Below are 42629 nucleotides of genomic sequence, written 5' to 3' on the forward strand. Positions count from 1 at the left end.
CAGAGTGCGGAGGAGATGCGCGGGCTGATCCAGTACGGCATGCAGATGCTGCAGCAGCACGGGAGTCATACGGGTACCTGGAACACCGGGGTGGTGGAGCCGCATATGGGCGGTAACACTCCGGCGATGGGTATGGCCGCGACGGCCGCGCTGGGGCATCCGCCGCACGGTGACACCTCGCAGGGTCCGATCCTGCCGCCGAGGAACCCGGACGACGGCGGGTACGACGGCGGGCACCAGAACGGCGGTGGCCGCGGCAAGATGTGGATCTTCGTCGCCCTCGCGGTCATCGCGATCGTCGCCGGGGTGGCCTACGCGCTCCAGGGCATGGGCGATACGAACGGCACCGGCGACAAGACGGAGAACAAACCGTCGAGCAGCACGAGCGAGTCCACACCGAGCGACTCGCCCTCCCCCTCGGACTCCCAGGACGAGGACACCACGGAGCCCGACACCTCCACAGGGGGCAACCACCAGCCGAGCTACACGCCGGAAGAGTCTCCGTCGGAGACGCCGAGCGAGTCCGACGCGTCGAGTGAGAGCCCGCCGCCTCCTCCGGAGACGGGTTCGACGGGCTCCAGCAACGGAGGGTCGAGCACGGGCACGTCGGACGGAGGCACCTCCGACGGCGGTACGACGGACGGAGGCACGACGGACGGCGGTACGACGGACGGGGGAACCGCCGACGGCGGTACGTCCGACGGCGGCGCCACCGTGGGCACGACGGCGGGCAACAACGGCGCGCCCGGCGGGAGCGGCACGAACGGCGACCCCGGCGCCGGAGGCACCACGTCCTGACCGGAGGCACCCCCTCCTGACCGGAGGTACGCCTTCCTGGCCCGAGGCACCCCGCCCGACCGGCGGGCGGCACGCGGTCGGGCCGCGCGCCGCTCCTGAGGCTCCTGAGGTCCGGCCCGCCGCTCCTGGCGTCCGGCGGTCCGGCCGCCGCTCCCTGAGCCGGGATCAGCCGGCGAAGGCCTCGCGCACCGCCTCGTACTCCCGCGTCCACCACACCGCGAGGGCCGACACCGCTGCGAACAGCGGGTCGGCCCTTCGGTCGTCCAGCTGGTAGCGCCAGCGCAGTATCCAGAAGTCGTTGAGCCGCTCCCACCACACCCGGTGCACGGCCGCGGCCAGTTCGGAGGCGCGGGCGCCGGCCGCCCGGCGGTAGGCGCGCGCGTACGCCCGTACCTTCGTCAGCTCCAGCTCGCCCGTCGGCCGGACGAAGAAGATCGCCGCGGCCCGTACCGCCTCCTCGGCGCGCGGCTGTACGCCGAGCCGGTCCCAGTCGATGATCGCGACCGGATCGTCGCCCCGGTAGAGCAGATTCAGCGGGTGGAAGTCGCCGTGCACCCAGCCCGTGGCCGGTTCCGCGCCGGGGAGCGGCCTGCGGTGGGCGTGGCGTTCCAGCAGGTCCCGGCGCTCCATGAGGCGGTGTTCGGCCAGTGCGTCGAAGACGTCCCTGCGGGTACGGCCGCGGGCCAGGGAGAGCAGCTCGTCGATGAGGTCGAAGGTGTCGGCGGGGTCGGGGCTGTCGTACGCGAGCGCCGGCGGCTCCGGCTCCATCACCCGCTCCAGACGGGTGTGCACCAGCCCGAGAAGCCCGCCGAGGTGCCCCGACCCGAGGGCGGTCAGCTGCGAGCCGTCGCGATGGCGTCCGTCGATCCACGGGTGCAGGGCGTAGCAGTGGCCGCCGATGACCGCGACGGTGTCGCCGTCGGCGCTCTCGACGGGCGGCGCGACGGGCACGCCGAGCGTCTGGAGCCGCTGGGTGGCGCGGTGCTGACGGTCGATGGTGTCGCGGTCGCCGTCCAGGTGGTGCTTGAGGAAGTAGGCGCCCCGGGTGGTGCGGAGCCGGTAGCCGCGGTTGAGCAGCCCTTGGGCGACGGGTTCGCAGGAGAGCGGCTCGCCCGCGTTCCGGTAGCGGCGGAGGAGCGTACGGACCGGTGGAGCGGGGGCGTGGAGCGGGAGGGTGGAGTGCAGCGGAGCCGAGGGGTGAGGCGGGGCCGGCGGGTGGAGCGGGGCGGAAGGGTGCGGTGGTGCGGACGGGTGCGGTGGTGCGGAGGGATGTACGGGAGGAAGCACGGTACGAGGTGCACGAGCGGCGGGAGGCGCGGGAATGGGAATCACGGCTGTCGCAGCAGGTGCGGCGATTTCATATGAGCGCGGCACTTGTCAGATGTTAGATCACGCAACGTGTTGGCTTCGTCGCTCCACGGAATAGTCGAGCGTATGTACGGTTACGAACTGGGGTGTAAGCCGCATATACACCGGATCGAATGGTTCACCGTCCACGCGGTGGGGGCCCGTGCCGAACATTTCCACCTCGGGGGCCGTCGGCTCGATGATCTCCGCGGTGCCGGTGAACTCCACCGACCACCGGTCCGCCTCGTCACTGCTGAAGTTGTCCGCGCCGTACGCCACCACGCCGCCGCCGCACGCCCGGTGGTAGCCGAGGCCCGCGTGCATGCGCAGCAGTACGGATCCGCAGGCCACGACATGGCGGGCGGGTGCCACGAACGGCATCGCGCGCATACTCGTCGCCACCCGCCCGTACGGCACCCGGCTGAGCAGATCGATGGCTCGGAGTTCCTCGGTGAACATGTCGTCCACTGTCCGTTACCGAAGACCTCGCCAACAGAGGAGGCGGCCCTGTATGCGCGGGACGTAGGTCCCGATTAGGACCGGGCCCGACGCGGTACGGACGGCCTCGTCCGCCCGGTCCAGGGCTTCTCCGTCAGGGTTTCCCGGCCGGGGTTTTCCCGTCAGGGCCTCTCCGCCTGGAGCCGCGCCACATACGCGGCGGCCTGCGACCGGCGCTCCATCCCCAGCTTGGAGAGCAGACTGGAGACATAGTTCTTGATCGTCTTCTCGGCGAGATGCAGCTCCTCGCCGATCGCGCGGTTGGTCATGCCCTCGCCGATCAGATTCAGGATCCTGCGCTCCTGGTCGGTGAGGCCGGCCAGCTTGTCGTCCTTCGGGCTGTTGCCCGTACGCAGCCGCTCCAGCACCCGCGCCGTCGCCTCCGGGTCGAGCAGCGACCGCCCCGCCGCCACGTCCCGTACCGCCGTCAGCAGCTCGTTCCCGCGGATGGCCTTGAGTACGTAACCCGAGGCCCCGGCCATGATCGCGTCGAAGAGCGCCTCGTCGTCGGCGAACGAGGTGAGCATCAGGCACTTGATGGACTCGTCCCGCGAGCGGATCTCCCGGCAGACCTCCACGCCGCTGCCGTCCGGCAGCCGGACATCCAGGACGGCCACATCGGGCCGGGCCGCCGGAATCCTGGCCGTGGCGTCGGCCGCCGTACCCGCTTCTCCCACGACCTCGATGTCATCCTCGACGGACAAAAGCTCGTAGACGCCCCTGCGGACGACTTCGTGGTCGTCGACGAGAAATACAGTAATTTTTCCGTCCTTGTACACAGAATCCAGTCTCACACATTCACCCCTTCCCTGCCGTGGATCAGCGGGATAACGTGCCGTTGTTCCGGCAGCCCGCAAGGCTGTGACCAGTGGTTGTTAGAGATTTTGTCAATTTACTTGGAAATCCAAGCAAAATTGCAGGTCAGATGGGGTTTCGCAGGAGTGCCACCCACTGGGTAACGTGCCTATGACAGTGCGCTCGCCGGGGCACCTGTCACGTCTGTTCCAGTCGGGTCGCACCCACCCCCGTGCGCGCGACGGAAACAGGCGAGCCGCACTGGTTCCCGGCGGATCCCGGGGGCCGGACAGACGGAGGAGCACGCACGTGACCGTGGAGAGCACTGCCGCTCGCAAACCGCGACGCAGCAGCGGCACCAAGCGCGCAAGCGCCAAGAGTACGTCGCAGGCGCAGAGTTCGAGTACCGAGCCACAGCTCGTACAACTGCTCAGCCCTGAGGGCGAGCGGGTCGAGCACCCGGACTACCGGATCGACCTGACCTCGGAGGAACTGCGCGGGCTGTACCGGGACATGGTCCTGACCCGCCGCTTCGACGCCGAGGCCACGGCGCTCCAGCGCCAGGGCGAGCTGGGGCTGTGGGCCTCACTGCTGGGCCAGGAGGCCGCGCAGATCGGCTCGGGTCGCGCGCTGCGCGACGACGACTATGTCTTCCCGACCTACCGTGAGCACGGCGTGGCCTGGTGCCGCGGCGTCGACCCGACGAACCTGCTGGGCATGTTCCGTGGTGTGAACCACGGAGGCTGGGACCCCAGCAGCAACAACTTCCACCTCTACACCATCGTCATCGGCTCCCAGACGCTGCACGCCACCGGCTACGCCATGGGCGTCGCCAAGGACGGCGCGGACATGGCCGTGATGGCGTACTTCGGGGACGGCGCCTCCAGCCAGGGCGATGTCGCCGAGTCGTTCACCTTCGCCGCGGTCTACAACGCGCCGGTGGTCTTCTTCTGCCAGAACAACCAGTGGGCGATCTCCGAGCCGACCGAGAAGCAGACCCGGGTGCCGCTCTACCAGCGCGCACAGGGGTACGGCTTCCCCGGCGTCCGGGTCGACGGCAATGACGTACTGGCCTGTCTCGCCGTGACCCGATCCGCGCTGGAGCGGGCCCGCCGGGGCGAGGGCCCCATGCTGGTCGAGGCCTTCACGTACCGGATGGGCGCGCACACCACCTCCGACGACCCCACCAAGTACCGCGCGGACGAGGAGCGGGAGGCCTGGGAGGCCAAGGACCCGATCCTGCGGCTGCGCCGCTACCTGGAGCGGGAGGGCCATGCCGACGAGGCGTTCTTCACGGCTCTGGACGAGGAGAGCGAGACGCTCGGAAAGCGGGTACGAGAGGTAGTACGGGCCATGCCCGACCCGGACCCCATGGCGATCTTCGACCATGTCTACGCCGACGGGCACGCGCTCGTCGATGAGGAGCGCGCACAGTTCGCCGCGTACCAGGCATCGTTCGAGGACACCCAGAGCGGTTCCGCCGGGGAGGGCAAGTAGCCATGGCCGTACAGAAGCTCCCGATCGCCAAGGCGATCAACGAGTCGCTCCGCAAGGCGCTGGAGACCGACCCCAAGGTCCTGATCATGGGCGAGGACGTCGGCAAGCTCGGCGGCGTCTTCCGGGTCACGGACGGTCTGCAGAAGGACTTCGGCGAGGACCGTGTCATCGACACCCCGCTCGCCGAGTCGGGCATCATCGGCACGGCCATCGGTCTCGCGCTGCGCGGCTACCGGCCGGTGGCGGAGATCCAGTTCGACGGTTTCGTCTTCCCCGCCTACGACCAGATCGTCACGCAGCTCGCGAAGATGCACGCCCGCTCGCTGGGCAAGATCAAGCTGCCCGTCGTGATCCGTATCCCGTACGGCGGCGGTATCGGCGCGGTCGAGCACCACAGCGAGTCCCCCGAGGCGCTCTTCGCGCATGTCGCGGGTCTGAAGATCGTCTCGCCGTCCACGGCGTCGGACGCGTACTGGATGATGCAGCAGGCCATCCAGAGCGACGACCCGGTGATCTTCTTCGAGCCGAAGCGGCGCTACTGGGACAAGGGCGAGGTCAACGTCGAGGCCATCCCCGGCCCGCTGCACGGTGCGCGGGTCGCCAGGGCGGGCACGGACCTGACGCTCGCGGCGTACGGCCCGATGGTGAAGGTCTGTCTGGAGGCCGCCGCGGCGGCCGAGGAGGAGGGCAAGTCGCTGGAGGTCGTCGATCTCCGGTCGATGTCCCCGATCGACTTCGACACCATCCAGACGTCGGTGGAGAAGACGCGCCGACTGGTCGTGGTGCACGAGGCTCCGGTCTTCTACGGCTCCGGCGCGGAGATCGCCGCGCGCCTCACGGAGCGGTGCTTCTACCACCTGGAGGCCCCGGTGCTGCGGGTCGGCGGCTACCACGCGCCGTATCCGCCGGCCAGGCTGGAGGACGAGTACCTCCCGGGCCTGGACAGGGTGCTCGACGCCGTCGACCGCTCGCTCGCGTACTGAGGAGTGCCGTGACCATGACTGCTGACACTTCCACCGCTTCCGGCGCCTCGGCTCGCTACCGCGAGTTCAAGATGCCCGATGTGGGCGAGGGGCTCACCGAGGCCGAGATCCTCAAGTGGTACGTACAGCCGGGCGATTCCGTCACGGACGGCCAGGTGGTCTGCGAGGTCGAGACCGCGAAGGCGGCCGTCGAGCTGCCCATTCCGTACGAAGGAGTGGTGCACGAGCTGCGCTTCGAGGAGGGCACGACGGTCGATGTCGGCGCGTCCATCATCACGGTGGACGTGGCACCGGGCAGCGGGGAGCCGGCGCCCGCCGCCCCTGCTCCTGCCGCGGCGGCCGAGCCCGCGGAACCGGCGGAACCCGCGGGGCGTACGCCGGTGCTCGTCGGATACGGGGTCGCCGAGGCGTCCACCAAGCGGCGCGCGCGCAAGGGCGCTCCGGGTGCCTCGGTGCCGGAGCAGGCGACGGCCGCACAGACCGCGACCGCCGCCATCCAGGCGGAGATGAACGGGCACGCGGGCGCCCCCCCGCTGTCCCGTCCGCTGGCCAAGCCTCCCGTACGCAAGCTCGCCAAGGACCTCGGCGTGGACCTGGCGACGATCACGCCGACGGGTCCGGGCGGGATCATCACGCGCGAGGACGTCCACGCGGCGACGGCTCCCGCCACGGCCACCGAACCGGCGGTCGTGGCTCCCGCCCCGGCTTCCGTCCCGGAGCCGGTCGCCGAGCCGGCGACGGCGGCGGCCCAGACGGCCGGCGTGGCGGCCGGCCGGGAGACCCGTATCCCGATCAAGGGCGTACGGAAGGCCACGGCGGCGGCCATGGTCGGCAGCGCCTTCACCGCGCCGCACGTCACGGAGTTCATCACCGTCGACGTGACGCGCACGATGAAGCTGGTCGAGGAGCTGAAGTCCGACAAGGACATGGCGGGCCTGCGGGTCAACCCGCTGCTCCTCATCGCCAAGGCGCTGCTGGTCGCGATCAAGCGCAACCCCGAGGTCAACGCGGCCTGGGACGAGGTGAATCAGGAGATCGTCCTCAAGCACTACGTGAACCTGGGCATCGCGGCGGCGACCCCGCGCGGTCTGATCGTCCCGAACATCAAGGACGCGCAGGACAAGACGCTGCCCCGACTGGCCGAAGCGCTGGGGGAGCTGGTGTCCACGGCCCGCGAGGGCAGGACGACCCCGGCGGCCATGCAGGGCGGCACGGTGACGATCACCAACGTCGGTGTCTTCGGCGTCGACACCGGTACGCCGATCCTCAACCCGGGCGAGTCCGCGATCCTCGCGGTCGGCGCGATCAAGCCCCAGCCGTGGGTCCACAAGGGCAAGGTGAAGCCCCGTCAGGTCACCACGCTGGCGCTGTCGTTCGACCACCGCCTGGTCGACGGCGCACTGGGCTCCCAGGTCCTGGCGGACATCGCCGCGATCCTGGAACAGCCGAAGCGCCTGATCACCTGGGCGTAGCACCCCGGGGCCGCGGCGCCCCGACGACGGAGCCCCACGGCGCGCACACGGCCGTGGGGCTCTTCGGTCCTCGCGGTCGTCTCCCGCCGGACCGGAACGGAATCAGCGTTTCGACGAGACCGTTACCACCCAGTCGGAGTTCCGGAAATGAGTGGACACCCCAGTCCCCACCTGGGACTTGTCGGGAGGTCCAGAGCTGGGGAACAGTGAAGGAGAGACGGGACGCCCCAATCGCTCCTCCCACATGGTCGCCCACTTCTCAAGATCCGGGAATGCCTCTCGAACCGCCGTCCGGTTGACGAAACTGTACTTCTGATGAATGAAACCCTTTCGGATATCTTCATCGGTGAGCTTTCCCGCGTCCCTCAGCTCATCCCATTTCTGCCGGGCCTTGGCCACCATCACATCGGAGGAGATCTGAAAGTCGCCGTCGCTGGGCCCGACGGGCCGCCCGTTCTCATCGAGCGCCCCCAGTTTGTACAGCGATTCGAATGGACGGCGTGCCGGGCGCTCGCTCGGAGGTGTGGAACCCATCCACTGCCGGAACCTCTCCAGCGCCAGGGGCTGCCCTGCCAAGTCCCGCTCGGTCGGGAAGTTCTTGTGGCGGCCCGAGAAGAAGAACGCCCATGACCCCTGGAGCCGCACGTCGTAGTCCTGGGGACGCTCACATGCGGAGCACAGGACCCTGGACAGGGACGACGACATGTCCTTGAACTGCTTGGGAGTCGTACCCAACGGTGCCTGGTAGTGGCGCCACCAGCCGACTTGCTGCCGCGTCAGCCCGAGGAACGCCAGGTCCCGAGGCTGGATGCGGTATCCCGTGTCATCGTGCGGCCATGCCCGGATCCCCAGGCGCTGACTTCCGGGGACCCTGCCGTCGGCGTCGATGAGCCCCTTCGCCTGGGCCTCTTGGCGCCTCTTGGCGAAGCCGGGGTCCTCGTCGGCCGCCGGAATTCCTTGGACGGTCCGGACGGTCCGGACGGTCTGCTCATAGACGCTCGTGCCGACCGGCCGGGGGGTTAACGCAGCGGTCGGAGCAACCGAAGGACCCGATAGAACCAGGGCCGCGACGGCGAGAACTCCCAGCCTTAGACGCTGTCTTGACACTCTTTACCTCCAGCAGGAACGTTCCCCATGGCCCGCGCTCCTCGCGGTCCATGACTCAGAATTGCGCATATCTCCGCACGTCACTGGAACAGCCACGCCGACATGGAGGAGTAAACGTCGAGGGGAATTCCCTGAGTAAGTAAGGCTGGTGCCGGTGGTCAATGGGGTAGTCGGGGTGACCCGGAATGGAGCATGGCGGGTGGGGGCCGCCCCTTGGGTTTCAGTTTCGCGGCTCCGGGTCGGGCGTCAAGGGCGCTCCTTTGTCGCGTCGGCTGCGCCGATTCCGCTGCGCTCCACCCTTGACCCCCGTCCCTGCACCGCAAGTGCAGCTTCGAGGGGGGGCGGCCCGGGGGGAGGGGTCCCCGGGGAAGCTCCCTTGTTCCCGGGGGTCCGGTTGCCGACTCACCGGTCGGTGGGCCCTGCGGGGCTGCGCGGCAGTGGAGTGGGGCGGCCCGGCACCGGCTCAGCGAGCTGATGTGGGCGGGTAGTTGGGGCGCATGCCCCGCTGGTGAGGGCCCGTTGTCGGCTGCTTCTGCAGCCCGAGGCAGACGAGAGGGCCACCCGCCCCCTATGCCCCGGTTTGGCGGGCCTTTTGGAGGGTCCTCGGACCGGTGATGCGTCCCGTGTCCACTTCACCTGGCTCCACGGCACATCACGGTCTCCCAGGGGCCCACTCATCGCCCCCTGAGTCACACCCACCCCACCACCCACACACCCTCACCAGCGGGGCATGAATCCCAGCCACCCACCGGGGGCAACCCGCCAAGCCGGGGCCGGGCCGCCCCACACCACTGCTGCGCAGACCACCCACCGGGCGGCGGTCGGCAATGGACCGGCCCCCACCCACGGATCCCCTCCGGGGACCCCTCCCCCCGGGCCGCCCCCCTGAAAGCAGCACTTGCGGTGGAGGGGCGGGGGTCAAGGGTGGAGCGAAGCGGAATCGGCGCAGCCGACGCGACGAAGGAGCGCCCTTGATGCCCGACCCGGAGCCGCGACACTGAAACCCAAGGGGCGGCCCCCACCCGCCATCAAGCGCACCGGGCCACCCCGACTACCCCTCGGTCCTCACCCTTCGATCAGTCCCGCTGCGCCCCCGCCGGGAGCTGTCGCAGCTTCAGCGTCTTCGCCGTCGACGTCCCGAAGCCGTAGTCCAGCAGCGCCGCCGCGTCCGCGTACTGATTGGTGCTGTTCAGGACGACGCCGACCACCGTCTTGTCACCGCGCGTCGCCGCGAAGACCAGGCACAGGCCCGCCGGGGTGCTCGTGCCGGTCTTGATGCCGATGACGCCCGCGTAGGAGCCGAGCAACTGGTTGGTGTTGTACCAGGTGTAGGTGCGCGTGCCGCCGTTCGTGGCCGGGGCCGTGGTCTTGTACGAGGTGGCCTTGACGATCGTGCGGAAGGTGGCGTTGTCCATCGCGTGCTGGGCGAGCTTCGCGAGGTCGCGCGGGGTGGTGGTGTCCGTCCCGATGCCGTCGAAGGAGGCGAACACGGTGTCGGCGAGCCCGAGTTCCGCCGCCTTCGCGTTCATCCGCGCGATGAACGACGCCGTCCGCGCCTCGCTGGTGGCGCCGGTGCCGTACGTGTCGGCCAGGGCGTACGCGGCGTCGGAGCCGGAGGGCAGCATCGTGGCGTACAGCAGTTGCCGGACGGTGAGCCGGTCGCCGGTGCGGAGGTCGGCCGTGCTCGTACCGTTCGCCGCCACGTAGTCGCGGTACGCCTGCTGGACCGTGACCTCGCGGTCGAGATCGAGGTTCCTGGCGTCGAGTACGACGGCGGCGGTCATGATCTTCGTGGTGCTCGCCATCCGGCGGCCGGTGTCCGCGTCCTTCGCGAAGACCGTGGCGCCGGTCTCGTCGTCCACCAGGAGGGCGCCCTTGGCGGCGACAGCCGGAGCGGGAGCGGCCGGCGAGGTCACGGTCGACGCGGTGGCGGCCGACGCGGCGGCGGACGGAGCCGTGGCCGCCTGGGCCGGGCCGGCCAGGGTCGTGACCGTCAGCAGGGCGCCGGCGGTGAGGGCGATCAGGGCGGTGGCGTGCGCGGCGCGCCGGGCCCGGGGACTGGTGGTCAAAGGAACGCTCCGTATCGGTGGGGCAATCGGTGAGGCCGCTTTGAGCTTTCTGCGCGAGGCGGCCATCTACGGAACGTCCTGGGAGGGCTGTTGGGTTGTACGGGCGTACGGGCACGGCGTACGGAACGAGGGCTACGGGCACGGCGTACGGAACGAGGGCCGGGCCGGAGTCTCGTTCCCCGGCACGGCCCTCGCTCTCACATGCCCCGGATCAGTCGCGCTGCGCGTCCGACGGGAGCGACCGCAGCTTCATCGTCTTCGCGGTCGACGAGCCGAAGCCGTAGTCGAGCAGCTTCGCCGCGTCCTTGTAGCGGTCGGAGCTGTTCAGGATGACGCCCACGAGGGTCTTGCTGCCGCGCGTGGCGGCGAAGATCAGGCAGGGGCCCGCGGCCGTGCCGGTGCCGGTCTTGATGCCGATGGCGCCCTTGTAGGAGCCGAGCAGCTGGTTCGTCTGGTACCAGGTGTAGGTGCGGGTGCCGCCGGCACTGGTCGGGGCCGTGCTCTTGTACGAGGTGGCCTTCACGACCGCGCGGAAGTGCGAGTTCTTCATCGCGTACTGGGCGATCTTGGCGAGGTCGCGCGGGGTGGTGTAGTTGTTCCCGCCCTGCGATATGCCGTCGAAGGAGTCGAACTTGGTGTTCTTGAGCTTGAGTTCGGTCGCCTTGGCGTTCATCTTGGCGATGAACGACTTGGTGCGGGCGGCGTTGGTGGAGCCGGTGCCGAAGGTGTCGGCGAGGGCGTAGGCCGCGTCGCAGCCGGAAGGCAGCAGCGTGCCGTACAGCAGCTGCCGCACGGTGACCTTGTCGCCGGTCCGCAGATCCGCGGTGCTCGCGCCCTCCTTGGCGACGTAGTCGCGGTAGGCCTGCTTGACGGTCACCTTGCGGTTGAGGTCGACGCCCTTGGTGCTGAGCACCACGGCGGCGGTCATGATCTTCGTCGTGCTGGCCATCTGGCGCCTGGTGTCGGCGGTCTTGCTGTAGACCGTCGCACCGGTCGCGTTGTTGAGCAGGAACCCGCCCTTGGCGCTGACGGACGGCGCGGCGGCCGCCTGAGCGGGTGAGGCCAGGGCCGAGACGGCCATGAGGGCACCGGCGGTGAGGGAGACCACGGCGGCTCTGCGCGCGCCCGAGAGGCTGGGTATCAAGAGAAACGCTCCGAATCCGCGAATGCGAGGGAAAGCACCGACTGGGGCCGTGCTGGGAAAAGGGCCCCAATGCTTGACGCGTGAGCGGATCGGAGGGATGTACGGGACGGGAGAATGATTTCGTGGTTCACGTCACGTCCGGGGAGTGCGGGAACCCTTCCGCTGGACTGCCGGGATGACGTCGGTGACCCACTGCTTGAACGGTTCACACGAGACATTCGCGCACCCGTCGACGAGACCGGGTGACCCGTGTCCGAATCCCGGACGGCGGATGCTGTTGCACCTCTGTTGTATCTAAGCTGTGCGCATGCCACCCGCTCCTGCCGCTCCCGTGAAGCAACCGCCCGCCGCGGACCGTGTGTACAGCCACATCAAAGAAGCCGTTCTCGGCCGCCGTTACGAAGGCGGCACCCTGCTGACCGAAGGTGAGCTGGCCGAAGCCGTCGGGGTGTCTCGTACGCCTGTGCGGGAGGCGTTGCTCAAGCTGGAGGTCGAGGGGCTGATCAAGCTCTATCCGAAGAAGGGCGCCCTCGTGCTCGCCGTCTCCGCGCAGGAGATCGCGGATGTCGTCGAGACCCGGCTGCTGGTCGAGGAGTTCGCCGTGCGGAAGGCCGTGCCGGCGTCCGCGCGGTTGATCGCGCGGCTGGAGGAGGTGCTGGAGGAGCAGCGGCGGCTGGCCGAGGACGGGGATCTCGCCGCCGTCGCCGTCGCCGACCGGTGCTTCCACGCCGAGATCGTGCGCCACGCGGGCAACGAGATCCTCTCCAAGCTCTACGACCAGCTCAGGGACCGTCAGCTGCGGATGGGCGTCGCCGTGCTGGAGGCGCACCCCGACCGCATCGCCAAGAACATCACCGAGCACACCGAGATGCTCGACGCCATCAGAATCGGCGACGCGGACGGCGCGGCGCAGTGTCTGCGACGGCATGTCAGCCGGGTCAAGGTGCTGGTCAGGGGTGAGGCCCGGTGAGTGCCGCCTCGGTCACCCTCCCCGGCGATCCACCCGGCGGGCGCCGTGCCACCTGGATATGGGGCATCGGCGTCGCCGTCTACTTCGTCGCCGTCATCTTCCGTACGAGCCTGGGCGTGGCCGGCCTCGACGCCGCCGACCGGTTCGGAGTCAACGCCTCGGCCCTGTCGACGTTCTCCATACTTCAGCTGCTCGTCTACGCGGGCATGCAGATACCCGTCGGACTGATGGTCGACCGGCTCGGCACCAAGAAGGTGCTGACCATCGGCGTCGTGCTGTTCACCCTCGGGCAGCTCGGCTTCGCGCTCTCCCCCTCGTACGGCACCGCCGTCGTCTCCCGCGCGCTCCTCGGCTGCGGTGACGCGATGACCTTCATCAGCGTGCTGCGGCTCGGCACCCGCTGGTTCCCGGCCCGGCGCGGGCCGATGATCGCCCAGGTCGCCGCGCTCTTCGGGATGGCGGGCAACCTCGTCTCCACCCTCCTCATCTCCCGCACCCTGAACGGTCTCGGCTGGACCACGACCTTCGCCGGCAGCGCGCTCGCCGGGGTGTTCGTTCTCGTCCTGCTGCTGCTCTTCCTCAAGGACCACCCGGAGGGCCATGAGCCGCCGCCCGCCGAGCACGCGGGCGCCGTGTACGTACGGAAGCAGATCGCCGCGTCCTGGCGCGAACCCGGTACCCGGCTGGGGATGTGGGTCCACTTCACCACCCAGTTCCCGGCGATGTTCTTCCTGCTGCTATGGGGGATGCCCTTCCTCGTCGAGGCGCAGGGTCTGTCCCGCGCCGTCGCGGGTGAACTGCTCACCCTGATCGTGCTGTCCAACATGGTCGTCGGGCTGGTCTACGGGCAGGTCATCGCCCGCCACCACGCGGCCAGGGCGCCGCTGGCCCTGGGGACCGTCGGGGCGTCGGCGCTGGCCTGGGCGGTGACGATCGCGTACCCCGGCGACCATGCCCCGATGTGGCTGCTGATCACGCTCTGCGCGGTCCTGGGCGCGTGCGGTCCCGCGTCGATGATCGGTTTCGACTTCGCCAGGCCCGCGAACCCGCCGGAGCGTCAGGGCACGGCCTCCGGAATCGTCAACATGGGCGGTTTCACCGCCTCGATGACGACGCTGTTCGCGGTCGGCGTCCTGCTGGACGCGACCGGCGACAACTACCGGATCGCGTTCTCGACCGTGTTCGTGCTCCAGGCGATCGGGGTCGTGCAGATCCTGCGGCTGCGGAACCGCACCGCGCGCCGGGAGCGCGAGCGGCTGGTGGCGAGCCGGGTGGAGGCAGTGCACGTACCGGCCTGACGCCTGTACGTCCCGTAGTCCCGTACGTCCCGTACGTAGGGCCGCAGGGGCGGTGCGGGCGCGGGCGCGGGATCGGTCGGACGCAGCCACAGACGCGGGGGCGGCTCGGACGCCGAGCCCGGCGCGGACGCAGGCGTGGGCCGGCCCGGCGGGGACGCGGTGCCGTGGTCTCGCCGCCGCGCCCGGCCCTACGGCGTGACCGCGAACTCCCGCAGAATCGCCTCGGCCAGGTCGAGATCACCGTCGGTCTTGACGCGGTCTGCCACCGCCGCCGGCCGCACCCGTCCGCACGCCAGCCGGAAGTACGTCTCCCAGTCCGTCGCGAGCGTCACCACGGGGCCGAGCGAGGGGGACCCGTCCACCGAACCACGTCCGTCGGCGTTCACCCGGACCGTACGGAGGAACTCCACCGGGCCGCTGACATCGATGACGACCGCCGAGTTCGGCGGCGCGCCCGCCTTCTTGGCGACGACCTTCGGCAGCGCGGCCAGCAGCGCGTCGCGGGTGACGATCGCGCCCGGTGAGTCCAGGTTGCCGGGCTTGTTCAGCGCGGTGCGCAGATCCTGTTCGTGCACCCAGATGTCGAACGCCCGCGCGCGCATGGCGGCTTCGAGGGTCTGCTCGGAGCCCAGCGGGGCGCGGACCATCGTCTCGGGGGAGCGGTTCTCGTTCCGCAGCTGCCGGTTGCGGCGGATGATCGTGTACTCCAGCTCGGAGGTCATCTCCGGCGCGGTGTGGTGGCGCCGTACGTCGACCTGCATCTCCATGTAGCGGGTGTGGTCGTCCCGTACGTGGTAGAGGTCGCGCGGCAGCGAATGGATGGGCCGCGGGTCCCCGAGCATCTCGCATTCCAGGCCGATGACATGCGAGACGATGTCTCGTACGGACCAACCGGGGCACGGTGTGCGGCGGTTCCATTCGCCCTCGACGAGCGGCTGCACCAGCTCGGCTATGGCTTCGATGGAGTGGGTCCAGGCATCGGCGTAGTTTTGAAGGCTGGGATGGACGGTCACGGGACCCCTCGGCGGTTCTGCGGTACGCGGGCTGGCTTGCTGGCGGGCGGGCTGCGGGCTGCGGGCTGCTTGGGAGGTTTGGCAGCTAAGTTACGCTGCCCGGTGGCACCCCGGCAGTGCTTTCGTGTGACGATCGTAGGCCCGTGTTGACGGCTCGAATGCCAGGACGGTGGTACTGTGCGCGCCTCGCTGATCCAGATCGCAGTAGAACCGGATGAATCGGTCGATGCGCGCAGACGGCGCGCGGCGGCGCTGGTACGGGAGCAGCGCGGCGCCGATCTGGTGGTGCTTCCCGAGCTCTGGCCGGTCGGGGCCTTCGCGTACGAGTCCTTCGCCGACGAGGCGGAGCCGCCGGAGGGGCCCACGTTCCGGGAGATGTCGAAGGCGGCGAGCGACGCGGGCGTCTGGCTGCACGCCGGATCCATCGTGGAGCGAGCGGAGGACGGCCGGGCTCCGGACGGGACCCTCTACAACACCTCGCTCGTCCTCTCCCCCGCCGGTGAACTGGTCCGTACGTACCGCAAGATCCACCGTTTCGGCTTCGACAAGGGCGAGGCGACGCTGATGGGCGCGGGCGGCGAACTGGTCACCGTCCGGCTGCCCGAGACCACTCTCGGCCTCGCCACCTGCTACGACCTGCGCTTCCCCGAACTGTTCCGGGGCCTGGTCGACGCGGGCGCCGAGACGCTCGTCGTCCCGGCCGGCTGGCCGGCCCGCAGGCGCGCGCACTGGACGCTGCTCGCCCGCGCACGCGCCGTGGAGAACCAGGCGTACGTCCTGGCCTGCGCGACCGCCGGTACACACGCCGGGGTGGAGCAGTCCGGGCACAGCATCGTGGTGGACCCCTGGGGCGAGGTGCTCGCGGAGGCGGGGACGGACGAGGAGGTCCTCACCGTGGACCTCGATCCGGGGGCGGTCGCGACGACCCGCGAGCGCTTCCCCGCGCTGAAGGACCGCAGGCTGGGACTGGAGACGCCGAGCGTGACCTGATGGGCGGGTGGCCGCCGGCGCTGGCCGGTGGCCGCCTGTGGCCGGGGAGCCGCCGGTCCGTCGCCCCCGGCCTGCCGGCCCTTCGATCCTCCGACCTCTCAGACGTCTTCGTGTTCCTTCTCCGCCATCCTGATCACACACACCGCGACGGCGATCAGCAACGCGTGGTCCGCGTCGTCCCGTACGACATTCACGCCGTACGTCTCCCGCATCCGCAGCCGGCGCCGCGAGACATGGGCCAGCAGTTCGCCGTCGTACTCGATCGCGAACTCCAGGTCCAGGATCCGGCCGCTCACATCCAGCTCGGTGCCCTCGGCCAGGGCGACCCGGTAGTGATTGCGCAGCAGCGAGAGCCGCTTTCTGCGGATCGTCGCCAGCGGCCGGTCGTCCCGCTCGATGACCATGGCGTCCCGCAGGCTGAGCAGCTTCTGGCGCAGCGTGATCAGCACCTCGCCGCTGGGCGCCTTGAGTTCCAGGGTGTCGCGCAGGCGCAGCGCCTTACCGTCGACGCGGAAGGCCCGCCGGCCGTGCTCGTCCTCGATCCAGTAGTCGTCGCCGATCGCGAAGATCTTGTCGCGCACGAGATATCTCATGGAGGACGGGTACCCGGGGGAGCCGACACGGCGGTCGGCGCGGGCGCAGGTGCACGCATACGAGCGCGGGCGCACGCGTACGGCCGTGTGCGGGGTGCGGCGCACGCGGTTGTGGGGTGCCGCCCGCCGAGTGCCCCCGGCCCGCACCCCTCATACGTGGCTGACGGGAGCCCTGGCGGCCGGGTCGTTTTCGGTGGTGGCACCCTTGTTTCATGACCGATGCGACCCCCGCCCCCGTCTCACCCCCGTCCCGCCGCGCCCGTGTCCGTGCCCCCGAGCTGATCGGCAAGGGCGGCTGGCTCAATACGGGCGAGATGTCGTACACCCTCGCCGACCTCCGCGGACGCATCGTCATTCTCGATTTTTGGACGTTCTGCTGCATCAACTGTCTGCATGTCCTCGATGAGCTGCGGGAGCTGGAGGAGAAGCACCGGGACACGGTTGTGATCATCGGTGTCCACTCCCCGAAGTTCGTGCACGAGGCCGAGCACCAGTCCGTCGTCGACGCCGTCGAGCGGTACGAGGTGCACCACCCGGTGCTGGACGACCCCGAGCTGGCGACCTGGAAGCAGTACGCCGTGCGCGCCTGGCCGACGCTGGTCGTCATCGATCCCGAGGGCTATGTCGTGGCCCAGCACGCCGGCGAGGGGCATGCGCACGCCATCGCGAAGCTGGTGGAGGAGCTGGAGACCGAGCACGCCGCCAAGGGCACGCTGCGGCGCGGGGACGGTCCGTACGTGCCGCCGGAGCCGGTCGCGACCGATCTGCGTTTTCCCGGCAAGGCGCTGGTGCTGCCCGGCGGGCACTTCCTCGTCTCGGACTCCACCCGTCATCAGCTGGTCGAGCTGGACGCGGACGGCGAGACGGTCGTCCGGCGGATCGGCACCGGCGTGCGCGGTTTCGGCCCGGACTCCTTCAGCGAACCGCAGGGGCTCGCGCTGCTGCCGGACGGCAAGGTGGTCGTGGCGGACACCGTGAACCACGCGCTGCGGACGTACGACCCGGCGACCGGCGTGATCGAGACCGTCGCGGGGACCGGCAGGCAGTGGTGGCAGGGCTCGCCGGCCGAGGGGCCCGCCCTTGAGGTGGATCTCTCCTCGCCGTGGGACGTCGCCTGGTGGGCGGACCGGGTCTGGATCGCGATGGCCGGGGTCCACCAGCTGTGGACGTACGACCCGGCCACCGGAACGGTGGCGGTCGCGGCCGGTACGACCAATGAGGGGCTGGTGGACGGGCCCGCCGCCGAGGCGTGGTTCGCCCAGCCGTCCGGGCTGGCGGCGGCCGGGGACCGGCTGTGGATCGCCGACTCGGAGACCAGCGCCCTCCGCTATGTGGAGCGCGCCGGGGAGGGCGAGGGCGGCGGATTCGTGATCCGTACGGCCGTCGGCGCGGGGCTCTTCGACTTCGGTCACCGCGACGGCGCCGCCGGACAGGCCCTGCTCCAGCACCCGCTGGGCGTCACCGCGCTGCCCGACGGCTCGGTCGCCGTCTCGGACACGTACAACCACGCGCTGCGCCGCTACGACCCGGCGACCGGTGAAGTGACCACGCTGGCAACGGATCTGCGGGAGCCGAGCGACGCCGTGCTCGTCGGCGAGGACATCGTCGTCGTCGAATCCGCGCGGCACCGGCTGACGCGGCTGCGGCTGCCCGACGAGGCGGTCAGTGTCGAGGCCGTCGCCCACCGCACCCAGCGGGCGGCCACCGAGGTCGCGCCCGGCGCGCTGACGCTGGACGTCGTCTTCACCGCGCCGACGGGTCAGAAGCTCGATACGCGCTACGGGCCCTCGACCCGGCTGCTGGTCTCCGCCACCCCGCCCGAGCTGCTGGCGGAGGGCGGCGGCGCCGGTACGGACCTCCACCGTGAGCTGGTGCTGGCCGACGGTGTCACCGAGGGCGTGCTGCATGTGTCCGCGATGGCGGCCTCCTGCGACGACGACCCGGCGAACGAGTACCCGGCCTGCCATGTCCATCAGCAGGACTGGGGTGTGCCCGTCCGGGTCGACGGTTCGGGAACGTCCCGGCTCACGCTCGTCCTGGCCGGCCTCGGCGCGTAAGCGGATCGTCGTCCGGCGGGTCAGAAGCCCCGGCCCCGGTCGTCCCGTTCCACCACGGTCGGGGCGACCGGCGGGACGATGGCCCGCCGACGGCGGGCGATGCTGGTGATGGTGGCGATCCCGATGATGCCGACCACCATCATGATCAGACCGACCAGGTCGAGATTGACGCTCTCCATCTCCCAGTCGGTCGCGAACGTGAGGATTGCTCCCCCCGCGATAAGGGCGATACATCCGCCTATGCCCATGATTCCCGCCTCCTCGTATGAGTGGTGGCTGTCAGGGCCACGGGGATCGCGTACCCCGGTCCTCAACGCCCATGCGGGCGGCGGGAGTCCGGCCCGGCGTGGGCTCAGCCCTCCAGGAACGCCACCAGCGCGTTCGCCAGCAGGTACGGGTCGTCCGCGCCGCACAGCTCGCGCGCGCTGTGCATCGACAGGATCGCCACGCCGATGTCGACGGTCTGGATGCCGTGTCTCGCGGCGGTGATCGGGCCGATCGTCGTGCCGCACGGCATCGAGTTGTTGGAGACGAACGACTGCCAGGGCACGCCCGCCCTCTCGCAGGCGGCGGCGAACACGGCCCGGCCGCTGCCGTCCGTCGCGTACCGCATATTGACGTTGACCTTGAGGATGGGGCCGCCGTTGGCGCGCGGGTGGTGCGTCGGGTCGTGGCGGTCGCTGTAGTTCGGGTGTACGGCGTGGCCGGTGTCGGACGACAGGCAGACCGTGCCGGCGAAGGCCCGCGCCCGGTCCTCGTACGTACCGCCTCGGGCGAGCACCGAGCGTTCGAGGACCGTGCCGAGCAGCGGCCCGTCCGCGCCGGTGTCCGACTGCGAGCCGTTCTCCTCGTGGTCGAAGGCGGCGAGCACCGGGATGTACGGGAGCGGCTCGGCGGCGGCGGACGTGGCGACCGCGGCCAGCGCCGCCGTACCCGCGTGCACCGACAGCAGGTTGTCCATCCGGGGCCCGGCCAGCAGTTCGCGGTCGCGGCCGAGGTAGGAGGGCGGCTCGATCGCGTGCGGCATCAGGTCCCAGCCGGTGATGTCCGCGGCGTCGACCCCCGCCTCCTGCGCGACGAAGCGGATCAGATCGCCTTCCCGGGGATCCCCGAGGCCCCAGATCGGCTGCATGTGCCGCTGCCGGTCCAGCTTCAGCCCGTCGGTGTTGACGGAGCGGTCCAGGTGCACGGCCAGCTGCGGGACGCGGAGCAGAGCGCGGTCGATATTGATCAGCCGGTGCGAGCCGTCGCGCAGGGAGATGCGGCCCGCGAGGCCCAGATCGCGGTCGAGCCAGGTGTTGAGCAGCGTCCCGCCGTAGATCTCGACGGCGATCTGGCGCCAGCCGAACGAGCCGGTGTCCGGCAGGGGCTTCACCCGCAGATTCGGCGAGTCCGTATGGGCGCCGACGATACGGAAGGGGGTGTGCGGCTCCGCGCCCTCCGGCACGAACCAGGCGACGATGGCACCGCCGCGCAGCACGAACCGCCCGCCCGCGGAACCGTCCCAGGCGTCCGTCTCCCGCAGCTGCCGGAAGCCGGCCTTCTCCAGCCGCTCGGCGGCGTTGGCCACCGCGTGATACGGCGTAGGACTGGCCGTCAGGAAGGAGATGAGGTCGTCGGTGTGGCCGCGGTCGAAGCGGGCGGAAGTGCTCATGGGGTTCACCATAACGACGGGCCCCGACACCGGGCCCGCCACCGGTTGGAACGGCACACAACTGGGCGGGACAAGCTCCGCACATGGGGAGAACAGGCACGAGAAGCGGGCGGGCGGAGGGGGAGAACGGGCGGGGAGGGGGTGCGCAGAGGGCGGGACGCCCCACGGGCAACAGACGGCAGGACACCTCCCGGGGAGAGGTGTCCTGCCGCATATGTCCTGCCGTCGCGGTCCGGAGGCCGGACCCGTCGTGGCCCGGACGCCGGACCCGTCGCGGTCCTGAGGCCGGACCCGTCGTGGCCCGGAGGCCGGGTCGGTCGCGGTGCGGAGTCGCGGGGTCAGAAGGCCGCTTCGTCCAGCTCCATCAGCGAGCCGTCGACGGACTCGGCGAGCGCGCGCTGCGTCGAGACGTCCGGCAGGATATTCGCGGCGAAGAACTTCGCCGCCGCGATCTTGCCCTGATAGAACGCCACGTCCTTCGCGGCGGCCGTCTCCAGCTTCTCGGCGGCCACGGCCGCGCCGCGCAGCAGCAGATAGCCGACGACCACATCGCCCGAGGCCATCAGCAGCCGCGTCGTGTTCAGCCCGACCTTGTAGATGTTCTTGACGTCCTCGCCGGTGGAGGTCAGGTCGGTCAGCATCCGGCCGACGATCGCCTCCAGATCGGCTGCGGCCTTGGCGAGCGCCTCACGGGCCGGGGCCAGCTCCGTACCGCCGGTGCCGACGGCCAGGAACGTCTTGATCTCCTCGGCGAGCGTGTTCAGCGACTGGCCCTGGTCGCGGACGATCTTCCGGAAGAAGAAGTCCTGGCCCTGGATCGCGGTCGTGCCCTCGTAGAGGGTGTCGATCTTGGCGTCCCGGATGTACTGCTCGATCGGGTACTCCTGCAGATAGCCGGAGCCGCCGAACGTCTGAAGGGACTGCGCGAGCTGCTCGTACGACCGCTCCGAGCCGTAGCCCTTCACTATCGGCAGCAGCAGATCGTTCAGCCCGTGCAGCGCCTTCGCGTTCTCGCCCTCGGCCTCCTTGACGGCGATCTCGTCCTGGACGGAGGCGGTGTACATGACGAGGGCGCGCATGCCCTCGGCGTACGCCTTCTGCGTCATCAGCGAGCGGCGCACATCGGGGTGGTGCGTGATGGTGACCTTGGGCGCGGCCTTGTCCATGAACTGCGCGAGATCGGGGCCCTGGACCCGCTCCTTGGCGTACTCCAGCGCGTTCAGGTAGCCCGTGGAGAGCGTGGCGATGGCTTTCGTGCCGACCATCATCCGGGCGAACTCGATGATGCGGAACATCTGGCGGATGCCCTCGTGCTTGTCGCCGATCAGCCAGCCCTTGGCGGGGTGGCGGTCGCCGAAGGTCATCTCGCAGGTGTTGGAGGCCTTGAGGCCCATCTTGTGCTCGACGTTCGTCGCGTAGACGCCGTTGCGCTCGCCCAGCTCGCCGGTCTCCCAGTCGAACTCGTACTTCGGTACGAGGAAGAGGGACAGGCCCTTGGTGCCGGGGCCGGCGCCTTCGGGGCGGGCGAGGACGTAGTGAAGGATGTTCTCCGACATGTCGTGCTCACCGGACGTGATGAAGCGCTTCACGCCCTCGATGTGCCAGCTGCCGTCCTCCTGCTCGACGGCCTTCGTACGGCCCGCGCCGACGTCCGAGCCGGCGTCCGGCTCGGTGAGGACCATCGTGGAGCCCCACTGCTTCTCGACGGCGAACGCGGCGACCTTCTTCTGCGCCTCGTTGCCCTCCTCGAAGAGGATGCCGGCGAAGGCGGGGCCCGACGCGTACATCCACACGGCCGGGTTCGCGCCGAGGAGCAGCTCCGCGTACGCCCAGATCAGGGAGCGCGGCGAGGTCGTGCCGCCGATCTCCTCCGGCAGGCCCAGGCGCCAGTACTCGGAGTCCATGTACGCCTGGTAGCTCTTCCTGAAGGCCGCCGGGACCGGAGCGGTATTGGTCTCCGGGTCGAAGACCGGCGGGTTGCGGTCGGCGTCCGCGAACGACTCCGCGAGATCGTTCTCCGCGAGGCGCGTGACCTCTTCGAGGATGCTCTTGGCGGTCTCCACGTCCATCTCCGCGAACGGTCCGGAGCCGTACAGCTTGTCGCGCCCGAGGACCTCGAAGAGGTTGAACTCGATGTCGCGCAGATTCGACTTGTAGTGCCCCATGGCGACGACTCCGTAAGGATCGGGGAGGCGGGTTCCTCATACACGTACCAGTTAGTAGCTACGATGATGCTACCCATGGGTAATAAGGCGCAACCCCGTCCGGGAGACTGTGACGAGGTCGACGAGGCTCCCCCGGGCACCATTCCTCAGTACTCTTGCGCTCATGTACGGCTACGACCAGAACCCGGGCGCTCAGCAGCAGTACACGCACCCGCCTCAGCAGCCGCAGCAGCAGCCGATGGGCGGCCCCGGCGCGGGTGGATACGGCGAGCAGCCGCTGTATCCGGAGCCCTCGCCTCCGTCGCTCGGGGACGCCGTGCGGGCGTTCACGACGGGGTCGTTGTCGGCCGAGGACTTCCAGCAGATCTTCGCGACGTCGAAGGTCTACTGCCCGCGGGGTGACAACCCCGGGTTCCTGGCGCTGCACAACACGCAGCAGCCGGTGATCCCCATGTTCAGCACGCTCAAGGAGCTGCGGCGGTACGCGGGCAAGGAGTCGAAGTACTTCGTGATCACCGGCGCCGAGGTGATCGATCTGCTGCCCACGGGATACGGCTTCGTACTGGACATGGAGGGCGACCACCGGATGGTGTTCGACGCGAAGGCGGTCGAACAGATGGTGGACTTCGCGATGCGCCGTATGTACGGCTAGATCCTCTCCCTTTCTCTCCCGGCTCCTCCTCCGCCGCGGCCCCTCCGGCCGCGGCGTACTCATGTCGCCCCCTTGGGGCGGTACGGCAACGACGCGCGTGAAGCGGTGCGGGAATGAAGGGCGCCTTGCCAGATGTTCACTGTTCAACTAAATTGAACGTTGAATCATCAAGGAGGCCCTCATGCCCGCAGTGACTGTCGACAACCCGCTGACCCTGCCCCGGGTGGCGGCTCCGGCCGACGCCGTGGCCCGCCCCGTACTCGCCGTCACGACCGCGCCCGGCGGTTTCGAGGGCGAGGGCTTCCCGGTGCGCCGCGCTTTCGCGGGGATCAACTACGAGCACCTCGACCCGTTCATCATGATGGATCAGATGGGCGAGGTGGAGTACGCGCCGGGCGAGCCCAAGGGCACGCCGTGGCACCCGCACCGCGGCTTCGAGACCGTCACGTACCTGATCGACGGCACCTTCATCCACCAGGACAGCAACGGTGGCGGCGGCACCATCCAGAACGGTGACACCCAGTGGATGACCGCGGGCTCCGGCCTGCTGCACATCGAGGCTCCGCCGGAGTCGCTGGTCATGTCCGGCGGGCTGTTCCACGGCCTCCAGCTCTGGGTGAACCTTCCGGCGTCCGACAAGATGATGAACCCCCGGTATCAGGACATCCGCGGCGGCCAGGTCCAGCTCCTGACCTCGCACGACGGCGGCGCGCTGCTCCGCGTGATCGCCGGCGAGCTGGACGGACACGAGGGTCCCGGCATCACGCACACGCCGATCACGATGATCCACGCGACGCTGCGGCCGGGTGCGGAGATCAACCTGCCGTGGCGCGAGGACTTCAACGGTCTCGCGTACGTACTGGCGGGCCGCGGCTCGGTCGGTACGGACCGGCGCCCGGTGCGCATGGGGCAGACGGCGGTGTTCGGCGCGGGCGGCGCGCTGAGCGTGCGCGCGGACGAGACCCAGGACGGGAACACGCCGGACCTGGAGGTCGTGCTGCTGGGCGGGCGCCCGATCCGGGAGCCGATGGCGCACTACGGCCCGTTCGTGATGAACAGTCACGCGGAGCTGAAGCAGGCGTTCGAGGACTTCCAGGCGGGGCGCCTCGGCACGGTGCCGGCGGGGCCCGCGTAACCGGGCGGGGTGCGGTGCGGTCGTCCTCGGCGGGTGCCGGTGGTCGTGTGCGGGTGGTCGCCGGTGGTCGCTCCGGGCCTCGCGTCGGCCCCGGCACCACCCACCGGCCCCCGCGCCGGAGGCGCACCGCGCGACCCGGCACGGCCCCGGCACCACCCACCGGCCCCCGCGCCGGAGGCGCACCGCGCGACCCGGCAGCAACCCGCGGACGAAGACCGGCCGTAGCCGAAACGAACCCCGGACCACGCCCCCCCGCCGGGAGGCGATACGTCACCCGCGCGGAGGCCAACGGGGGACAGGCCCCCTCCCGCGTGGTCGGGTGGGAGCGTGCAGATCCCGCCGTCGTCCGTCCTCCCCGAGAGCGCCCGGCGCCTCGCCGCCTGGTGCGGTGTGGTGCTGGTGATCGCCGGGGTGGGGGCCGTCGCGATCTGGCTGGTCGTCACGTTCAAGACCGCCGTCACGCCCGTACTGCTCGCCCTTCTCGGCACCGCGCTGCTCGGCCCCCTGTACCGCCGCCTCGTCGCGCTGCGGCTGAACCGGTCGCTCGCCGCCGGGCTCACCTGCGTCGCCGTCGTGGCCGTGGTCGGCGGCGCGGGGTACATCGTCGTCAGCGCGCTGGTCGACAACGGGAACCAGATCATGACCTCGCTGCGGCAGGCGGCGCAGGACATGGCCCGGCACTTCGGCGCCGCCGGGACCTCGCTCGACGATCTGGCGAAGAACGGCAAGGAGCTGCTCGGGAAGTTCGGCGCCACCGCCGCCTCCGGGGTGCTCACCGGGATCAGTGTCGTCGGCGAGCTGATCGCCACCGCCGTGCTCGCGCTGCTGCTGATGTTCTTCTTCCTGCGCGATTCGGAACGCGCGGCCGACGCGCTCAGGGCCTTCGCCCCGCGGACGACCGGGGACACCGTCGAGGCCATGGCCCGCCGGGCGTTCGGCGCCGTCGAGGGGTTCATGCGCGGCACCACCGTCATCGCCCTCATCGACGCGGTCTGCATCACCGTCGGCCTGCTGATCCTGCGCGTCCCCGGCGCGATCGGGCTCGGTGCGCTCGTCTTCGTCGGGGCGTACATCCCGTATCTCGGCGCGTTCATCTCCGGCGCCGTCGCCGTGCTGGTCGCGCTCGCCGACCGGGGGTGGGTGATCGGGCTGTGGGCGCTGGGGGTGGTGCTCGCCGTGCAGGTGCTGGAGGGGCATGTGCTCCAGCCGATGATCCAGAGCCGTACCGTCCAGATGCACCCCGCGGTGGTGATACTGGCGATCACGGCGGGCGCCGGCGTCGCCGGGATCCTGGGCATGCTGCTCGCCGTACCGCTGACGGCCGCCGCGTTCGGGGTCCTGTCCGAACTGAGGGACCGTTACGGCGCCTACGACGGAGCCTCGGGCTCCGCCCCGCCGCACTCGTAGAGCTCGAACCAGATCGACTTCCCCTCGCCGCGCGGGTCCACGCCCCAGGCGTCGGCCAGCACCTCCATCAGCACCAGGCCGCGCCCGCTGGACGCCAGCTCCCCGGGGCGCCGCCGGTGCGGCAGTTCGTCGCTGGTGTCGGCGACCTCGACGCGCAGCCGGCGGTCTCCCAGCTCGCCGCGCGCCTCCGCGACGAGCAGGGCGTCGCCGTCGGTGTGCACGAGGACGTTGGTGATCATCTCGGAGACCATCAGCTCAGCGGAGTCGATCTGCTCCTCGTCCCGCCAGTCGTGCAGCAGCTCGCGCAACTGCCGCCGTACGCCCGCGATCCGCTCGGGCTCGGCCTGGGCGACGGTCAGCGCGGTGCGCCGGGGAATCCCGCCGCCCGGCCGGGCCGGCGCGAGGTCGCGGGAGAGCAGCAGGAGCGCGATGTCGTCCTCGCGGCGGTCCACGAGCGGTCCGGTCGTGTAGTGCGAGGTGGGGCCGTGCACGGCCTGGATGAGGGCGTCGGCGAGCTTCTCCAGGGATTCGCCGCTGTCCTGCTCCAGTACGGGCCGCAGCCGTGTCCAGCCGGTGGCGAGATCGTGTCCGCCGGTCTCGATGAGCCCGTCCGTGCAGAGCATGAGCGTCTCGCCGGGGCCCAGGACGAGCCGGGTCGTCGGGTAGTCGGAGTCGGCCTCGATGCCGAGCGGCAGCCCGCCTTCGGTCTGCCGGATGAACGCGGTCCCGTCCGCCGTGCGGATCACCGGGTCGGGGTGGCCCGCGCGGGCGATGTCGAGCGTGCCGTTCTCCGGGTCGACCTCCAGATAGAGGCAGGTCGCGAAGCGCGGGCCGGCCACGGAGTACCACTCGTCCATCACGGCGGCCCCCGCGTCCGTGCGCGGTCCGCCGCCGGGAAGGTTGCCGCCGTCGCGCCCCGGGTAGTGCTGGAGACCGGCCAGGAAGCGGGAGGCGCGGGAGAGCACCGCGTCCGGCCGGTGGCCCTCGGAGGCGTACGCGCGCAGGGCGATCCGCAGCTGGCCCATGAGGCCGGCGGCCCGTACGTCATGGCCCTGGACGTCCCCGATGACCAGCGCGAAACGTCCGCCCCAGCGGCCTTCGGAGTGCGCCGTGCCGCCGGGCAGCGGGATCATGTCGTACCAGTCGCCGCCGACCTGGAGCCCGCCGCCGGTCGGTACGTACCGGGCCGCCACCGTCATACCGGGGATCTCGGGCCCGAGCGTCGGCATCATCGTGCGCTGGAGGCCGAGGGACAGCTCGCGCTCGGTCTCGGCGACGCCCGCGCGGGCCAGCGCCTGCGCCAGCATGCGGGCCACCGTCGTCAGGACGGAGCGTTCGTCGGGCGAGAACGCGACCCGGTGCTTGAAGGCGGCCATCCAGGTGCCCAGCGTGCGGCCCGCGACGACCAGCGGGAGGAAGGCCCAGGAGTGGCGGCCGAAGCGCTCCACGTACCGCCAGGTGGCGGGGTACCGGTCGGCGTACGCCTCCGGGGTCGGCAGATAGATGGCCCGGCCGGTCCGTACGACCTCGGCCGCCGGGTAGTCGGTGTCCACCGTCATGCCCTCGAACGGGGCCGAGTCCTCCGGGGCGTGCCCGTGGTGGCCGACGATCGTCAGCCGCTCGCCCGAGACGCCGTAGACCGCGAGACCGTCCGGTGAGAAGCCGGGCATGGAGAGGGAGGCGGCGACCCGCAGCACCTCGGTGGTGGAGCGCGCCTCGGCCAGCGCGCGGCCCGCGTCGAGCAGGAAGGCCTCGCGGGAGCGGCGCCAGTCACCGGTGAGGGAGGTCCGCTCGACGGTGGTGCCCGGCCGGGGCTCGATGACCGCCTGGACGGTGCCGACCAGCTCGTAGTCCCGCTCCGCCTCGTGGTCCCGCTCGGCCTCGTGGTCCCGCTCCCCCTCGGCCGGTGAGGTGACCATCGGCTTGGCCCTGACCCGTACGGTACGGAGCACCCGGCCGCTCTCGTCCACGACCCGCAGCCGGGCCTCGGCCAGGGTGTCCTCGGCGAGCGCGAGGTTCACGATGCCGTCGATCTCGTTCCAGTCGATGGGGTGGAACCGGGCGCGCGTGGCGGACTCGGTGAGGGTCACGGGTTCTTCGGGCATGCCGAGCAGCCGGGCCGCCTCCCCGTTGAGGGTGACCGTGCCGGAGGCGTTCTCCCAGCGCCATAGGCCGGTCGCGATCGCGGCCAGGACATCCTCGGTGCGCATTGTCCCACTTTATGAATATGTGTTGAGCAAACGCCACCGAGGGGGGTGTCATGGTCGGGCGGTAACCTGTGGTGTCGTACGACGTAACGCCTCCGCCCGGCCAACCCCGACTTGCCAAGAACTGGATGAAACGACGATGCATCGGTACAGGTCCCACACCTGCGGCGAGCTCCGCGCCTCTGACGTCGGTGCCGACGTCCGGCTGAGCGGCTGGCTGCACAATCGCCGAGACCTGGGCGGCATCCTCTTCATCGATCTCCGCGACCACTACGGTCTGGTGCAGCTCGTGGCCCGCCCCGGCACCGCCGCGAACGAGGAGCTGTCCAGGCTCACGAAGGAGACCGTCGTCCGTATCGACGGCAAGGTCTCCGCGCGCGGAGCGGAGAACGTCAACCCGGAGCTGCCGACCGGCGAGATCGAGATCGAGGTCTCCGAGGTCGAGATCCTCGGCGCGGCGGGCCCGCTGCCGTTCACGGTCAACGCCGAGGACGGAGTGAACGAGGAGCGGCGTCTGGAGTACCGCTTCCTCGACCTGCGCCGCGAGCGCATGCACCGCAACATCATGCTGCGCACGTCCGTCATCTCCGCCATCCGGCACAAGATGACCGCGCTGGGCTTCAACGAGATGGCCACGCCCATCCTCACCGCGACGTCCCCCGAGGGCGCCCGTGACTTCGTGGTCCCGTCCCGGCTGAACCCGGGCAGGTTCTACGCGCTGCCGCAGGCCCCGCAGCAGTTCAAGCAGCTGCTGATGATCTCGGGCTTCGACCGCTACTTCCAGATCGCGCCGTGCTTCCGCGACGAGGACGCCCGCGCCGACCGCTCGCCCGGCGAGTTCTACCAGCTCGATGTCGAGATGAGCTTCGTCGAGCAGGAGGACGTCTTCCAGCCGATCGAGAAGCTGATGACCGAGCTGTTCGAGGAGTTCGGCAACGGCCGCCATGTGACCTCGCCGTTCCCGCGCATCCCGTTCCGCGAGTCGATGCTGAAGTACGGCAACGACAAGCCGGACCTGCGCGCCAAGCTCGAACTGGCCGACATCTCGGACGTCTTCGAGGGCTCCGAGTTCAAGGCGTTCGCCGGTAAGCACGTCCGCGCCCTGCCGGTGCCGGACACGGCGGGCCAGTCGCGCAAGTTCTTCGACGGGCTCGGCGAGTACGCCGTCGAGCACGGCGCGAAGGGCCTGGCCTGGGTGCGGGTCGGCGAGGACGGCGCGCTGAGCGGCCCGATCGCCAAGTTCCTCACCGAGGAGAACGTCAAGCTGCTCACCGAGCGCCTGGGGCTCGTCCCCGGCCACGCCGTCTTCTTCGGCGCGGGCGAGTTCGACGAGGTCTCCAAGATCATGAGCGCGGTGCGCGTCGAGGCCGCCAAGCGCGCGGGCCACTTCGAGGACGGCGTCTTCCGGTTCTGCTGGATCGTCGACTTCCCGATGTACGAGAAGGACGAGGAGACCGGGAAGATCGACTTCTCGCACAACCCGTTCTCGATGCCCCAGGGCGGCCTGGAAGACCTGGAGACGAAGGACCCGCTGGACATCCTGGCGTGGCAGTACGACATCGTCTGCAACGGAATCGAGCTGTCCTCCGGCGCGATCCGTAACCACGAGCCCGAGCTGATGATCAAGGCGTTCGAGATCGCCGGGTACGACCGCGAGACCGTCGAGCACGAGTTCGCGGGCATGCTCCGCGCGTTCCGCCTCGGCGCCCCGCCGCACGGCGGCATCGCCCCGGGCGTGGACCGCATCGTGATGCTGCTGGCCGACGAGCCGAACATCCGCGAGACGATCGCCTTCCCGCTGAACGGCAACGCGCAGGACCTGATGATGGGCGCGCCCACGGAGCTGGCCGAGTCCCGCCTCCGCGAGCTGAACATCGCACTGCGCAAGCCGCCGGCGAAGTCCGCCGAATAGCCCCCGCGCCACACCCGAAGGGGCCCGGAACCACACGGTTCCGGGCCCCTTCGGGTGTGCCCGCGTTCGGGTGGGGGTCAGTTGCGGAGCAGGAGGGTGATCGCCGCGATCAGGAGGCCGAGGGCCAGGGCCGCGGCGCCGTAGGCGAGGCGGTGGGACTTGACCCAGGGCAGGTAGCGGTCCGCGGCGAGGCGGCCAGGGCCGGTGAGGGCGAGGGCGGCGGCGCCGGCGGTGAGGAGGAGTTCGTACTCGATGCCCGTCGGCGCGAAGAAGCCGCCGAAGCCCTTCACCGCGAGCGCGTTGACCATCGTGCCGACCACCGCGGCGCCCGCGAGCGGGGTGAGCAGGCCGAGGGCCAGGCCCAGGCCGCCGAAGGTTTCGGTGAGACCGGCCACGACGGCCAGCGCCTTGCCGTTGGGGTAGCCGCTCAGGGTGAAGAAGGCTCCCGTGCCGTCGATGCCGCCGCCGCCGAACCAGCCGAACAGCTTCTGGCCGCCGTGCGCGGCCATCGTCAGCCCGAGGACCACGCGCAGGAGCAGCAGTCCGGCGTCGTAGGCGTGCGGCGAGGCGGCGTGCGGGGCGTGCGTCGCCTCGGAGGTGGGGGCGAGCGGGCCCGTGGTGGTGCGAAGGGGGGAGGACATGCGTGTTCTCTCCTGGGGTGTGGGGGATGGGGGACGTAGTTGTGTTTGAGAGTTCAAGTACTGCTCTGGTGACGGTACACAACGCTCCGAACGCGGACAACGTGATCCGTGACGCCGGGACGTTCATCTCCCCGAGGCAACCTGATCGCCGCCCCACCGCGTTCCACTGTCGTGGGAATCCGAACGGAATGGCGAGGGCAGGACAATGGACCCGGGCGACGGCGACTTCGAGGCATTCGTCGCCGCCCGGGGGCCGCGGCTCCTGCGGATGGCCTGGTTGCTGACCGGGGACGCGCATCTCGCCGAGGACCTGCTGCAGAGCACCCTCGCGAAGGTATGGCCCAAGTGGCCGCGGATCGCGGGGGACCGGCCGGAGGCGTACGTACGCAAGTCGCTGGTGAATCTGCACGCCTCCTGGTGGCGGCGGCGCTGGCGGGGCGAGTTGCCGTACGGCGATGTCCCGGACGCGGTGGGAACGTTCGACGCGTACGCGGAAGTGGATCTGGAGCAGTCGCTGGCCGCCGCGGTCCGCGCGCTGCCGGTGCGGCAGCGCGCGGTGGTCGTACTGCGCTACTTCGAAGACCTGAGCGTCGACGACACCGCGGCGACGCTCGGCTGCACCCCCGGCACCGTCAAGAGCCAGGCGGCGCGTGCGCTGAGCTCCCTGCGCGCCGCGCTGCCCGCCTTCGTGGAAGGCGGTGACCGCTGTGGGTGACTCCTGGCCGGACGGCGCGGACGGCGCGGACCGGTTGGACGGGCCGGAGGGCGCGGACCGGGTGGATGGGACGGACCGGATGGACGGGACAGACGGGCCGGGCGCTGAGGACGAGCGGGAGCTGCGCATCCTGCTGCAGAGGGCCGTGCCCCGGCTGCCCGCCCCCGAGGGACGCATGCGCGGAGTACGGGAACGGGTCACCCGGAACCGCCGCCGGCGCCGCACGGCCGGCGCCGCCGCGGCGGCCGTGACCGGACTGGCCCTCGCCGGCACGCTGCTCCCCGGCGTGCTGCACGCCGGGGAGGAGTCCACGCCGCCCGCGTCCTCCGCCCCCCCGGTCACCGCGGCTCCGCCCGGTCCGCCACCGGCCACCGGCCCCACGGTCGCCCCGCCCACGGTCACCGCACCCGCCGACGGCGCACCCGCCGACGGCGCGACCCCGCCCCCCATTCCCGGCGACGGGCAGGCCCAGCGGACGCGCTTCGCACATGTGGCCGGTCTCGTCCTCCCGCTGCCCGACACCTGGCAGGCCCTCGACATGCCGGAGGACGCCCGGTACAAGCAGCCTGCCCGCGGTTTCGTCTCGACCCAGCGGCTCGTCCCGTACGAACAGACCTGCCCCGCGGACGACCAGAGCCAGTGCCTCCCGGTGCGGGCCCTCCCGCCCGGCGGCGCCCTGGTCACGCTGGTCGCGCACAAGGGGGCCGATCTGTCGGCCAAGGTGCTGGACCCGCCGGTGCTGTACCCGTCGGACAGTCCCTCCCCGGCCTGCCGGAAGCTCACGGGCACCCAGGAGTTCACCGGACTGATCGGTGGCGCACCCGCCCCCTATTCGGCGGTCATCGTCACCCTGTGCGTCGCGGGCGACGCGCCGGGGACCGTCGAGGGCGCCCGCGCGATGGTCACCGGCGCAGACTTCGGCAGAGGACCTGTGCCCGACCCGACCGACCCGTCCGACCCGACCGACTCCCCGACCACCGCGCATCCCCGGAACGCGAGATGAAAGAGGCCCGTACATGTCTGTGCGTCCTGTCCGCCCTGTCCGCAGAGGACCGCTGATCGCCGCGCTGCTGGCGACCGGCCTGCTGCTCACCGGCTGCTCGGGCTTCGGCGGCGCCACGGACCACGCGGACAACGTGGGCTCGGCGCCGGGCGGGACGGCCGCGAAGGACAAGGGCGCCGCGGTCAGCTCCGACGCGAGCGGCGGTACGACGGGACGCTCCGCCCCCGAAGCGCAGATCGTCCAGCCCGAGGAGATCCCCGAACTCGGTGCCGCGACGCGCGCCAAGATCTCCCCGCAGGCGTCCCAGGCCGTCGTGGTGACCGGCACCGGCCGCGACTCCAGTACGTCCTCCGTCGTCGTCTACGAGCGTGATCCGGTCACCGGCTGGCAGCCCGTCTCGGACATCTGGTCCGCGCACAACGCCGTGCGCGGCTGGACCGACGACCACTTCCAGGGCGATCTGCGTTCACCCATCGGGGTGTTCGACCTCACCGACGCGGGCGGCAAGCTGCCCAACCCGGGCACGAGGCTCCCGTACGACCGCGGCTCCGCCTTCGAGGCGTCGGGCGACGGCTTCGAGGGCGAGGCGCTCGCGGGGTCCTTCGACTACGTGGTCGCGATCAACTACAACCGGCTGTCCGGCACCACGCCGCTCGACTGGACCCGGCCGCTCGGCGAGGACAAGGGCGGCGGCATCTGGCTCCACGTGGACCACGGCGGGCCCACCCAGGGCTGTGTCTCGCTGCCGCGCGGGCGGATGAAGCAACTGCTGCGGATGCTGGACCCGGCGAAGCGGCCGATCGTGGTGATGGGCGACGCGGAGTCGCTCAGCGACTGACGCGCGTACTCGCTCGGCGATCGGGCTGCGGACCGCCGGCGGCTGGGCTCCGGACCGCTGACCGCTGACCGCTGACCGCTGACCGTACGAAGGCGCCGACCTCGTCCCGTACGCGCCCCGTCCCGTACGCGCCCCGTCCCGTACGCGCCCGGCTCCGTACGCGCCCGGCTCCGTCGCGCCCCGCCCCCCCGCCCCGTCCCGTAGCCGCCCCGCTCCGTGCACGCGAAAGGCCCAGGACTCGGACGTACTCGTCCGTGTCCCGGGCCCGTTCGCCGCTCGGCCGGCAGCCGCGCGTTACGCCGCGGCCGGGTCCTCGCCGCCGAAGCGCTCCTTGTACACGGCCAGGTCCTCATCGGTGATCTTGGCGAAGAGCACCGGCGGGACGGTGAACGCCGTACCGGCCGGAACGGACGCCAGCGCCTTCGCCTCCTCGGCCGTGACCCAGCGCGCCGTGTCGTCGGTCAGCGCGAACGCCCCCCGCATCGCCCTGGCGGACGCCGGGATGAACGGCTCGGAGATCACCGCGTACAGGTGGATCAGGTTCATCGCCGTCCGCAGGGTCAGCGCCGCGCCCTCCTCGTCGGACTTGATCTCCAGCCACGGAGCCTTCTCCTCCAGATACGAGTTGCCCGCGGACCACAGGGCGCGCAGCGCGGCGGCGGCCTTGCGGAACTGGAGCGTCTCCATGTGGCCCTCGTACTCCGCGAGCAGCCTCGCGATCTCCTCGCCGAGCCGCGCCTCCGCCTCGCCCGCCGGCTTGCCGGCCGGGACCGCGTCGCCGAAGCGCTTGCGCGAGAAGGACAGGACGCGGTTCACGAAGTTGCCGAGGGTGTCGGCGAGGTCCTTGTTGACCGTCGCCGTGAAGTGCTCCCAGGTGAACGACGTGTCGTCCGACTCGGGCGCGTTCGCCATCATGAAGTAGCGCCAGTAGTCGGCGGGCAGGATCTCCAGCGCGTCGTGGGTGAAGACGCCCCGCTTCTGCGAGGTGGAGAACTTGCCTCCGTAGTAGTTCAGCCAGTTGAAGGACTTGACGTAGTCGACCTTCTTCCACGGCTCGCGCGTGCCGAGCTGGGTGGCCGGGAACATCACTGTGTGGAACGGGACGTTGTCCTTGCCCATGAACTCGGTGTAGCGGACCGTGTCGTCGGCCTCGTACCACCAGGACTTCCAGTCGCGGTTCGCCGGGTCCTGGTCGGACCACTCCTTCGTCGCGCCGATGTACTCGATGGGCGCGTCGAACCAGACGTAGAAGACCTTGCCCTCGGCGGCCAGCTCCGGCCACGCGTCGGCGGGGACCGGTACGCCCCACTCCAGGTCGCGGGTGATCGCGCGGTCGTGCAGGCCCTCGGTCAGCCACTTGCGGGCGATGGAGGAGGACAGCTGCGGCCACTCCTCGCTCGTCGCGTCGATCCAGCTCTCGACCTCGCCCGCCAGCTTCGACTGGAGGAGGAAGAGATGCTTGGTCTCGCGGACCTCCAGCTCGCTGCTGCCGCTGATCGCGGAGCGCGGGTTGATCAGATCCGTCGGGTCCAGGACGCGCGTGCAGTTCTCGCACTGGTCGCCGCGGGCCTTGTCGTAGCCGCAGTGCGGGCACGTACCGACGATGTAGCGGTCCGGCAGGAAGCGGCCGTCGGCGATCGAGAAGACCTGGCGGATCGACCGCTCCTCGATGAAGCCGTTCTCCTTCAGCCGGCGCGCGAAGTGCTGCGTGATCTCGCGGTTCTCGGCGGAGGAGCTGCGGCCGAAGTAGTCGAAGGCCAGCTCGAAGCCGTCGTAGATCGCCTTCTGGGCGTCGTGCTGCTCGGCGCAGAAGGCGTCGACCGGTACGCCCGCTTCCTTGGCCGCCAGCTCGGCGGGGGTGCCGTGCTCGTCGGTCGCGCAGATGTACAGGACCTCGTGGCCGCGCTGGCGGAGGTACCTCGCGTACACATCCGCCGGGAGCATGGACCCCACCATGTTGCCCAGGTGCTTGATCCCGTTGATGTACGGAAGGGCGCTGGTGATGAGGTGTCGAGCCATTGCAGGCTGCTCCCAAGTCGCTACACGGTGTGACCAATTGGTCTACGGAATGTCAATATCGTATCCGACCCTTCCGGCGCGAGTCGCCCGCGTTTTCTCCGGGTGTGCGGGGGTGTGCGCGGTGGTGTGTGTGGGTGCGTGTGGGGCGCGCGGAGATGCGCGCGGGCGTGCGACGGCGTGCTGGCGCACGGGGGCGGGGGGAGAGCTTTCCGAAACACCCCGTGCCGTAGACAGGCACATCCCGGGAGAGAAAGGGCATCATGTACGAGGCGGGGCAGGGGACAGGGGCAGGGGACGGCAGCATGCGGGTACTGGTCGCCGAGGACGAGGAGGTCCTGGCGGAGCTGGTGGCCACAGGGCTGCGGCGCGCGGGATTCGCCGTCGACACCGTGTACAGCGGCGACGCCGCCCTCGCCTATCTGGGACTGCACGACTACGACGTCGTCGTCCTCGACCGCGATCTGCCACGCGTCCACGGCGACGACGTCGCGCGCAAGCTGGTCGCCGAGTCGTCCCGTACCCGCATCCTGATGCTCACCGCTTCCGTCTCCATGGAGGACCGCGTCGCGGGGCTCGATCTGGGCGCCGACGACTATCTGGGCAAGCCCTTCGACTTCCCCGAGCTGGTCTCGCGGGTGCGCGCGCTGCGGCGGCGCAGCGCCAGGCCCGTACCGCCGCAGCTGGAGCGGCACGGCGTACGGCTCGACTCCGTACGGCGGACGGCGTCGCGGGACGGGGTGGCGCTCGACCTCTCGCCCAAGGAGTTCTCGGTCCTCCAGATCCTGCTGGAGGCGGACGGGGCGCCGGTCTCCGCCGAAGAGCTGCTGGAGCGGGCCTGGGACGCGCACGCGGATCCGTTCACCGGCGCGGTCCGGGTCTGTCTCAGCAAGCTGCGGGCCAAACTCGGGGATCCGCCGCTGATCCGTACGGTCCAGGGGGTGGGGTACGCGCTGTGATACGCGCCGCACGGCGCGGCGGGCGGGGGACGACGGGAGCGGCGGGCAAGGCGCTGGGGCCCGGTTCCACCATCCGTACGCGCATGGCCCTCATCTACGGCGGTGTCTTCGTCGTCCTCGGTGGCTGTCTGCTCGCCATCGTCAATCTGCTCTCCAGTGTCGGTACGCAGAGCGAGGCCCAGGAGATCGCCGCCCGGGTGGCGCCGGTCCAGGTGTCGCCTCTGCTCCCCGGCTCGTCGGTGCGCGGGCTGATCGGCCAGCAGCAGATCCAGGCCGTCGCCGTGTACCAGCTCACCGACAACGTCACGGACGCCGCCTCCGACGAGATGCTGTTCTGGTCCGTCGCCGCGCTGCTGGTCATGGCGGCGTGCGCGGTCGGGGTCGGCTGGTGGACGGCGGGGCGCGTGCTGCGGCCGGTGCACGCGATGACGGCGAAGGCCCGCCGGATGTCCGAACACAATCTTCACGAACGGATCGGCGCGAGCGGCCCCGATGACGAGCTGAAGGAGCTGGGCGACACCCTGGACGCGCTGCTGGCGCGCCTGCAGAAAGCTTTCGACAGTCAGCGCCGGTTCATCGCGAACGCCTCGCACGAGCTGCGCACCCCGCTGGCGACCCAACGCGCCGCGATCCAGGTCGGGTTGGACGATCTGTGCACGCCGGACGAGCTGGCCCGTACGAAGGAGACCCTGCTCGACAACAACCGGCGCAGCGAACAGCTCATCGAGGGACTGCTGGTGCTGGCGCGCAGCGAGCGCGAGGTGGAGGACCAGGAGCCGGTCGATCTGGGCGACGCGGTGGCGGAGGAGACGGCTCGCTACGGGCGGCGGGTCTCCCTGTGTGTCGTCGACGCGGCCGTGGTGCGCGGAAACCGGCTGCTGCTCGGGCAGTTGGTGGGAAACCTGCTGGCCAACGCGGTGACGTACAACGTGCCGGGGGGGACGGTGGACGTCGATGTACGGGGCGGGGAGCTGGTGGTGCGCAACACTGGCCCTGTCGTCGCCGAGGCGGACATCCCCGCGCTGTTCGAACCCTTCCGGCGGGGAGAGGGCCGCGACCGGATGGGGCGCGGCGCGGGGCTCGGCCTCTCCATCGTGCGCTCGATCGCGGTGGCGCACGGGGGGACGGTCAGGGCGGAGCCGGGCGGCGCCGGCGGGGGGCTGGCGGTGACGGTGAGGCTGCCGAAGGCGGAGCGCGACGGCGACTGAGGGGGACCGGGGCCGCGAACGCCGGGGGCGGCGACGGCAGGGACGGCCGGGGCCAGTGACCGAAGCCGCCGCCGGGACCGAAGCCGCCGCCGGGACCGAAACCGCCGCCGGCGCCGCGTACGGGACGCGGGCCGACGGCGGTAACAGCCGTAAACGGTGGTAACGGTGGCAACGGCCTTCCGGGGCAGGTCAGTTGCCGGAGGCGGACGGCTGCCAGGCGGCGAGCAGCTCGCGGTAGAACGTGGTGTCCGGGACCTCGCTGGGCACCGGACCCGCGTGGTAGAAGCCCACGTTCGCCGTGGCCTCGTCCGCGCCGAGCTTCCGCGCGAAGTCGAAGCCCTTGGCGTCCTCCTCGCCGAACGCCACGAACTGCCAGAAGAGCGGCAGCTTCGCGGCCTCGGCGAGAGCCTGCTCGGCGAGGCGTACGGCGCTGGGCGCGCCGTCCGTCTGGAAGATCACCAGCGCGGGCCCGGCCGAGCCGGACTTCTCGTGCAGCGCGACGACCTCTTCGACGGCGCGGTGATAGTTCGTACGCCCCATGCGGCCGAGGGAGCCGTGCAGTTCGTCGATCTTCCCCTCGTAGTCGGTGAGGCCGATCTCACCGGTCCCGTCGATGTCGGTGGAGAAGAACACGACGGAGACGGTCGCGCTCTCGTCCAGGTGCGCGGCGAGTGCGAGGGCCTGCTCGCCGAGGTGCTGGGCGCTGCCGTCCTTGAAGTACGGCCGCATGGAGCCGGACCGGTCCAGCACCAGATAGACGCTGGCGCGGTGCCCGGCGAGGCCGCGCTTCTTGAGGGCGGCGCCCGCGGCCTTGTAGAGGTCGGCGAGGCCGGGGGCACGGGACTTGACGCGGGCGAGGGTGAAGGCGGGGCGGGCGGCGGCAGCGGTGGTGGCGGTGTCGGCGACGACCGGCTCAGGCGTGGGCGAGGGCGTGGGCGTGGGCTCGGCGACGGTCTCCGGCTCGGCGGCCTCGGCCTCGGGCTCGACGGCCTGGGGCGCGGCCTCTGCCTTGACCGCGACGACCTCGGGTTCGGCCTCGGCCTTCCCTTCCGCCTTGGTCTCGGGTTCGGGCTCGCGTTCCGGCTCCGGTCCGCGTTCCGGTTCCGCCGGAACAACCGCCTCCCGCACGGCCGTCACGTCGAGTTCGGGCTCCGCCGTGGCCTGCGCGGGGACCGTGGGCGTGGGCGTGGCGGCCGGGGCCGGGGCCGGCGTGGCCGCGAGCGGCGGCGGCTCCTCGATCGCGCTCGTCCGCGGCAGCTGCGACGGCACACCGCGGTCCGGATCTGCCGGGCGCGGGTTGTCGAACGCCGCGGCGACCAGATCCGCCGCCGCCCCTTCGATGTCCTTGGCCTTCACGGCCTCCACCGAGTCCTTGGGCTCAACCGGGGCGGGCGCGGACGCCGACGCCGACCCCGAGGCCGTGTCCGAAGCCGAAGCCGAAGCCGAGGTCGAAGCCGAGGCCGACGTCGTGACCGTGGTCGTGGCCTTGGCCTTGGCCGTCGTCACGTCCGGGTCGGCGGCCTTCGTCGTGTCCGTACCCGAGTCCTTGGGCGTCGGCTCCGCCGAGTCCGTACGGTCCGAACGGCCCGCCTGAGACGGTACCGAGGCCGAGACCGGCGCCGACTCGTGGCGCTCCTCCGCACGGTCGCGTCCGAACACCTTGCGCAGCAAGCTCCGAATGCCCATGGGCGAGGCCTTTCAGATGAGTTGGGTGCGGTGTCCGCCACCGGGGAAACGCACATCCCTGGCCAGGGCGGATACGTAAGGTTAGCGGCCACCGCGAACGATCTCCGGCAGGGGCGGTCCACGTGTAGGACGGGCCCTACGGGCAGGACGGTACCCTCCCGGCCGCCACCGTCATTACTCTCTCCCGACCACGAGGTCGGCGTGGATTCATGTTCCGTTCACCTGGAGGCCGCCACCCTGGTGGCATGCGCACCTAGCGTCACCAGCCGAGACATCCCGACACCCTGTCGGCGCGGTGCGCGCCGAACCATCGCATTTCCGGAGGCGAAAGTGCGCAAACTGCTGCCGCTGCTCAGTTCCAGCTCCAGTCCTCACGCGGGTGGGCGTTCCGCCCTGACCTGCCGCTACCGCTGTGGCGACGCCTGTTTCCACGAGGTACCGAACAAGAGCGACAACGAGTACGTCGGTGACATCATCGCCGGTGCGATGTCGAGGCGTTCCCTGGTGCGCGCCGCCGCCGTCGTGACGGTCGCCACCGCCGCGGGCAGCGCGCTCGCCTTCGGCCCCGGTAACTCCTCGGCGTCCGCCGCCGCGGTCGCCGGTAACGGCAACGGCAACGGAAACAGCGGCGGTGGCAAGGCCGACGGCGCCCGCGGTCTGCGCTTCACCCCGGTCGCCCCCAACACCGCGGACAAGGTGACCATCCCCTCCGGCTACGCCCAGAACGTGGTCATCCGCTGGGGCGACCCGATCCTGCGCGGTGCGCCGGCCTTCAACGCGGACAAGCAGACCGCCAAGGCGCAGGCCGGCCAGTTCGGTTACAACAACGACTTCCTGAGCCTGCTGCCGCTGAAGGGCGAGCGCGACCGTCAGGTGCTCGTGGCCAACCACGAGTACACCGACGAGATCCTGATGTTCAAGGGCTACGACCCGGCCAAGCCGACCCGCGAGCAGGTGGAGATCGCCTGGGCCGCCCACGGTCTCTCCGTCGTCGTGGTCGAGGAGGACCGCAAGAGCGGCAAGCTCACCGCCGTCACCCGCCACCAGCTCAACCGCCGTCTCACCGCGACCAGCGAGTTCCGTCTCACCGGCCCGGCCGCGGGCAGCGATCTGCTCCGCACCTCGGCGGACCGTACGGGCAGCAGGGTCCTCGGCACGCTCAACAACTGCGCCGGTGGCACCACCCCCTGGGGCACCACGCTGCACGGCGAGGAGAACTTCAACCAGTACTTCGCCAACGGTTCGAGCGACACGGACAAGCGCTACGGCATCGGCACCGCGGCCAGCGAGCGCAAGTGGGAGCTGTTCGACAAGCGCTTCGACCTCAAGCAGGAGCCCAACGAGGCGCACCGCTTCGGCTGGGTCGTCGAGCTCGACCCGTACGACCCGGACTTCACGCCCCGCAAGCGCACCGCACTCGGCCGCTTCAAGCACGAGGCCGCGCAGCCCCGGCTGACCGCCGACGGCCGCCCCGTCGTCTACATGGGCGATGACGAGCGCTTCGACTACCTCTACAAGTTCGTCTCGTCGAAGCAGATGAAGAAGGGCAACAGCCGCGCCGACCACGAGCACAACCTGACGCTGCTCGACGAGGGCACGCTGTACGTCGCCAAGCTGACCGGTGACAGCCCGGCGGGCGAGTTCGACGGCACGGGCAAGCTCCCGAACGACGGCGAGTTCGACGGTTCCGGCGTGTGGATACCGCTGGCGACCGGCGATGTCTCGCACGTGCCCGGCATGAGCGCCGACGAGGTGTACATCTTCACGCGCCTCGCGGGCGACAAGGTCGGCGCCACCAAGATGGACCGTCCCGAGGACGTCGAGCCGTCGCCGCGCACCGGCCGGGTCTATGTCGCGCTGACGAACAACACCGACCGCGGCAAGGCCGGCAAGGAAGGCCCCACCGAGGCCAACCCCCGTAACGCCAACAAGCACGGTCACGTGCTGGAGCTGGCGGAGAACTGGGACGACCCGGCGGGCGACGGGTTCGCCTGGCGGCTCTTCCTGGTCGCGGGTGACCCGAACGACCCGGCCACCTACTTCGCGGGCTTCCCCAAGGACAAGGTCAGCCCGATCTCCTGCCCGGACAACGTCGCCTTCGACCCGCACGGCAACCTGTGGATCTCGACGGACGGCAACGCGCTCGGTGCGCACGACGGCCTGTTCGGCGTCGCGACGCAGGGCGACCGGCGCGGTGAGCTGAAGCAGTTCCTGACCATGCCGAACGGCGCGGAGACCTGCGGCCCGGTCATCCAGGACCGCCGGATCCTGGTCGCGGTGCAGCACCCGGGCGAGATCGACGGCGCGTCCGTCGAGAAGCCGGCGAGCGCGTGGCCCGACGGTCCCGGCAAGATCGTCCGTCCGTCGGTGGTCTCGGTCTGGCGCAAGGACGGTGGCGACATCGGCGTCTGACGCCGACCTGATCCGGTCGGATCCGATCCGATGTGGTTCGGTCCGGTCCGGTCCGGTCCGACCGGGGCTTTCCGGACACGATCATGATCGCGGGGTGGCGCCGTCTCGGACCGGCGTCACCCCGCTCGGCGTTGCCGCGGACGAGGTGACACGGAGAGCCGCGAACGAGGTGACACGGAGAAAGGGGGAGAGCCGTCGGGCCGTCCGCGCTTACCCTCGATCCATGACTTCTGAGGCTTCGGACACGGGGACCGCACGGGTCGACTCCTGGATCTGGTCGGTACGGCTCACCAAGACCCGCTCCCAGGCCGCCGCCGCCTGCCGCGCCGGCCATGTGCGCGTCAACGGCGAGCGGGTCAAGCCCGCCTACGCGATCAAGCCGGGCGACGAGATCCGGCTGCGCCACGCGGCGCGCGACCGGGTCGTGGTGGTCTCGCGCGTCGTGAAGAAGCGGGTGGGCGCGCCGGTGGCCGTGGAGTGCTACGTGGACAACAGCCCGCCGCCCCCGCCGCGCGAACTGACCGTCCCCATCGCCCTTCGCGACCGGGGCGCGGGCCGCCCCACGAAGCGCGACCGCAGGGAGCTGGACCGGCTTCAGGACCGGCTTCAGGAGCAGGCCCCGGAGTGGGCCCAGGACCGGGCGCGAGGCCGGGCGCAGGACCGTGCGCAGGACCGGGCCAGGGACCGGCGCTCCGAGGGCTGATCGCGGGGTTCCGGGAATGTCCGCGAACGGATGAGTTTAGCTGCACACAGTCACCTTTGGTGCACGGAAAGTAAAACCGGCATCACAGGGAAGGTCCTTCCCATGAACCACGACGGTGAACAGCGCGAACTACCGCACCAGCACACACAGCGCTTCACGTTCCGCCTCCCCAGTCACCCCCGTAGCGTCGGCCGGGCCCGGGAAGTTCTTCATACGAAAGTTGATCTGCCCGGAGATCCCGGCGAGACCGCCGCTCTCCTGCTGTCGGAGCTCGTCACCAACGCGCTGCGTCACGGCAGCCCACCGGGCAGGGAGATCGCCGTCACCCTGGAACGGGCCGAAGGGCTGCTCAGGGTGGAGGTCGAGGACGCGGGGGACTATCTGCCGCGCCCTCGCACCCCCGATCTCGAAGACGAGTGCGGGCGGGGACTCGCGCTGGTGGCCGCGCTCGCCGACGACTGGGGCGTGGCGCCCAGGCTCGGCCCCGGGAAGCGGGTGTGGGTCACGCTCAAAGTGCCGGAAACGACGCTCAAAGGGTCCGGTCAGTGAGGCCGGTCCGGGGGGGGGGGGGAGGGGGGGGGGGGGAAAAGGGGGGGGGGGGGGGGGGGGGGGGGGAAGGGGAGGAAGCAGAGCCAACCGAGGAGACAGAGAAGAAAGAAACAACGCAACAGGAGGGGGCGGGTTT

The 42629-nt window shown here is 70.7% G+C and carries 34 protein-coding genes and 1 pseudogene; 20 read left to right on the forward strand and 15 right to left on the reverse strand.

Annotation, left to right across the window (positions count from 1 at the left end):
• Window positions 1–798 (forward strand): annotated as a pseudogene (locus ACZ7LS_RS14335) (serine/threonine protein kinase); the annotation flags it as partial.
• 165 nt (window positions 799–963) lie between these two features.
• On the opposite strand, the gene ACZ7LS_RS14340 reads toward ACZ7LS_RS14335, so the two are convergent.
• The 3 genes from ACZ7LS_RS14340 to ACZ7LS_RS14350 all read right to left on the reverse strand — a co-directional run bounded on the left by ACZ7LS_RS14340 (window position 964) and on the right by ACZ7LS_RS14350 (window position 3422).
• Window positions 964–1983 carry a phosphotransferase gene (locus ACZ7LS_RS14340; RefSeq protein ID WP_382528314.1) on the reverse strand — a complete coding sequence of 340 codons (1020 nt, stop codon included), beginning with the start codon at window positions 1981–1983 and terminating at the stop codon, window positions 964–966.
• Between the two features lie 204 nt (window positions 1984–2187).
• Window positions 2188–2604, reverse strand: a complete 417-nt coding sequence (locus tag ACZ7LS_RS14345) for a pyridoxamine 5'-phosphate oxidase family protein (protein ID WP_382528292.1) — start codon at window positions 2602–2604, stop codon at window positions 2188–2190.
• Between the two features lie 161 nt (window positions 2605–2765).
• Window positions 2766–3422 carry a response regulator gene (locus ACZ7LS_RS14350; protein ID WP_382528311.1) on the reverse strand — a complete coding sequence of 219 codons (657 nt, stop codon included), beginning with the start codon at window positions 3420–3422 and terminating at the stop codon, window positions 2766–2768.
• A 325-nt stretch (window positions 3423–3747) separates the two neighbouring features.
• Between ACZ7LS_RS14350 and pdhA the strand changes: the two genes are divergently transcribed.
• The 3 genes from pdhA to ACZ7LS_RS14365 are packed head-to-tail and all read left to right on the forward strand — an operon-like array spanning window position 3748 to window position 7390.
• Window positions 3748–4935, forward strand: coding sequence for a pyruvate dehydrogenase (acetyl-transferring) E1 component subunit alpha (gene pdhA, locus ACZ7LS_RS14355; RefSeq protein WP_382528289.1), 1188 nt, complete (start codon window positions 3748–3750; stop codon window positions 4933–4935).
• 2 nt (window positions 4936–4937) lie between these two features.
• Entirely contained in the window at window positions 4938–5918 is a 981-nt protein-coding gene (locus tag ACZ7LS_RS14360) for an alpha-ketoacid dehydrogenase subunit beta (protein WP_382528286.1), read from the forward strand.
• Window positions 5919–5932: 14 nt separating this feature from the next.
• Entirely contained in the window at window positions 5933–7390 is a 1458-nt protein-coding gene (locus ACZ7LS_RS14365) for a dihydrolipoamide acetyltransferase family protein (protein WP_382675093.1), read from the forward strand.
• Between the two features lie 102 nt (window positions 7391–7492).
• On the opposite strand, the gene ACZ7LS_RS14370 is transcribed toward ACZ7LS_RS14365, so the two are convergent.
• From ACZ7LS_RS14370 to ACZ7LS_RS14380, 3 genes are all read right to left on the reverse strand, one after another.
• Window positions 7493–8497 carry a hypothetical protein gene (locus tag ACZ7LS_RS14370; protein WP_382675090.1) on the reverse strand — a complete coding sequence of 335 codons (1005 nt, stop codon included), beginning with the start codon at window positions 8495–8497 and terminating at the stop codon, window positions 7493–7495.
• Window positions 8498–9573: 1076 nt separating this feature from the next.
• The gene (locus tag ACZ7LS_RS14375; RefSeq protein WP_382528278.1) at window positions 9574–10566 is read right to left on the reverse strand and encodes a D-alanyl-D-alanine carboxypeptidase family protein; all 993 of its coding nucleotides are present in this window, start codon (window positions 10564–10566) and stop codon (window positions 9574–9576) included.
• A 211-nt stretch (window positions 10567–10777) separates the two neighbouring features.
• On the reverse strand, window positions 10778–11647 hold the full coding sequence (locus tag ACZ7LS_RS14380) for a D-alanyl-D-alanine carboxypeptidase family protein (RefSeq protein ID WP_382528308.1): 870 nt from the start codon (window positions 11645–11647) through the stop codon (window positions 10778–10780).
• Between the two features lie 370 nt (window positions 11648–12017).
• Here ACZ7LS_RS14380 and ACZ7LS_RS14385 point away from each other — a divergent pair, with 370 nt between their 5' ends.
• Together ACZ7LS_RS14385 and ACZ7LS_RS14390 are read left to right on the forward strand one after the other, a co-directional pair.
• Complete coding sequence (locus tag ACZ7LS_RS14385; RefSeq protein WP_382528275.1) at window positions 12018–12680, forward strand: GntR family transcriptional regulator; 663 nt, start codon at window positions 12018–12020, stop codon at window positions 12678–12680.
• Entirely contained in the window at window positions 12677–13978 is a 1302-nt protein-coding gene (locus ACZ7LS_RS14390; protein ID WP_382528272.1) for an MFS transporter, read from the forward strand. The genes ACZ7LS_RS14385 and ACZ7LS_RS14390 overlap by 4 nt, the downstream gene beginning before the upstream one ends.
• A 188-nt stretch (window positions 13979–14166) precedes the next feature.
• Here ACZ7LS_RS14390 and ACZ7LS_RS14395 read toward each other — a convergent pair whose 3' ends face one another.
• A complete protein-coding gene (locus ACZ7LS_RS14395; RefSeq protein ID WP_382675084.1) occupies window positions 14167–14991 on the reverse strand; it encodes a maleylpyruvate isomerase family mycothiol-dependent enzyme in 825 nt (274 codons plus the stop codon).
• 177 nt (window positions 14992–15168) lie between these two features.
• Here ACZ7LS_RS14395 and ACZ7LS_RS14400 point away from each other — a divergent pair, with 177 nt between their 5' ends.
• Entirely contained in the window at window positions 15169–15981 is an 813-nt protein-coding gene (locus ACZ7LS_RS14400; protein ID WP_385136786.1) for a carbon-nitrogen family hydrolase, read from the forward strand.
• A gap of 98 nt (window positions 15982–16079) precedes the next feature.
• Here the strand turns inward: ACZ7LS_RS14400 and ACZ7LS_RS14405 are convergent, their stop codons facing one another.
• A complete protein-coding gene (locus ACZ7LS_RS14405) occupies window positions 16080–16574 on the reverse strand; it encodes an LURP-one-related/scramblase family protein (RefSeq protein WP_382528263.1) in 495 nt (164 codons plus the stop codon).
• A gap of 212 nt (window positions 16575–16786) precedes the next feature.
• Here ACZ7LS_RS14405 and ACZ7LS_RS14410 point away from each other — a divergent pair, with 212 nt between their 5' ends.
• Entirely contained in the window at window positions 16787–18631 is a 1845-nt protein-coding gene (locus ACZ7LS_RS14410) for an NHL domain-containing thioredoxin family protein (RefSeq protein ID WP_382528260.1), read from the forward strand.
• Window positions 18632–18651: 20 nt separating this feature from the next.
• Here ACZ7LS_RS14410 and ACZ7LS_RS14415 read toward each other — a convergent pair whose 3' ends face one another.
• The 3 genes from ACZ7LS_RS14415 to ACZ7LS_RS14425 all read right to left on the reverse strand — a co-directional run bounded on the left by ACZ7LS_RS14415 (window position 18652) and on the right by ACZ7LS_RS14425 (window position 22450).
• Complete coding sequence (locus ACZ7LS_RS14415; protein WP_382528257.1) at window positions 18652–18879, reverse strand: DUF6458 family protein; 228 nt, start codon at window positions 18877–18879, stop codon at window positions 18652–18654.
• A gap of 104 nt (window positions 18880–18983) precedes the next feature.
• Window positions 18984–20285 (reverse strand): M18 family aminopeptidase, encoded by a 1302-nt coding sequence (locus tag ACZ7LS_RS14420; RefSeq protein WP_382528254.1) that lies wholly within the window; start codon window positions 20283–20285, stop codon window positions 18984–18986.
• Between the two features lie 338 nt (window positions 20286–20623).
• Window positions 20624–22450, reverse strand: a complete 1827-nt coding sequence (locus tag ACZ7LS_RS14425; protein WP_382528251.1) for an acyl-CoA dehydrogenase — start codon at window positions 22448–22450, stop codon at window positions 20624–20626.
• Window positions 22451–22613: 163 nt separating this feature from the next.
• On the opposite strand from ACZ7LS_RS14425, the gene ACZ7LS_RS14430 reads away from it, so the two are divergent.
• The 3 genes from ACZ7LS_RS14430 (at window position 22614) to ACZ7LS_RS14440 (ending at window position 25644) form a co-directional block, all read left to right on the forward strand.
• Entirely contained in the window at window positions 22614–23102 is a 489-nt protein-coding gene (locus ACZ7LS_RS14430; protein ID WP_129772895.1) for an SseB family protein, read from the forward strand.
• A gap of 181 nt (window positions 23103–23283) precedes the next feature.
• A complete protein-coding gene (locus ACZ7LS_RS14435) occupies window positions 23284–24237 on the forward strand; it encodes a pirin family protein (RefSeq protein WP_385136783.1) in 954 nt (317 codons plus the stop codon).
• Window positions 24238–24564: 327 nt separating this feature from the next.
• On the forward strand, window positions 24565–25644 hold the full coding sequence (locus ACZ7LS_RS14440; RefSeq protein WP_382875498.1) for an AI-2E family transporter: 1080 nt from the start codon (window positions 24565–24567) through the stop codon (window positions 25642–25644).
• Here the strand turns inward: ACZ7LS_RS14440 and ACZ7LS_RS14445 are convergent.
• Window positions 25605–27854 (reverse strand): ATP-binding SpoIIE family protein phosphatase, encoded by a 2250-nt coding sequence (locus tag ACZ7LS_RS14445; protein WP_385136781.1) that lies wholly within the window; start codon window positions 27852–27854, stop codon window positions 25605–25607. The genes ACZ7LS_RS14440 and ACZ7LS_RS14445 overlap by 40 nt on opposite strands.
• A gap of 136 nt (window positions 27855–27990) precedes the next feature.
• Between ACZ7LS_RS14445 and aspS the strand changes: the two genes are divergently transcribed.
• Window positions 27991–29763, forward strand: coding sequence for an aspartate--tRNA ligase (aspS, locus tag ACZ7LS_RS14450; protein WP_382528240.1), 1773 nt, complete (start codon window positions 27991–27993; stop codon window positions 29761–29763).
• A 77-nt stretch (window positions 29764–29840) separates the two neighbouring features.
• Here the strand turns inward: aspS and ACZ7LS_RS14455 are convergent, their stop codons facing one another.
• Entirely contained in the window at window positions 29841–30404 is a 564-nt protein-coding gene (locus ACZ7LS_RS14455) for a DoxX family membrane protein (RefSeq protein ID WP_385136779.1), read from the reverse strand.
• 205 nt (window positions 30405–30609) lie between these two features.
• On the opposite strand from ACZ7LS_RS14455, the gene ACZ7LS_RS14460 reads away from it, so the two are divergent.
• Genes ACZ7LS_RS14460 through ACZ7LS_RS14470 form a run of 3 tightly spaced genes read left to right on the forward strand, consistent with a single transcriptional unit; the run spans window position 30610 to window position 32960 of the window.
• Window positions 30610–31119, forward strand: coding sequence for a SigE family RNA polymerase sigma factor (locus ACZ7LS_RS14460; protein WP_382528235.1), 510 nt, complete (start codon window positions 30610–30612; stop codon window positions 31117–31119).
• Window positions 31103–32122: a hypothetical protein gene (locus ACZ7LS_RS14465; RefSeq protein ID WP_385136777.1), complete on the forward strand. Its 1020-nt coding sequence runs from the start codon at window positions 31103–31105 to the stop codon at window positions 32120–32122. Before ACZ7LS_RS14460 ends, ACZ7LS_RS14465 begins: the two co-directional genes overlap by 17 nt.
• A 13-nt stretch (window positions 32123–32135) precedes the next feature.
• Window positions 32136–32960, forward strand: a complete 825-nt coding sequence (locus ACZ7LS_RS14470) for a L,D-transpeptidase family protein (RefSeq protein ID WP_382675041.1) — start codon at window positions 32136–32138, stop codon at window positions 32958–32960.
• Window positions 32961–33254: 294 nt separating this feature from the next.
• On the opposite strand, the gene metG is transcribed toward ACZ7LS_RS14470, so the two are convergent.
• Entirely contained in the window at window positions 33255–34979 is a 1725-nt protein-coding gene (metG, locus tag ACZ7LS_RS14475) for a methionine--tRNA ligase (protein WP_382528227.1), read from the reverse strand.
• 302 nt (window positions 34980–35281) lie between these two features.
• Here metG and ACZ7LS_RS14480 point away from each other — a divergent pair, with 302 nt between their 5' ends.
• Window positions 35282–35935 (forward strand): response regulator transcription factor, encoded by a 654-nt coding sequence (locus ACZ7LS_RS14480; RefSeq protein WP_382528305.1) that lies wholly within the window; start codon window positions 35282–35284, stop codon window positions 35933–35935.
• Window positions 35936–36018: 83 nt separating this feature from the next.
• Entirely contained in the window at window positions 36019–37143 is a 1125-nt protein-coding gene (locus tag ACZ7LS_RS14485) for a sensor histidine kinase (protein WP_382528303.1), read from the forward strand.
• 189 nt (window positions 37144–37332) lie between these two features.
• Here ACZ7LS_RS14485 and ACZ7LS_RS14490 read toward each other — a convergent pair whose 3' ends face one another.
• Window positions 37333–38829, reverse strand: a complete 1497-nt coding sequence (locus ACZ7LS_RS14490; RefSeq protein WP_385136775.1) for a VWA domain-containing protein — start codon at window positions 38827–38829, stop codon at window positions 37333–37335.
• Window positions 38830–39159: 330 nt separating this feature from the next.
• On the opposite strand from ACZ7LS_RS14490, the gene ACZ7LS_RS14495 reads away from it, so the two are divergent.
• The 3 genes from ACZ7LS_RS14495 (at window position 39160) to ACZ7LS_RS14505 (ending at window position 42493) form a co-directional block, all read left to right on the forward strand.
• Window positions 39160–41241, forward strand: a complete 2082-nt coding sequence (locus tag ACZ7LS_RS14495) for a PhoX family protein (RefSeq protein ID WP_385136773.1) — start codon at window positions 39160–39162, stop codon at window positions 41239–41241.
• 223 nt (window positions 41242–41464) lie between these two features.
• Window positions 41465–41944 carry an RNA-binding S4 domain-containing protein gene (locus tag ACZ7LS_RS14500; protein ID WP_385136771.1) on the forward strand — a complete coding sequence of 160 codons (480 nt, stop codon included), beginning with the start codon at window positions 41465–41467 and terminating at the stop codon, window positions 41942–41944.
• Between the two features lie 102 nt (window positions 41945–42046).
• Window positions 42047–42493 carry an ATP-binding protein gene (locus tag ACZ7LS_RS14505; RefSeq protein ID WP_382528215.1) on the forward strand — a complete coding sequence of 149 codons (447 nt, stop codon included), beginning with the start codon at window positions 42047–42049 and terminating at the stop codon, window positions 42491–42493.
• Window positions 42494–42629: the final 136 nt, after the last annotated feature.

The organism is Streptomyces sp. NPDC039430 (genome assembly GCF_055639435.1).

What these genes read in the sequence shown, in the direction of transcription:
- ACZ7LS_RS14385 (WP_382528275.1), top strand. Translation starts at nt 12,018, where the DNA reads ATGCCACCCGCTCCTGCCGCTCCCGTGAAGCAACCGCCCGCCGCGGAC.
- ACZ7LS_RS14425 (WP_382528251.1), bottom strand. Translation starts at nt 22,450, where the DNA reads ATGGGGCACTACAAGTCGAATCTGCGCGACATCGAGTTCAACCTCTTC.
- ACZ7LS_RS14470 (WP_382675041.1), top strand. Translation starts at nt 32,136, where the DNA reads ATGTCTGTGCGTCCTGTCCGCCCTGTCCGCAGAGGACCGCTGATCGCC.
- ACZ7LS_RS14420 (WP_382528254.1), bottom strand. Translation starts at nt 20,285, where the DNA reads ATGAGCACTTCCGCCCGCTTCGACCGCGGCCACACCGACGACCTCATC.
- ACZ7LS_RS14500 (WP_385136771.1), top strand. Translation starts at nt 41,465, where the DNA reads ATGACTTCTGAGGCTTCGGACACGGGGACCGCACGGGTCGACTCCTGG.
- ACZ7LS_RS14345 (WP_382528292.1), bottom strand. Translation starts at nt 2,604, where the DNA reads ATGTTCACCGAGGAACTCCGAGCCATCGATCTGCTCAGCCGGGTGCCG.
- ACZ7LS_RS14460 (WP_382528235.1), top strand. Translation starts at nt 30,610, where the DNA reads ATGGACCCGGGCGACGGCGACTTCGAGGCATTCGTCGCCGCCCGGGGG.
- metG (WP_382528227.1), bottom strand. Translation starts at nt 34,979, where the DNA reads ATGGCTCGACACCTCATCACCAGCGCCCTTCCGTACATCAACGGGATC.
- ACZ7LS_RS14435 (WP_385136783.1), top strand. Translation starts at nt 23,284, where the DNA reads ATGCCCGCAGTGACTGTCGACAACCCGCTGACCCTGCCCCGGGTGGCG.
- ACZ7LS_RS14405 (WP_382528263.1), bottom strand. Translation starts at nt 16,574, where the DNA reads ATGAGATATCTCGTGCGCGACAAGATCTTCGCGATCGGCGACGACTAC.
- ACZ7LS_RS14430 (WP_129772895.1), top strand. Translation starts at nt 22,614, where the DNA reads ATGTACGGCTACGACCAGAACCCGGGCGCTCAGCAGCAGTACACGCAC.
- ACZ7LS_RS14505 (WP_382528215.1), top strand. Translation starts at nt 42,047, where the DNA reads ATGAACCACGACGGTGAACAGCGCGAACTACCGCACCAGCACACACAG.
- ACZ7LS_RS14445 (WP_385136781.1), bottom strand. Translation starts at nt 27,854, where the DNA reads ATGCGCACCGAGGATGTCCTGGCCGCGATCGCGACCGGCCTATGGCGC.
- ACZ7LS_RS14365 (WP_382675093.1), top strand. Translation starts at nt 5,933, where the DNA reads ATGACTGCTGACACTTCCACCGCTTCCGGCGCCTCGGCTCGCTACCGC.
- ACZ7LS_RS14360 (WP_382528286.1), top strand. Translation starts at nt 4,938, where the DNA reads ATGGCCGTACAGAAGCTCCCGATCGCCAAGGCGATCAACGAGTCGCTC.
- ACZ7LS_RS14490 (WP_385136775.1), bottom strand. Translation starts at nt 38,829, where the DNA reads ATGGGCATTCGGAGCTTGCTGCGCAAGGTGTTCGGACGCGACCGTGCG.
- ACZ7LS_RS14380 (WP_382528308.1), bottom strand. Translation starts at nt 11,647, where the DNA reads ATGGCCGTCTCGGCCCTGGCCTCACCCGCTCAGGCGGCCGCCGCGCCG.
- aspS (WP_382528240.1), top strand. Translation starts at nt 27,991, where the DNA reads ATGCATCGGTACAGGTCCCACACCTGCGGCGAGCTCCGCGCCTCTGAC.
- ACZ7LS_RS14480 (WP_382528305.1), top strand. Translation starts at nt 35,282, where the DNA reads ATGCGGGTACTGGTCGCCGAGGACGAGGAGGTCCTGGCGGAGCTGGTG.
- ACZ7LS_RS14415 (WP_382528257.1), bottom strand. Translation starts at nt 18,879, where the DNA reads ATGGGCATAGGCGGATGTATCGCCCTTATCGCGGGGGGAGCAATCCTC.
- ACZ7LS_RS14455 (WP_385136779.1), bottom strand. Translation starts at nt 30,404, where the DNA reads ATGTCCTCCCCCCTTCGCACCACCACGGGCCCGCTCGCCCCCACCTCC.
- ACZ7LS_RS14410 (WP_382528260.1), top strand. Translation starts at nt 16,787, where the DNA reads ATGACCGATGCGACCCCCGCCCCCGTCTCACCCCCGTCCCGCCGCGCC.
- ACZ7LS_RS14485 (WP_382528303.1), top strand. Translation starts at nt 36,019, where the DNA reads ATGGCCCTCATCTACGGCGGTGTCTTCGTCGTCCTCGGTGGCTGTCTG.